The following is a 57,191-nucleotide window of genomic DNA, read 5'->3' on the forward strand; positions in this document are numbered from 1 at the left end:
CGGGGTAGTTGCGCAGCACCGAGTGCCGCGTCTGGCGGGTGTCGCGCCAGCCCAGGGCCGTGAGGAACAGACCCGCAAGCGCAGCCAGGCCGAGCATGCCCGGGCCGCCGAGCACCCAGCCCACGCCGCCCAACAGCGCCACCACGGCCGACAGCAGCCACGCCGTGTAGCGCACCGGGAAGTGCTGGTCGAGGCGGTGAAGCCAAGCGTGCATGGGGTGTCTCCGGCGCCGCTTCAGGTGGCGGGCTGCACCCGATGCTAGTGCGGCGGTCGGGCAGCGACGCGGCCAGCAACACTGCAGTGGGCTGTGCAGACGCCGCCTTAAACTGCCCCGCCACCCCACGCTGCCCGCATGCAAGGACAACTTTTTTCGCAGGACTTCCTGCGCTTCGGCATCCGCGACACGCCACCCTACCAGGCGCTTTCTGCCGAGGCAGCGGCGGCTTTCGAGCCGCGGCTGCGCGCCATCTTCGCCGGCCTGTCGGCCGACACCGTGATGAACGAGGCGCAGACCGAGCAGCTCGTCATCGAGCGCGTGTTGATGGAGCTCGGCTGGGCCGACGACTACCTGCCGCAGGTCAACCTCAGCGGCAAGCGGCGCGAAGACGTGCCCGACATCCTGCTGTTTGCCGACGCCGCGGCCAAGCAGCGCGCCCTCGACGAAAAACACGACGACCGTCGCTACCGCCACGGCCTGGCGCTGCTCGAAGCGAAGCGCTGGCTGCGCCCGCTCGACCGCGGCGCCAGCGACGAACCGCTCGACCCCGGCGCGCCCAGCTCGCAGATGCTGCGCTACCTCTCGCGCGCCGACGTGGCCAGCGATCGCTCCGTCAAGTGGGGCGTGCTCACCAACGGCGGCGTCTGGCGCCTGTACTGGCAAGACGCCCGCTCGCGCGCCGAGGAGTTTCTTGAACTCGACCTCGCCGCACTGCTGGGCGTGCCCGGCGTGCAGCCGGACATCGACATGCCCGAGCCCGCGCACGGGCTGAAGCTGTTTTTTCTGCTCTTCAACCGCGCGGCCTTTCTCACGCAGACCTGGGACAGCGCGGCGCGCAGTTTCCATGCCTACGCCCGCGCCGAGGCCCGGGCGTACGAAGAAAAGGTGTCGGCCGATCTGGGCCGGCGCGTCTTTGACGAGATCTTTCCCACGCTGGCGCAGGCGCTGGCGCGTGGCGACCTGGAGGCGAATGAAGGAACCCGTGGGCTACGGCAGCGGCACGCGCCACCGCTACACCCGCGAGTACCTGGAAGAGGTGCGCGAGGCCACGCTCATCTTGCTGTACCGGCTGCTGTTCCTGTTCTACGCCGAAGACCGGCGGCTGCTGCCGGTGGGGGATGAGCGGTACCGGGCCTACAGCGTGCGGGCGCTGCGTGAAGCGCGTGCGCGACGACAGGTCGACGCGGGCCAGCGCTGGTCCGCCACGCAGCTAACCGCTTGTGGCTCTCACTGAAGGGCTGCGTTCTGGACTCATCGTGACGTTGGCGACGACACCATCGGCATGCCCGCCTACAACGGCGGCCTGTTCAACCGCGGCCGCAGCCTGCTGCTGGAGCGCACGCGCGTGCCCGACGCGGTGCTGGCGCCCATCATCGACGCACTCAGCCGCCGCACGGAAGACCTGTTGCGCGGCTGGATCAACTACCGCGACCTGAGCGTCAGCCACCTGGGCAGCATCTACGAGCGGCTGCTCGAATACCAGCTGCAGCACGAGGTGGCCCCGGCCGACCTGCACTACAGCCCCGAGATCGACCGCGTCACGGCCGTGCCCGCCAGCTTTGCGCGCAAGGTCTCGGGCAGCTACTACACGCACGACGATCTGGTGCAGCTCATCCTGCGCGAAAGCGTGGGCCTGCTGGCCAGCGAGCGCGTGGCCGCCTTCGACACGCTGCTCGACGGCTGGAAGAAAAAGGGCTCGCTCAACCCCGCCGAGTGGGAGCGCCTGGACGCGGCCGACCCGGCCAGCCGCATCCTCGAACTCAAGATCTGCGATCCCGCCATGGGCAGCGGCCACTTCCTGGTGGCGCTGGTGGACTTCATCGCCGACCGCGTGCTGGAGGCCGCCACCGCCGCACAGCTGCGCGTGGCCGACATGCCCTGGGCCGCGCACCTGGCCGAGCGCGGCCGGCCCTGGGAGAGCCCGCTGCTGGTGCGGCTGGCGGCCGTGCGCGGCGCGATCAAGAAGCAAGCCCGCGAGCACGGCTGGGCGGTGGCCGACGCGCAGCTCGACGACCGCCACATCGTGCGCCGCATGGTGCTGAAGAAGTGCGTCTTCGGCGTCGACAAGAACGCCATGGCCGTGGAGCTGGCCAAGACGGCGCTGTGGCTGCACACCTTTACCGTGGGCGCGCCGCTGAGTTTTCTGGACCACCACTTGAAGCACGGCGACAGCCTGCACGGCGAGCGCCTGGCCACGGTGCAGCAGGGCCTGCAAGTGCTGGGCATGCTGTTCCAGCAGGCCGAGCTGCAACGGTTGGAGCTCGCGGCCAAGAACTTGCAGCAAGTGGCCGACTTCACCGATGTCGACATCGCCGAGGCGCGGCTGAGCCAGCGGCTGGCCGAAGAGGCCGATGCCCAGGTGGCGCCGGTGCACGCGCTGCTGGACTTTTGGCGGGCGATGCGCTGGCTGGTGCCGGGCTGGCCGGTGGACAAGGCGGCCAAGCTCACGAAGCTGTGCGACGAGCCCACGCGCGCGGCTCTGGACACCTTGCTGGAGCCCACGCGCAACCTCGTGGCGACTTTGGCCGCCGGCACGCTGGACGGTGCGGGCGCAGGCCCCGAAGCCGCGCGGGCGCTGCTGCAGCGCGTGCGCTCGCTGGCGGCTGAGGAGCGCTTCTTCCACTGGTGGACGGCGTTTCCGACAGCGTTTGCTGGTGCGGACCCGGGGTTCGACGCGGTGATCGGCAACCCGCCGTGGGACGTGATGCGCGTCGAAGAAGTTCAGTGGTTCTCTGATCGGATTCCCGAGATCGCCCACGCGCAGAAGGCATCCGAACGCAAAGCGCTGATCAAGGGCTTGGCGACCAAGCAACCCTCACTGCATCAAGAGTTCACCCGACAGGTTGAAAGGGCCGATGCGCAGCGCCGCGTGGTCGCCGACGGCGGCGACTTTCCGCTGTTGTCGACTGGCGACGTCAACCTATACAGCTTGTTCGTCGAGCGAGCGCTGACCTTGGCCAAGCCGCAGGGAGTCGTGGCGCTGCTGACCCCCAGTGGCATCGCGGCGGACAAGGGAGCGTCGGCATTTTTCCGCAGCATCGCCGCCACGGAGCGGCTGGGTGCGCTGTTCGACTTCGAAAACAAGAAGGCGTTCTTTCCAGACGTGGACTCGCGCTTCAAGTTCTGCACGCTGGTGTTCGGCGGCGAGGCGCGGCGGTTTGCGGGCACGCGAGCGGCTTTCTTTCTGCACACCGTGGCGGAGTTGGCCGATGCGAGCCGGTTGCTGCAGCTCACCGCGGCTGACTTCGGTCTGCTCAATCCCAACACCGGTTCAGCGCCCATCTTCAGAACGCGCCGCGACTTCGAGTTGACCAAGAAGGTCTTTGCCATCCATCCCGTGCTGGTTCACCACCTTCAGAGTGGTCGGCGAAGCACATGGCCCGTCGCCTACGCCAGGATGTTTGACATGACCAACGATTCGTCCTGGTTTCGAAAGGCCTCTGAGCTCTCGACAGAGGCCGTCGTGCCGCTTTATGAGGGCAAGATGGTTCAGGCTTATGACCACCGTGCCGCCGATGTGGCTGTGAATCTGGCCAATCTGAAACGTGCGGCTCAGCCGGAAGCCTTGAGCAGCAGCGAGAAGCACGATCCTCAACGCTTAGCTGGACCGCAATACTGGGTCGAAAGGGCGGTCGCGCAACGGTTTGGCGCGCGGCCTTGGATGCTCGCATTCAAGTCGGTCACTTCACCGACCAACATGCGCACCATGATTGCTGCCGTCCTGCCGGAAAGCGGGGTTGGCCACAGCATGTCGGTGCTGCTGCCACCTCCTGAACAGGGACCTCGCACAACCGCGTTGCTTCTCGCGGTTCTCAATTCGTTCTCATTCGACTGGCTTGCCCGCCAAAAGGTCCAGGGGCAGAACTTCAGCTGGTTCATCCTCGAACAACTCCCCGTCATCCCCCCCGCCCGCTTCGACGACCCGCTGCCCGCCGCCTTCACCCAGCACGTTCGTGAGGCCAGCCTGATGAACGGCCACCACCCCGCGCCCACCATCGCCGACTTCGTGCTGCCGCAGGTGCTGGCCTTGAGCTACACCGCGCACGACCTGGCGCCGTTTGCGCGTGACCTGGGCTATGTCGACGAGCAAGGCCAGGTGCTGCCGCCCATCCGCTGGGACGACGAAGACCGCCGCCGCCGCCTGGCCGCGCTGGACGCGCTGTTCTTCTGGCTCTACGGCCTGGGCGCCGACGACGCGGCGTACGTGCTCGACACCTTCCCCATCGTGCGCGCGCAAGACGAGGCGCGCTTTGGCCGCTACCGCACAAAAGAAGAGGTGCTGGCCCTGCTGGGCTTGCTGCCGGCGGCGGCAGCCTGACCCACCCGTGGCCGGGAAGCCACCGCTCGCTCTGGGCAACAGCACCCGCTCGCCCTGAGCCTGTCGAAGGGCTCGCGCCACACACCACCGCTCGCCCTGAGCTTGTCGAAGGGCTCGCGTCACAAACCTCCGTTCGCCCTGAGCCTGTCGAAGGGCTTGCGTCACACACCACCGTTCGGCCTGAGCCTGTCGAAGGGCTTGCGTCACAAACCTCCGTTCGCCCTGAGCCTGTCGAAGGGCTCGCGTCACACACCACCGTTCGCCCTGAGCCTGTCGAAGGGCTTGCGCCACACACCTCCGTTCGCCCTGAGCTTGTCGAAGGGCTCGCGTCACAAACCTCCGTTCGCCCTGAGCTTGTCGAAGGGCTCCCGGGGGGCTTCGACAAGCTCAGCCCTACAGCCTGTGCACTTCACGAGCCCTTCGACAAGCTCAGGGCGAACGGAGGGTTTGCTCAGCCCGAACGGAGGGTTTGCTCAGCGCGAACGGAGGGGTTCACTTGCGCCGAACGGAGGGGTTCGCTCGCACCGAACGGAGGGGTTCGCTCCCAGCGAACAGAAGGTTTTGCTCACAGCGAACGGCGAGGTTCGCTCACAGCGAAAGGAGGGTTTTTGTCAGGGCGAACAGAGGGGTTTGCTCAGGACGCACGGAGAGGTTTGCTCAGGCCGCGCGGAGAGGTTTGCTCAGGACACAAGGAGAGGTTCGCTCAGGACACAAGGCGAGGTTCGCTCGGCGCGAGCAAAGGGTTCGCCCGGCACCCACACCACCGTTCGCCCTGCGAGACCGGTTCCACCGGCTCGATCACTGCGCAAAGAAGGCGCCCAGCTGCGCCGCCGTGGCCTCGGGCTGCTCTTCGGGCAGGTAGTGGCCGCAGTCGAGCGCCTCACCCTGCACGCGGCCGCGGCTGGCGGCGCGCCACAGCGCCATCGGGTCGAACAGGGCCTGCACGATGCCGCGGCCGCCCCACAGCACCAGCAGATCGCAGGCCAGCTTGTCGCCGGCGGCACGGCTGGCGCGGTCGAGTTCGAGATCGCAGGTGAGCGCGGCGCGGTAGTCCTCGCACATGGCGTGCACGACCTCGGGCCGCTGGATGGCGCGTTCGTACTCGGCCAGCGCCGCCGGGTGCAGGTGCGCCAGCGAGGCGGCACCCCAGCCGCCAAGCTTGCGGTGCAGGTAGCGCACGGGGTCGGCGGCGATCATGCGCTCGGGTTCGGGCGCCGGCTGCGCCAGAAAGAACCAGTGGTAGTAGGCGCGGCCGAAGCGCCAGTCGGCGCCTTCGACCATGTCGAGCGTGGGCGCGATGTCGAGCACCGCGAGCTTCGTCACCGCCTCGGGTGCGTCGAGCGCCAGGCGGTGTGCGACACGGCCGCCGCGGTCGTGGCCCGCAACGGCAAAGCGCTCGTGGCCGAGCTGCCGCATCAGCGCCAGCACATCGGCGGCCAGCGCGCGCTTGCCCATCTGCGTGTGCTGCGGCTCGTCGGGCGCGGCCTGGCTGTCGCCGTAGCCGCGCAGGTCGGGCAGCACGAGGCGGAAGTGCGGCGCAAGCTGCGGCACCACGCGGTGCCAGAGCAGGTGCGTCTGCGGGAAGCCGTGCAGCAGCAGCAGCGGCGGCGCGCCGACACGGCCGCCAATGCGGCCGCGCAGGCGCCGGCCCTGGACAGGCAGGTCGAGCGGCTCGAAATCTTCGAAACCGGGGATGGGGCTCATGGCGGTCCTGTCACTCAGGTCGATGGTCGGTGGGCTCAGTTTTGCGCCGGGCGGTCGGAGCGCGCAAAAGTCCACGACACGCCCAGGCCCACGGCCGTGCCGCGTGTCTTGCCCACGAGTGGGCTGCTCTCGTTGGCGGCGCCGCGCACGCTGTCGACTCGCGCAAAGCCAAACACCACCCAATCGCGGCCCAGGCGACGGCTGAGGTTGAACGACAAGCGCGTGGCCACCAGCCCGGCCTGGGCCTCGTAGGCCGGCCGCGTGGCGGTGGCGAAGGCGGGTGCGACGCCGTAGAAGGTGTCGGCCAGGCGCTCGTCGGCGATCAGCAGGCCCAGGCTGCCACCGATGTCGAAGCCGGCGGCCCGCCGGCTCCACCGCAGCGAAGGCTCGAGCGCCATGCCGCGGTATTCAAAGCGGTTGCTGACGTCGAACACGCCGCGCAGCGGCACCGCCACGCCCAGGTTGCCGCCAAAGGCCGGGCCCAGGCGCCAGCGCAGGCGCGGGCCGAACTCCACCAGCGTGCCGATGTTGGGCAGGCCGCGGCGGGCGTCGTTGTCGGACGCCGCAGAGCCAAAGCTGCCGGCAAAGCCGACGTCCAGTTCCATGCGCTCGGTACGGGCCGCGCGCACGCCCACGATGCCTTGTTCGGCACGCAGCACGCGGCCGCGGTACAGCAGGTAAGGCACCGCGATGGCGTTGCGGGTGCGCTGCCTCGCACCCGGGTAGGCCGGCGACTGCGCGCCGAAGGCGGCCAGACCTGCCTCCCACAGTGGCTGCGGCGGGCGGCCGTCGGCAGGGGTTTCGGGGCCGGGCTCGTCAGCCGGCTGGGCCAGCGCCGCCGTGGGCAGGCACAAGAGCCCGGCGCAGGCCAGGGCGCCGATCAGGGCGGTGAAGGCGGGTGTGTTCATCGCAGGCCATGTTAGGGCCCTGGCTATACTTTTGGCTTCAGCGCCGATTTGCTCCGGATTGCGGGCGCTTTCAACAAATGCGGCCAAAGCGGTACCCCCGCTTCTGAGAAGGCTCATGTCGCGCAGCGATGTGATGCCAGAACTACACAGGATGTCCGAATGAGCAGCCTTGCGCTGATCGCCCGGGGTCCGTGTTGACGCGCGGCACCGGGTTTTCTCTTGGTCATGGGTTCGGTCGGTTCCGTCACGCCACAGTCGATGCGTTTTGAAGAGCCGCTGCCGCTGCAGAGCGGCGCGGTGCTGCCGGCCTGCGACCTGGCCTACGAGACCTACGGCACGCTCAACGCCACGCGCAGCAACGCCGTGCTGGTGTGCCATGCGCTCAACGCCAGCCACCACGTGGCCGGCAGCGCGCCCGACGGCAGCCTGGGCTGGTGGGACAACCTCGTCGGCCCGGGCAAGCCGCTGGACACGAACCGCTTCTTCGTCATCGGCATCAACAACCCGGGCTCGTGCTTCGGCAGCACCGGGCCGATGCACGCGAACCCGGCCACCGGGCGACCGTGGGGCGCCGATTTCCCGGTGGTCACGGTCGAGGACTGGGTCGAGGCGCAGGCCCGGCTGCTCAGCCGCCTGGGCATCGAGCAGCTCGCCGCCGTGATCGGCGGCAGCCTCGGCGGCATGCAGGCCCTGGCCTGGGCGCTGCGCCACCCGCAGCGCGTGCGCCACGTGGCGGTCATCGCCACCGCGCCCAACCTGTCGGCGCAGAACATCGCCTTCAACGAGGTCGCGCGCCGCGCCATCGTCACCGACCCCGATTTCCACGGCGGCCACTTCTACGGCCATGGCGTGGTGCCCGGCCGCGGACTGCGCGTGGCGCGCATGCTGGGGCACATCACCTACCTGTCGGACGACGCCATGGAAGCGCGCTTCGGCCGCCGCCTGCAGGCCGGCGAGGCCGCGCCGCTGACCTACAGCACCCGCGACATCGAGTTCGCGGTCGAGAGCTACCTGCGCCACCAGGGCGACAAGTTCAGCACCTACTTCGACGCCAACACTTACCTGCTGATCACGCGCGCGCTCGACTACTTCGACCCGGCACGCGCACACGGCGGCAGCCTGAAGGCCGCGTTCGCCGCGGCGCGCGGCCTGCGCTTCCTGGTCGTGAGCTTCACCACCGACTGGCGCTTCGCGCCGGCGCGCAGCCGCGAGATCGTGAAAGCGCTGGTCGACAACGACATCGCCGTGAACTACGCCGAGATCGCCGCGCCACACGGGCACGACGCCTTCCTGCTGGACGACGCCCGCTACCACGCGGTGGTGCGGGCCTGGTTCGAGCGCATCGAGCCCGGGGGCTCCCATGTCTGAACGCAGCGATCTCGAAGTGATCGGCTCGCTGGTGCCTCACGGCAGCCGCGTGCTCGACCTGGGCTGCGGCGACGGCGCACTGCTGCAATGGCTGCAACGCGAAAAGGGCTGCAGCGGCTACGGCGTGGAGCTGGCCGATGCCAACGTGCTGCAGTGCGTGCAGCGTGGCGTCGACGTGGTGCAGCTCGACCTCGAGGAAGGCCTGGCGCTCTTCGACGACCAGAGCTTCGATGTCGTGCTGCAGATCGACACGCTGCAGGCCATCCGCCACACCGAGCGCATGCTGCGCGAGACGGCGCGGGTGGGCCGCATCGGCATCGTCGCCTTCCCGAACTTCGCGCACTGGCCCAATCGGCTGAAGGTGGCCGCCGGCCGCATGCCGGTGACACGCGCGCTGCCCTACGAGTGGCACGACACGCCGAACATCCGAGTCGGCACCTTCGCCGACTTCGGCGTGCTGGCCCGCCGCCTGGGCCTGCACGTGACCGACGCCTTCGGCCTGCACGAGGGCCGGGTGCTGCGCCTGGCGCCCAACTGGCGCGCCAGCGTGGCGGTGTACCGCTTCGAGCAGGGCGCGCAGAGCCGGCACTTGCGCTAGTGTAGTGTTCGACTCTTGAAGGAACTTAATTGAGTTTTCCACCTCCAATGCTCTACTTCGGTTTGCAATGGAGCGAAAAATTGCGAGTTGCCCCAGGGATAGAGTTGACGGATGAGCAAGAGGTCGAACTGACGAGGCTTGCGCGCTCCAAGCGCACCAGCGTCAGGCTGGCCCAGCGTGCACAGATCGTCCTGCTGGCCGCACAGGGCCTTCAGAACAAGGACATCGCCGAGCAACTGGGCGTAGGGCGCGTGCAGGTTGCTCGCTGGCGCGAGCGCTATCTGCAGTCCGGCCTTCCGGGGATTGAACAGGACCTGCCGCGCGGCGCCCCGCCCGTGAAGATGGACGTTGCCAAGTTGGTGGAGCTGACCACGCAGAGCACGCCCGTGGCTGCCACGCACTGGAGCACTCGCAAGATGGCTGCAGTGCTGAAGGTCAGCCCGAGCACGGTGATGCGCCACTGGCAGGCCAACGGCCTGAAGCCGCACTTGGTGCGCGGCTTCAAGGTGTCCCGCGACCCGAAGTTCGTCGAGAAGCTCGAAGACATCGTGGGCCTGTACATGTCCCCGCCCGAGCACGCGTTGGTGCTTTGCTGCGACGAGAAGAGCCAAGTACAGGCGCTGGACCGCACGCAGCCGGGCCTGCCGATGAAGAAGGGGCGCGCGCAGACGATGACGCACGACTACAAGCGCAATGGCACAACCACGTTGTTCGCGGCGCTCAACGTGCTGGACGGCACCGTCATTGGCCAATGCCAACAGCGTCACACGCACGCAGAGTGGCTGAAGTTCCTGCGCAAGATCGATCGTGAAACGCCCAAGGACAAAACGCTGCACTTGATCGCCGACAACTACGCCACGCACAAGCACCCTGCGGTGCAGGAATGGCTGGCCAAGCGCCCACGCTTCAACATGCATTTCACGCCGACCTCAGCGTCGTGGCTGAACATGGTGGAGCGATTCTTCCGGGACATCACAGTCAATCGGCTGCGCCGTGGCGTGTTCACGAGCGTGCCCGAGTTGATCACTGCCATTGAAAAGTACGTCGCCCATCACAACACCAAACCAAAGCCGTTCATCTGGACCAAGAGCGCCGCCGACATCCTGCAGAAGGTAATTCGGGCCAATGCGCGCTTAAGTTCCAAACAGAACGCAACACTACACTAGGAGCGTGGAACTTCTCTCTGAAGCCACGCTGGCCGCGGAAGTTGTAGAAGTGCTCGCCGTGGCGGTAGAGGGCGGCGCCCAGCCGGTGCCCAGCCGGTGCCACAGCGGCGCCAGCGGGTGCGCCGCCAGCCCGGCCAACGGTGCCATGCCCAGGTTGAAGCGGTTGTGGCCCTCGCGCGCGCCCGACAGCCCGACGGCATCAGCGCCGTGAACAGAAACTCCATCACCCCGGGCGGGGTGTCGGGCCGGTCGTCGCTCGGGCCGTCGCTCACTTCGTCGGATCGGCGGGCGGGGCCTTGCCGTCGGTCGCCGCGGCCGGCCTGGCATGCTTGGCCATCTTGGTGTGCTTCACCGTCTTGTGGGTCTTGACGGCGTGCTTCGCCGGGGCGGCCGCCGGTGCCCGGGCGGTGGCGGGCGGGCGCGCCTCGGCAGGGGCGGTGGCGGCAGCCGGCGCCTGGGCGAAGCTGAACATCGAGGCGGTGCCGAGCAGGGCAGCGGCCACCAGGGTCTTGGTCGGGGTCAGGTCCCCATTCGCTGCGCACCCGGCTGCTCGTCTACCTGGGCGTGGCCATCGCGCTGGTGGCTGCGGTCCAGGCCGGCGTGGCCTACCGCACCGCGCTGGCCGAGGCCGATGCCGTGTTCGATTACCACATGCAGCAGACCGCGCTGTCGCTGCGCGGCGGCCTGCCCTTCGAGCCCGACGCCGGGTTGGCTGAAGCACCCGAGCATGGCGACGAGAACTTCGACTTCGTGGTGCAGATCTGGGCCGCAGACGGCCAGTTGCTGTACCGCTCGGCCCAGCGCGCCGAGCTGCCCGACCGTGCCGTGCTCGGCTTCGCCACCGTGCAGGCGCGCGGCGGCACCTACCGCGTGTTCTCGGTGCAGACGCCGCGCCAGGTGATCCAGGTGGCGCAGGACATGGAAATCCGCCGCGAGATGGCGCGCACGCTGGCGCTGCGCACCGCCGCACCGGTGGCATGGCTGGTGCCGCAGCTGATGGCCGCGGCCTGGTGGGTGGTGGGCAGCTCGCTGGCCCCGCTGCAGCGCCTGCGCGCGCAGCTGGCCCAGCGGCGCGCCGACGACCTGGCACCGGTGGGCGAAGGGCCGCTGCCCAGCGAGATCCGCCCGGTCGTGCACGAGCTGAACGGGCTTTTCGGCCGGCTGCAGCAGGCCTTCGAGGCGCAGAAGCGCTTCGTGGCCGATGCCGCGCACGAACTGCGCTCGCCGCTGGCGGCGCTGAAGCTGCAGGTGCAGGGCCTGGCTCGCGCGTCTGACGACGACACACGGCAGCGCGCCGTGCAGCGCCTGGACGCCGGCATCGAGCGCGCCAGTCATCTCGTCGCCCAGCTGCTGCTGGCCCGCCAGCAGGACGGCGCCCGGCCCGCGCCGCAGCCCGTGGTGCTGATGGACGTGCTGCGCCTGGCACTGGCCGACATGGCGCCGGCCGCACAGCAGCGGCGCATCGACCTCGGCCTGGTGCCGCCGGAAGCTCACCTGCAGGCCGCCGGCCCCCCGGCCGCCGACACGACGATCGCCGGCGACCCTGAGGCGCTGCGCGTGCTGATGCGCAACCTGCTCGACAACGCCGTGAAGTACACACCCAGCGGCGGACGCGTCGACGTTGCGCTGCAGCGCCAGGACGCCATCTGGTGCCTGCGCGTGGAAGACAGCGGTCCCGGCATCGCCGACGCCGAGCGCGATCGGGTGTTCGACCGCTTCTACCGCGTGCCCGGCGCCGCGGCCAGCGGCAACGGCCTGGGGCTGGCCATCGCAAAGACCATTGCCGAGGCCCACGGCGGCACGCTGGCGCTCGGCCGCAGCGAGCGCCTGGGTGGGCTGCGCGCCGAGCTGCGCCTGCCGGCCGCGTCCGGCTTAAGCCCGACCTAAGGTCGACGGCGCAGAGTGAGCCCGTGCCGCCGGATGCGGCCGAGGAGCCACGATGAAGCCCGAAACTGAACTCTCCAGCCGTTCGCCCGCCGTGCCGTTGAGCGGCCGCTTCGGGGTGCTGAGCCTGGTGGCGGCCGGCCTGATCGGGGGCGCCGGCACCAGCCTGATCTCGCACCAACTGTTCCCGGGTGTTGCCCACCCTGCCGCGCAGGCGCAGCCACTTGCGGCGCTCGCCCTGCCCTGCGGCGCATCCGCCATGGCGGAACCCATAGCGCCAGCCGCTGCCGGCGCACCGCTGCTGCCGGACCTGTCGCAGATCGCTGCCCGGCAAGGCGCGGCGGTGGTGAACATCAGCGTCCGCGGCCTGTCGCGCGTGGCCGGCGAGGAAGGGCTGCTGCAACGCCCCAACGGCCTGCCCCAGCCGTTGGGCGGCCAGGGTTCGGGCTTTATCGTCGGCGCCGACGGCCTGATCCTCACCAACGCCCACGTCGTGCACGGTGCCAGCGAGGTCACCGTCAAGCTTGCCGACCGGCGCGAGTTCGCCGCGCGCGTGCTGGGCAGCGACCGCCACAGCGACGTCGCCGTGCTGAAGATCGAAGCCCACGGCCTGCCGACCGTGCCACTGGGCGATCCGCGGCAGCTGCACGTGGGCGAATGGGTGCTGGCCATCGGCTCGCCCTTCGGCTTCGAGAACAGCGTCACCGCCGGGGTTGTCAGCGCCAAGGGCCGCATGCTCCCCGACGACAGCGCCGTGCCCTTCATCCAGACCGATGCCGCCATCAACCCCGGCAACTCCGGCGGTCCGCTGTTCAATGCGCGAGGCGAGGTCGTCGGCATCAACAGTCAGATCTTCAGCCGCACCGGCGGCTATGAGGGCCTGTCGTTCGCCATTCCCATCGACGTCGCGGTGCGCGTGAAGGACCAGATCGTCGCCAGCGGCCACGCCACCCACGTGCGGCTCGGCGTGATCGTGCAGGAGGTTGACCAGGCACTGGCCGATGCCTTTGGCCTGGACCGGCCCGAAGGCGCCTTGGTGTCCGGCATCGAACCCGGCGGCCCGGCCGAGCGGGCCGGCCTGAAGGCGGGCGACGTCGTGCGTCGGCTCGATGGCCAGGCCATCGTCGCCTCGGGTGACCTGCCGGCGCTGCTGGCGCAGCGCGACCCGGGCACGACCGTGTCGATGGAGGTGTGGCGCCAGGGCCGGCACCAGGAACTGAAGGCACAGCTGGGCGACCGCACCGAACGCGACGCCAGCCTGGCCCGGGCCGACAAGCCCGCCAGCACGGCCGCGGCGGGCCGGCTCGGCCTGGCGCTGCGGCCGCTGTCGCCGCAGGAGCGCCGCCGGGCGGGCACCGACGTCGGCCTGGTGGTGGAAACCAGCACCGGCGCCGCGGCGCGCGCCGGTATCCAGCCGAACGATCTGCTGCTGGCCATCAACGGCACGCCGATAGCCAGCGTCGAGCAGGCGCGCAGCCTGGTGGCGCGCGCCGGCAAGTCGGTGGCGCTGCTGCTGCAGCGCGGCGGCGAGCGGGTCTTCGTGCCGGTGCACATCGGCTGATCGCATGGGCACCGGCCGCTGCGGGCAGATCACGGGGCCATAGCGCAGACCCATGGGCATCACCGTCTTCGCCTGCGTGGCGCTGATCGTGCTGGCGACCTTGCTGCACTACGAGGCGCTGCGGGTGGTCGGCGCCCTGCTGCCGCGGCTGCACATGGCACCGCGGGCCAGGCTGATCGTGGTCCTGCTGGCCACGTTCGCGGCGCACACACTCGAGATCGGGCTCTACGCGGCGGCGACCTACGGGCTGGTGAACGGCCTTGGCATCGGCGCACTCGGTGCATCGGGGGCGCCCGACTGGGCCACCACGCTCTTCTTCTCCGCCCAGACCTACACCTCGCTGGGCTATGGCGACGTGGTGCCGCAAGGTGCGCTGCGTGCGCTGGCCAGCGTGGAGGCGCTGAACGGTCTGCTGCTCATCGGCTGGACCGCGTCCTACACCTACATCGTCATGCAGCGCTACTGGGCCGGCGACACCGGGCAGGAACGTGGGTCGGCGCCGCGCTGAAGCGCTGGCCGCGCGGTGTGCCAGAACTGCGGCAGCCTTCCTGATCCTCCTGTTGCGGGTAGAGTGCAGCTTGACAGGCAGACGAGTTGCCATGCTGTCTCGGCTATCGCTGCGCCCAACGCCACTCGAAGCGCGCCCCGCAATCTGGCGCTGGGTGTTCCTCTGCTGCAAACTCCACGCGCGCCGAGCCACCGGCCGGCGCGCAGCGCAGCAGGACCGCAAACCTTGGACAGTTCGACAACGAGCATCGAGCGCACCTTTTTGCTCACCGACGTGGTGGGCAGCACGGCTTTGCATCGGCGCTACCCGGGCCACATGCTCGGGGCCATGGACCTGCATGACCACTTGCTGCAGGCGGCCATCCGCCGCCATGGTGGCGACCCTTTCAAGAACACCGGCGATGGGGTCTATGCCAGTTTCGACCACCCGCTGCGGGCCGTGCTGGCCATCGAGGAAGCCACGCGCGGCCTGCGCGCGGCGGCCTGGGGGCCCACCGGCCGGCTGCTGATACGCGCCGGCATCCACACCGGCCTGGCCCGGCCGCGTGGCAGCGACTGGTTCGGCCCCGCCCTTCACACCGTCACCCGGCTGGGCAGCGCTGCGCATGCAGACCAGGTGCTCGTCTCCGCGCCCAGTGTGGCCCTGCTGGCCACGGAGGTGCAGGCCGGCCGCATGGCCTTCGTGGACCTGGGCGACCACCACTTCAAGGGCATCGACCCCTTGCGCGTGCTGCAGCTCGACATGCCTGGCCTGCCCCGGGTCTTTCCGCCGATTGGCGGCAAGCGCGAGACGGCCGATGGCAACCTCCCGGCCACGCTGAACGCCTTCTTCGGCCGCGAGGAAGAAATCGAAGACCTGGTGGCGATGACACACGCCTCGCGTGTGCTCACGCTCATCGGCCCGGGTGGCATCGGCAAGACACGACTGGCGGTTGAGTTTGCGCGTTCGCTCAAGGCCTCCTTCCCCGATGGCGCCTGGTTCGTGGACCTGTCGGCGCTGGAGCGCGGCGCCGATGTCTGGCCCGTGGTGGCTGCCAGCCTGCTGATCGAACCCCAGCCCGGGATGCATCCGCGCACCCAGGTGCTTGAGCAGCTGCACGGCGCGCGCGCCATCCTGCTGATGGACAACTGCGAGCACGTGCTGGACCCGATCGCCGAAGCCGTGCTGGACCTCGCGCACCTCTGCCCCACGCTCTTCATCATCAACACCAGCCGCCGCACGCTGGGCGTGGACGGCGAGGCCCTGTTCGAGGTGGCCGCTCTCGGCCAGCACGAACGGCAGCACGGACAGCGCACCGGGCAGCGCAACAATCCCCGCCTGGACAAGCCGCATGACGGGAGCGGCGCGCCCGCTGAATCCACGGCAGCGCGGCTCTTCGTGGCTCGGGCGCGCCTCGTCGACCACCGCTTCCAGGCCAGTGCCGAAGATCTCGCCACCATCGAACGCATCTGCGCGCACCTGGAGCACATGCCCCTGGCCATCGAGATCGCGGCCGGCCACCTGCGCCGTCTGAGCGTCAAGGAGATCGCCGCCGGCGTCACCAATCCGCTCGATCTGGGCGCCAGCCGCCTGCAGCGCCGCGCCGGTCGCCAGCAGACCCTGCGCCAGACGCTGGAATGGTCCTATGGGCTGCTCGACCCGGCCAGCCGGCGCATCCTGGCCCGCCTGGCGGTGTTTTCGGGCCCCTTCCATGAAGAACAGGCGCTGGCCCTGTGCCTGGGCCCCGCGCCCGGCGATGTCGACGCTGAACAGGCGGTGCTGGACGGCATCGACGAGTTGGTCGAATCCTCGCTGCTCGCGCGTGACGCGGGCGCAGGGCGGCGCTTTCGCATGCTCCAGACGGTGCAGGCCTTCGGCCGCGAGAAGCTCGCGCGTGCGGGCGAGCTGCAAGCGGTCGAACACCGCCATGGCCAGGTCTTCGCCGCGCGTTGCCGCGAACTGGCCGCGCAGATCACCAGCGACCACGAGGCCCATGCCATCCAAGCGGTCTTCGATGAACTGGCCAACCTGCGCTCGGCCTTCGAGCGCGCGCTGACGCAAGACCTGCACCTGGCGGCAGACATCGCGGCTTCGCTCTTTCTCTTCAACTACGCGCAGCGCGGTGTGGAAACCACGACCTGGCCGCGGCGTGTGATCGAACAGGCCCGGCCGCCCCTGCCCGTGCTGCCGCAGCTGCCGCTGCTGCTGGCCGCAGCGGCCGTCAATGCCTTCCATGCCGATGGCGACACCCAGGCCGCCGAGCGTTTCATCGCCTTGGGGCTGCAGGCCGAAGCCGAAGGCCAGACCGCCAGTGCCGGCTGGCTGCAGGGCGTGGCTGGCCAGATTGGGCAGTGGTCCCAGGACACCGCCAAGTGCCTGCTGCACCTCCGCCAGGCCGCTGAATGCGCCCGTGCGGCCGGCAACCTGCCCTGCGAAGTCACGTCGCTGTGCATGGCCGTCTACGTGGCCGCGCGTTCTGGCGATCACGCCGGCGCCAGCGCGCTGGTCCAGGAAGTGAGCCTGCTCGGCCAGCGCATCACGCAGCCGACGCTGCTCGGTTATGTGCATTACGCGCGCGGCCGGGCGCTGAGCTTCAAGGACCCGCTCCAGGCCATTGCCGAGTACCAGATCTCGGTGGAATGGGCGCTGATGGGCGGCAACCTGCTGGGCGCACAGCGCGTCAAGCACTTCATCGCCGAGTTGCAGGCGGCCGCCGCGCCACCGGCCGAAGCCCTGGCTATCCACCTGCGCGCGCTCGCCGAGATCCCGACGCATGGCGCCACCTTCTACGCCTGGGCCACGCTCAAGGCCGCGCTGCTGCCCTTGTCGCAGCTGGGGGCGGACAGCGCCGTCGTCACGCTGGCTGGGGCGCTGCGGGAATCGCCGGTGTCGCCGGGCCGCCAGGGCCGCCAGCTCGTGGAAGCGGCCCGGGCGCGTTTGTCCGAGGCCAGCTTTGCGTTGGCGCAGGCCCGCGGTGCCTGCTTCGACCTGCCCACGGCGCGCGCCTTCTTCGCCGAGGTGGCCGGCGAATTGCTCCAGCCGCCGCTCATCAATGCCCCGCCCCTGCCCGAGGAGACATCCGGATGACAGTCCCTGCCCACCCTGGTGCAAGAGCCCAGGCCCAGGCCGCAAACCCGGCGCGGGGCCCCGCGCCCACGGCGCCCGGCGCCGACGACGCCATCTCCCGTCAGCTCGTCGAGGCCATCATCCGTGACTTCCCGGACCACGCGCCGGGCACGCGCCCCGTGCACACGCTGGGTGTAGGCGCCGAAGGTTTTTTCGTGGCATCCGACGTGGCCCGGCAGTTCTGCGTGGCCGAACACTTCCAGGGCCACACGGTGCCGGTGAACGTGCGCTTTTCCAACGGCTCGGGCAGCCCGCAGCGGCACGACGGCTGGTCCGATGTGCGCGGCATGGCCACGCGCTTTCATCTCAAGGACGGCGGCGCCACCGACCTGATCGCGATGACGCTGGGCAGCTTCTTTTCGGCCACCGTGCCGGACTTCCTGGCCTTCTGCCAGGCCGCCGAGCAGACGCCGGTGGTCGTACCGAGCGCCTGGCAAAAGCTGCTGGGCATGCTGCAGCTCAAGCCGCCGCCACCCGACCCGCCGGCCGGCCAGACCATGAACAGCACGCCCGGCACGCTGGCCTACGCCAATGCGCACCGGCCCGCCCAGCTGGCGGTGTTCAGCGCCGCGACCATCGGCGCGCCGGTCAGTTATGCGCGCGCCAGTTTTCATGCCGTGCACACCTTCATCGTGCTGGGCGCCGACCAGGTGCGCAGGCCGGTACGTTTTGTCTGGCAGCCCGTAGCGGGTGTGGCCACGACCGACCCCAAGTCGGAGCCGGTGGACGACTACCTCACGGCCGAGTTGAAGAACAGGCTCGCGCAATGGCCGGCTGAATTTGTGCTGATGATGACCATCGGCGAGCGCGGCGACGACTATGCCGACCCCACGCGGCCCTGGCCGGCCAAGCGCCAGCGTGTCGTCATGGGCCTGCTCAGCCTGACCAAGCTGGCCGATGACCAGGTGCGTGATGGCGAGAGGATCAGCTTTAACCCTTGCCGCGTGGTGCCGGGCATCGCGCTGTCCGAAGACCCCATCCTGCATGCGCGGCGCGGCGCTTACGAGACCTCGCGCCAGATGCGCGGCGGCACCGGCTGCCCATTTCACCCCGAGGCCTGAAAACCATGACCGCCAAACCCGTGGCGCCGCGCGCACCCGTCCGCCGCAAAACCTGGTTCGACAACCTTGTCGATGCCCTGCCGGACACGCGCCTCTTCCAGTTCATCGCCGGCCATGTGCTGGTGCCTTACTGGGCCTGGCGCACGCCAGTGAAGCCGCAGCCCGGCGGCCCGCCCGACGCCACGGCAGCCGGCGACAACGTGCAGCGCATGATGAATCTCGTGATGCCGCTGAAGGACAAGACCGCGGTGGGCCGCGCGAAGGCCGCGCTGGCCGTGGCGCAGAACACCGACGAGATCTACGCCGGCCTGAACAACGTCGGCACCGTGCACTTCGCGCGCTTCGTGATCGTCGGCAACAACCTGTGCATGTTCTCGGTCTATGACGGCGACTTCACGAACTACATCCGCGACTTCATCGCCACCATCGGCAGCGTCTTCGATGCCATCGTCGAGCTCATCGAAGGCGGCGACGCGGTGATCCCCTCAGAGACCCATGTCGAGGCCTTCATCGAATGGGTGCACGCGCATGACATGTACCAGGCGCCGGACCTGGCCACCGATCTGCTGGCCCAGCAGAACACCGACCCGTCCCAGGACGATCTGATGCTGCTGCCGCGCGCCTTGATCCTGCAGCTCAACGCCAACCCCCATGTCTCGCTGGGCAGCGGCTACCGCGCCTACCCGGGCTTTGCGGTCGGCCAGGTTCGCCAGCGCCTTGGGGTGGGCTGGTGAGCGCCGTGCTCGACCCGCGGCCGCTGGATCCGCGCGAGCTGCAAGGCAACATCCTGCGCGGCTACAGGCGCCAGAAGGTGCGCCACCTCCTGCTGGCCGTGGCCGATGGCGCCGCGGCGCGGTCCTGGCTGGGCGCCGTCGTCAGCGGTGACGCCGCGCTGGCGCCGCAGATCACCAGCGAGGCGCATTGGGGCGACCAGAAGCCGGACTTCTGCTTCAACCTCGGCATCACGTCCGAAGGCTTGCGAGCGCTGGGCCTGCCGGAATCGGTGATGGCCAGTTTTCCGGGTGAGTTCAACGAAGGCATGGCAGCGCGCGCCGTCAAGTTGGGCGACACCGGCGCGAGCGCGCCTTCGCACTGGCCCGCCGCCTTCAGAGAGACGGACAAGCTGCACCTGATCGCGACCATCCATGCTGACGACATCGCCCACCTCGGTGCCGTGCACCAGCGCGTGCAAGCCGCCGGCCAGGGTCGCGCCTGGCAAGTGCGGGGCGCGGTCGATGGCGGCAGCTACAAGGGTGACGAGGTGCACTTCGGCTACCGGGACAACATCTCCCAGCCCCGCTTCGTCGGCATCCACGACCCTGCCGACTACCCCGATGCCCAACCCCTGGCGCCCCTGGGCACCGTGCTGCTGGGCAAGGCAACGGCCTTCGAGGACTTGGTCTTCACCCCGCCCCAACCGGCGCAGCTCGGCCTGCTGGGCAGCTTCAGCGCTTTCAGGGTGCTGGCGCAGGACGTGGTCGGCTTCGAGGCCTATCTGGACAGTGCCGCGACCGAGCTGCTGGCGCACCCGCTGGGGCACGAGCTGCTGGATCACGCCAGCGCCTGGCCGGCCCAGAGCGGCCTGACCCGCTTTGCCGCTCTGCGCGAAGTGCTGGCGGCCAAGATGTGCGGCCGCTGGCGCACGGGCGTGCCGCTGGCGCTCTCGCCCGACGACCCGCACGCGATGGACCCCACGCAGCCGGTGCCGCTGGGCAACTTCGATTACCAGGACGACCCCCGGGGCCTGCGCTGCCCCTACGGCGCGCACCTGCGGCGCTGCAACCCGCGTGGCAGCACCATCGTGCAGCGCATGGCCAACCACACGCGCCGCATCGTGCGCCGCGGCATTCCCTACGGCCCGGCCTACGACCGCACTCAGCCGCACGACGGCAACGAACGCGGTCTGCTCGGCCACTTCGTCTGCGCCAATCTGGCAGCGCAGTTCGAGGCCATCCACTACGACTGGCTGAACCTGGGCCTGCAGGACCCGCGCATCACCGGCAGCAACGACCCTCTGCTGGGCGCCAACGACCCGCTGGACAGCTGGTTCGACATGCCGGTGAAGTCCGGCGTCATCCGCCTGCGCGGCCTGCCGCGTTTCGTGACGACGCGCGGCGGGGCTTATCTCTTCCTGCCGAGCCTGCCTGCCCTGCGCTACCTGGCCGGCAACTGAGGGATGTCTCAGGGCACGCCAGGGCTGCAACACACCGCGACGCCGCACGCACCTGGGCGGCGACATGACGGCCACGATCACGCCATCCTGGCAGCTCGCCACGCGCTGTACCTCAAGGCCCGTGAGCGCAACCCAGCTCGCTGGTCCGGCGCGACACGCGACTGGACACCGACCGGCCCAGTCACCCTCAATCCCGAATGCGACTCGGTCATCGCGTCGCACTCCAAAGCAGACGATAGGCAGCCTCCGACTGCATGAATGAGGCGACAGCTACCTTGACGCGCGCCGCCTCGAACAACGCGGTGACCGCCGGGTCCAGCGTCAGCCGCCTGTGGCGGGCCGGGCGCCGGCTACAGGGATGACGGAGCCCGCGACACGCCGGCTCCTGAGGTTGAGATGCACGGGAGCCGCCCCGATCGACATCGACAGCCGCGATTTTCGGCGGCGGCAGAGTGCGGCCGCCGATCGCTGCCGCCAGGCCACTGGTCAGGGGCGCCACGGACGCAGCACAAGCCCTTCAGTCGGGGGAGCTTGAACGCCAAGTTGTGAGCCCCGCCGGCCCCCGCACCGCGGTTGGCGGCTCCCCAGCAGACGGGGTGAGCCGGCGTCGCGGGCATGTTCAGGGCTGTTCAGGCTGTCGCGGTCGACAGCACCGCGTGGTAGCGGGTCGCGGGTCCGCGGCCGCTCTGGCGCAGCAGGCCCAGGCCGACCATCGGGCCCAGGTGCTTGGACGCCGTGGCGGGGCTCAGCCGGCACATCTGCGCGTAGTCGCGCTTGCCCAGGCCGGCGTGCTGCAGCGCCCGTGTCGACACGGCCAGCAGCGCGCCCGGTGGCGTGGGGCAGCCGCGTGCGCGCGCCCACGCGGCGGCCAGCCGCTCGCTCTCGGACAGCGCCTGCTCGAACTGCCGCGTCAGTGCCGCCAGCGCGGGCGCGAAGTCCTGCGCCAGGCCTGCGTCGTGCATCAAGCGCAGGGCGGCCTCGCGCTCCTTGACGGCGATCGTGGTGTAGGCGGTGGCAATGGCCAGCCGCGCCTGCACCTGCGCCGCAGGCTCGGCAGGCAGCGTCACCAGGCGCAACCGCTGGGTCTGGATCGCGCTCATCTCGTCGAAGTGCGTCAGCAGCTCGCCACTGAGCATGCGGTCGTAGATCAGCGGCTCGTTGCCGCCCAGCACCGTGGCCTTCAAGCGCCCGGTGGCCTCCAGGGCGGCGCGGTCGCCGCTCAGGTCCCACAGCGCGCGCGAGAGCGCGGCGTGGTGGTCGCCATGGCGCTCATCGTCGGCGTCGCTGTCGAGCTGCAGGCGCCGGTAGTGCGCCTCGGCCAGGTTGTAGTGCGCGCGGCCCATCAGCGTGCGCAGACCCGCCTGCGTCGCCACCTGCAAGGCCTGCCGGTAGTGGCCGATGGCCTCGCTGGCCAGGCCAGCCATGAGCCAGCACCTGCCCTGCATAGGCGCGCGCCGGGTCGAGTTGACCCAGGTAACCGTGGATCATGGCCAGCGTGCACATCGCGCGCAGCTGCTGCGCCGCATTGCCACTGCGCTCGTAACACTGCAGAGCGCGGTGCGTGTGCTCCAACGCCGGATCGAGCCGACCCTCGCGGCGCAGCTGCTCGCCCCAGGCATGTTCGAGCAGACCCTGCGTGTCGCTGCCCGGCGTTTGCTGCTCGGCCAGTCGCTGTGCTTGCTCCAGGATCGGGCGCGAAGCCGGGTCGTTGCGCTGCGTGTGCAGGAAGCCCAGGCGCACGAGTGCCTCGATCAGGCCTTCGTGCACGCCCTCGCGCACCGAGGGCTGGCGCAGGGCCTGCTGGTACTGCTGGATCGCCGTGCGGTACTCGGCGCAGGCGCGGTCCACGTCGCTGCGCTCGAACAGCCGCGCGCGTTCGGTGCGCACCTCGCCAAGCAGGGCGGCGTCCTCGGCCATGCGCAGGGCCTCGTCCAGCAGCCTCAGCTGGTCGACGCCAGCGCCGCGCACGCGGGCCAGGCGCGCGCGCGCCAGCGCCAGCTGCACGGCGTGGGCCCGCCATGGCAAGCCCTCGGCGGCCTGGCCAAGCAGGCCGTCGGCCACCGGTTGCCCGGCCAGCGGCATGCCATGGCGGGCGATCACGGCCGCGAGGGCCTGCACGTCGCCCTTGCGCAGGGTCTGCCACAAGGCGGCCAGCGCTTCTGCGCCAGCGCTCAGGGCATGGGGATCCGCGGCTTCGGCGGCGACCGCGTTCGAGGCAAGCAAGCCGCGTCCGACACCGGCTTCGAGCGCCTGCTGCAGGTGCAGCGCCAGCGCGATCTGGCGTTCGACATCCCAGCGCCGCACCCATTGCAGCAGCAGCCGCTTGCGCGCGCGGTCGGCGCAGCGATAGATGCTGCTCGGCGCCACCTCCCACAAGCCTGCCAGGTGCTCGAAGGCCGGCTCTTCGCGCCGCGCGCGGTAGCGGTCGGGCAGATCGGGCACGGGCTGCAGGCCATGCAGCGCCAGCAGAGCCAGCAGCGGGCGCCAGGGGCGGCTGCCGCGCCAGGCGTGTGGCGGCAAGGGGCTGCCGCATGGGCGTCCATCGGGGCGGTCTTGTTCGGCGGCCCAGCGCAGGCATTCGGTGATGGCCCAGGTCACCATGCGGCTGTCAGCGGCGGGCAGCACCCAGGCCACGGGCGGTGCAAGCCGCTCCAGCAGGCGCCGCGCCAGGCGCTGCCGGTGCGCCACGTGTTGCGCGAGTGTCTGCTCGCGCAGCGCGCTGAGCAGGGCGTTGAGCAAGGACCACCACCGATCCTGGCCAAGGCGGTCCGGCGCGCCGGAGCCCACTGCGGCGTGTGGGCGGTGCTGCTGCGGCATCGCGGGCGTCTCTGGAACGGCGCGGTGCAGCGCCTCGTGTGGCTTGGCTGATCGTCGGGCCATCGTCTGGCCACGGTGCGGCGGCGGCCGAAAAACGGGTGATGCCGACTGCGCTTCAGCGTAGCACAGTGCCCGGGTCTGTCAGAGCCCGCCCAGCGCGGCAGCCGGACCGACCATCAACCACCTGGAGGATCCATGCACACCCCCGCACCCACCCTGTCCTGCAGCGACGAGTCCGGCCCCGCGCGGCCGATCACGCTGGTCGTGTACGCGCCCTTTGCCGACGACGCCACGCTCAGCACCTACCCCGACAGCACCACCACCGAAGTGAGCGAGCACCCGCTGTACGCAGCGTTGCAGGCCGTGGCAGACCAGGGGGTGCAGGTGTGCGCCCTGATCGACCGCGCCGCCGACAACACCAGTCTGGTGTGGGCCGACGCAGGCGGCACGCTGCAGATCGAGCAACCGCGCTGGAAGCACGACATGGGCTCGCCGCGGACGCTGGCCAACCTGCTGCAGCAGGCCAACCGCCGGTTCCGCGGCAGCGAGATCGTGCTCTGCCTGGAAGGCCACGGCGCGGGTTTCCTGCCGGAGATCGATGCCTCGCGAATCACCCCCGGCGCCTCGGGGCAGACCACGACATCCGGCGGTGGCAGCCCGCGCCGCTACAGCTGGGTGGTCGACGGCGAAGGCTCGCAGACGCCCGAGGCCGAGGACGGCCTGCCCTACCTGCCGATGACCGAGTCGACACTGCCCGGCCACCTGTTGCCCGGCGGGCACTACCCCATCGCCACCTGGGGCCTGGGCTGGGCGCTGGAACAGGGCATGTCCGACCGCCCCTCGGGCGACCGCCGCGTGGCAGTGCTGCACTTCAACAACTGCTTCAACTTCTGCGTCGAGGTGCTGCACACCGTGGCACCGCATACGCACTACGCAGTGGGCTATGCCAACTACAACTTCTTCACCGCCGGCCGCAGCTACCCAGGGGTGTTTGCCGAGGTCGCCAAACGCAACGTGGTCACCGCGGAGCAGTTGGCCGTGAGCCTGGCGCAGGCCAACGCACAGGAACTGGCCAAGCTGCCGGTGCCGCACCCCACGCTGGGTGGTGCGATCAAGCTCTCCCGCATGGCGGCGGTGGCCGTCGCGCTGGACAGGCTGTCGCTGGCGCTGATCGACAGCCTGCCGGCGCAGATCGGCCGCATCACCTCGGCGGTGGTCGCGGCGCAGCGGTACGACACCCACAAGCCGTTCAGCCTCGTGGAGCCCGACAGCCTGACCGACCTTCGCAGCCTGGCCGCCAGGTTGCAGGCGGCCCAGGTCAGCAATGCCGTCACGACCGCCGCTGCGGACCTGCGGGGTGCGCTCTCGCAGGTCAAGGTGTACGGCGCCTCGGGCAACCCCTATATGGCGCCCCACATCAATTGGGACTTCAGCAGCCCTGACCTGGCGATGAACATCTTCCTGCCCGACCCCGGCCGCAAGGGCGTTTTCGATTGGCGCGCACCGTACTACCTGAGCAAGCGCGCTGGCGATCCCGAGGCACAGACCGAAGTGATCCCGCTGTTGCTCGACACCCACTGGGTCGACTTCATCCGCAAGTACCACGCGGCCACCGCGATGAAGCACTTGCTGGTGCCGCGCATCCCGCAGCTCCCGGTGGCCGTCTACAGCAGGAAATTCGCGGCTTGAGCCGCTGCCAGGCGCGTGGGCCGCTGCCCACGCTCCCAGAGCAGGCCGGTGAGCGCGTCGGGGCCGCCCGGTGCATCGAGTTCGATCACGAACTGTGAGCGCAGACCCGCGCGGACGGCGACCACCGACTCCCCGGTGGCGCCGTCTTCGGCGTGTGCGCGCATGATCCACAGGCCTTCGCTAGGAGCGTGGGCGGCAGAAATCCAGCCCCGCGTTGGGCCGATTTCGGGGCCCAGGCCAGGCGCCGCGCGCAGCCCGGGCTGTACGCCCGGGCAAGCGTGGCAACGCCGCAAGGGCCCCGAAATCGGCCCAACCCGAAGGGCCGGGGCGGCCAAAGCCGCTGGCGTGTGTTGCGCCGCTGGCGCGGGCGTCAAGCCCGCGCTGCGCGACGCGCCTACGCCAGTGGCTTTGGCCGCCCCGGCGCGGGGCTGGATTTCTGCCGCCCACGCTCCTAGGCCCTCGAGCTCGAAGCGGCTGGGCCGGCCGCTCTGGCCGCAAGCCACGCCCGGCGGCGGTGCGGTGCGGGCCCGCGCGAAGCAACATCCAGCAGCGTGCCGTCTGCACCGTCTTGAAGATCCTTGGGCTCGTCTCCGGGCCAGGGCCAAATGGCGGCGTCCGGCATGGGCTCGGCGCAGGGCGTGTGCTCGTCGCGGTTGACGGTGGGCACCTCGAGCACCACCGGTGTGGCGGTCCGCGCCAGCAGCTGCACCCGCAGGGGCGCAGCACCGGCCGCCGGGCGGGCGTGTGGGCCTGTCACGAACTGACCAATGATGGTTCCATTCCTGAACAGTTCCTCCTGTGGACGCGCGCTAGGAGCGTGGGCGGCATGCCGCCCACGCTCCTAGAGCGCGGCCCAGCGGGTGAGCACTTCGTGCACCGGCGCCGTGACGCGTGTGGCAGAGTTTCCGCTCTGCGCGCCACAGTTGTGGATGCCGACGACGCAGCGCTTGCCGTTGCTGCGCTTGATGTAGACCGGCGAACCACTCTGCGCGGCCATGGTGTCGATGTCGTAGATCAGCGTGCGGTCGGTCACCGTCTCGATCACCCGTGCCATTCCCCAGAGCTGGGCGAACGGCTTGTCACCCGGATAGCCGGCCAGCACCGCGGGTTGCGCCTTCAGCCGCGCCGCCGTGGGGGCGGCGAAGCCGAAGCTGCCCCGGTTGCCGGTGAGCGCGCCTGGGGGCAGCACGATGCAGCCGATGGCGGCCTCGGGCCGGCCTTGCTCCGTCCAGCCCGCCACGGAACGCAGGTTGCTCGACCGCGCCGTGCCGCACAGCCGCGTGCTGCCGTTCATGGCCGGGATCACCTCCACCGAGCGCGCCCAGCCGCCCTGGTTGCGCAGGAACACGCAGTGGCCGGCGGTGGCCAGCACCCGCGGCGCGATGAAGAAGCCCGTGCCCCTGTACACCACCCCGCTCGGGAAGGTGATGCGCAGCGCGGCGATCGATCGCCACGGCTCGGCCGTGGTGTTGCTGATGTGGACACGGTCGTCGTTGCCGATCAGCACCTCCATCGCCGCCGCCACCTCGGCGGCGAACTGCTCCTCGGCTTCGGGGAGGTCGCTCTCCTGGCCCGACTCGCGGTCCCTGACCGTCTGCAGCAACTGCATGATCTGCTGCAGCACGGCGTTCACGTTGCGCGGCGGCCAGGCCGGCGTCGCTGACCCCGGGTGCGACGGCGCACGGTTGATCGCCTGTTGCACGACCGGGCCCACCTTTCTGAAGATGGACTGCAGCAGCGGCACGCCGACCGAAATGATCTTGGGCAGCGCAGCGGCCAGGAACGGCAGGAACTCGGCGTTGGCCTCGCTCTCGCCCAAGGCCTGGCCGACCTCCGGCACTTCGGCGTTGGCTTCGGCGTCGGACTCCTCTCCGCCACTCTCGGTCTGGCCGTTGTGGCCGACCTCGGCAAACAGCGAGGCGCTTCCGCCCTCGGTCTCGCCACCGGACTCGCCCGTGTTGATTTGGGCCGCCGGCTCGCCTTCGCTGCCGTCCCGGAAGGGGTTGCCGCCGCAGGTGCTGTTGCCGATGTCGTGGCCCATGAACACCGCGGCGCGCACGGTGCTGCGGGCGCTCAGGTCGCTGTCGCCGACCGGGCCGCGGGGCAGCTCGCGCGGCGCAACGGGGCGCTGGGCCGCGACAGTGCCGGCCGAAGAACTCGTCATCAGATCGCTGTCCTCCAAGATGGACTCCGTGGGTTGCTCGTTCGTCTCGCACCTGGGGATCCAGGCACGGACGTGATTGCAACGAGAGGCCCCTCGCAGCGCACCGCACGAACGTCGCACCGGCTGGGGTGGGGGCAGACGATCCCGCGACGCTACCCGTCCTCAACTCATCCGACGTCGGCAAGCTGCCCGGTAAGGCGGGTCTGCCCAGCGCCGGCGATCCCGGCGCCCCATTGCGCTGCCGCCCGAGCAAGCCGCGGGTTGGCCGTGCTCGATTTCAGGCCGATGACGGATGCCAGGTGTCGGGTCTGGCAGGTCATCCGGTCGGAGGGCTACCGTTCCCGCAACGGGACACTTCGCCGACCTTGCTTCAGGCGCCGCCACTGGCGGCTGCCGCTGATGCCTGCGTCTGCGATGGCCTGCTTGGCCGGGCGGCCGTCACCAATGGCGCGCTCTGCCAGCGCGAAGCGCAGGTCCTGCAGGTAGGCGTGCGGCGTGACGCCCGCGTGCTGGCGAAAGAGACGTGCCAAGTGGCGCGGCGTGACACAAGCGACCTCGGCCATGCGGCCCAGCGACCAGGCGGCCGAGGGTTCGGCGCACAGCGCGTCCTGCACCCGGTGCACGGCCGGGTGCAGGTGGTCGCGTCGCGTCAGCATGGGACTCCGTTCGGCATCGTCGGGGCCGCGACGCAGGTAGACGACCATCACCTGTGCAACCGACGCGGCAAGCGCATCGCTGTGGTCGCGAGCGATCAGGTGCAGCGCGAGGTCGATGCCGGCGGTGATGCCCGCGCTGCTGGACACCGGGCCATCGACGACGAAGACACGATGGCCGACCACCGTGGCGCCCGGTGCCAGGCGCGCCAGGTCGTCCAGCGACTCGTGGTGGGTCGTGCACCGGCGGCCGGCCAGAAGTCCGGCGTCGGCTGCGAGCAGCGTGCCGGCGCAAACGGTGACCAGCTCCACGTCGCCCAGGTGAGGTGCGACCACCCGAGCCAGCCATCGCCGTGTATCGGCCCAGGCGCGCGGAACAGCGGACTGCAGCGAGCTCTCGGCACCGCTGGGCTGCCCCAGCAGAACAACACGCGCGCCGCTGGGCAAGGTGTCGGGCAGCCGCTCCAGCGTGGCCAGGGTCACGCCGACCGAGGTGGTCATCTCCGGATGCGCCGCGATGTAGCGCAACCGGTAGCCTGCGGGCTGCCCGCGCTGCGCCAGCCGCTGGTTGGCCAGCCGGAACGCCTCGGCTGGGCCCGCCAGATCCAGCAGCAGCGTCTGTGGCAGCAGCACGAAGACGATGTCCTTCATGTCGCGCGGCGCAGGGCCTCCTCGACGGTGCACAGCGTCGCGAAGCGCCCGGCCAGCACGGTGGCGGTGCGCTCGCGAAGCGCGGCTGCAGACAGTGTGGAGCCGGACGGTGTGGTCATGTCCCAGGTCAGGGTGGCCTCGGTGACATAGTCGACCTCGAAGCCTTCGTCGCTGGCATGGCGGGTGGTCGTCTCGCAGCACTGCTCGGTCCGGATGCCGGCGATGATCAGGCGCCGGATGCCTCGCTCGCGCAGCCCGATCGCGAGGTCGGTGCCCGCCAGAGCGCTGTGACGGTGCTTCAGGACGGTGAAGGCCGCATCGTACGGCGCCAGCCCGTCCAGCGGACGGATCAGGCCACTGGACAGACTGAACGGTCCGTCCGACGGCTCGTCGTCGACGTGGAACACGCGCACCACCGGGATGGCGTGCGCGGCGCAGCCTGCGACGAGCGTGTTGGTGCGCTCTAGGAACGTGGGAACGTCGACGTCCGTCCAGTATGCGCGGTGCTTGAACGATTGCTGAACGTCGATGAGCAGCAGGGCGGTTTGCATGAAGGAACTCCGGGTGGCGAGAGCGGCCATCGTCACCCGGTTGCGCGTCCGGCGCAGCGCCGGTACCGGACCGGGAGCGGACAGATAGGGACATCCTTTCCCCAACGAGACTTCGGCCATCCGCCCAGCAGAGCGACCGACAGCCGGTTCACCGCCCGCGAAAGCAGGACCGGGTGGCGATCAGCGGCAGGGCGAAGGCCAGGCCGAACACCGTGTTGAGGACGGCGTTGGGCCACAGCCCCGTCCACAACGACGCGGTCGTGTCGGGCACGAACCAGCCCACCAGTGAGACCACGAAGAGATCCCAGCCGTGACGCTCGCCGCGGCGGAAAGGGCCCTGCAAGGTCAGCCACAAGGCCAGTCCCCAGCCCACCATGACCGAGCCCATGACGCCATGCGCCAGCGTGAGGTAGGGCTGTACGCCGGGCCCAAACCCCGCCAGCGCACCCGCCTCGCCGAACATCAGGAGGCCGAAGCCTTGGCGGGCCAGTTCGGGCATGGCGACCAGCGCCAGCCCGAAGGCAATGGTTCCCGCGGTGGCCCCTTGCAGCCACCGAAACCAGAAGCTGGCGATCGGCTCCACCGCTTCGGAATCGATCTGGGACGAGCCGGCCATCTGTCTGCACCTGGAGGGTGGATGAAGCGCTTAGGGTGGCCGGGGCCGCGCGGTCGGGCAATGACCTGCGAGGTAAGCTCGAGCGCCGCCCACGCGTGGGCCGCGGGATGCCGCCTCGACCCGCAGGTCGGCCGTGCTTTCCAGGCCAGGCTGGGCCAGAGAATCAACACACCTTGCGAGTGCCCCATCGTGGATCGACGCGATTCGTCCTCGAGCGCTGTCAGGAGGTCGAGACGCCTGCACATCGGCTCTCGCCTGACCAGGCGCGTGGGCGGCAGACACCCAGCCCCGGGCCGCCATGCCTGAGGCCACCCCGCAGCCGCCCCTTTGGGCCGGCTCCGCCCTGCGCGCCCACCTCGCGCGTTTTCACCCGCAGCCCCTGCACGACCCCCTGCTGCGCCGCGCCGCCGTGGCCCTGGTGTGCACCGAGGCGGGCCACGGTGCCGATCTGCCCGGCCTGCCCGTGCACACCACCTGGCAGCCCGATCCCGCCCTGCTGCTCACCCGCCGCGCCGACCACCTGCGCGCCCACGCCGGCCAGTGGGCGCTGCCCGGCGGCCGCATCGATGAGGGTGAAGCGCCCGAGGCCGCGGCGCGGCGCGAGCTGCTCGAGGAGCTGGGCCTGGCGCTGCCGCCCGAGGCCGTGCTCGGCCGGCTCGACGACTACGCCACGCGCTCGGGCTATGTGATCACGCCGGTGGTGCTGTGGGGCGGGCCTGCGCGCGCGCTCGTGCCCAACCCCGCCGAGGTGGCCGCTGTGCACCGCGTGCCGGTGGCCGAACTGCTGCGCGCCGATGCGCCCCTGCTCGATGCCGTGCCCGGCGCCGAGCACCCGGTGTTGCGGCTGCCGCTGGGCCGCAGCTGGGTGGCGGCGCCCACGGCGGCCTTTCTGTACCAGTTCCGCGAGTGGGTGCTGCTCGGGCGCGCCACGCGGGTGGCGCACTTTGACCAGCCGCGCTTCGCCTGGCGCTGAAGCGCCGGGTGCCCGGCACCACGGGCTGCGCCTCAGCGCACCGTGCCCACGGTGGCCTGCGTCAGCGTGCCGGGCTGGTAGACCAGGAAGGGCCGCGTCACCCCGGTCACCTGCAGCACCGCGCCGGTGTGGTTGGCGCCCAGCGCGGGGCCGCTCCACGTCAGGCGGCACTGGCCGTTGGCGGCGGTCTGGCAGCTCAGCACCTGCAGCCCCACGACGCGCGGGCCGCTGTGCACGGCGATCTGCGCCTGCACCGCGGCGCCGGACACCGGTGCGCCCGTCGCGTCCACCAAGGTGGCGGTGAACTGCGGCGTCCACTGCGCGGAACCGGTCGATGGCCGCTGCATCGTGCCGGTCAGCGCCGAGATCTTGGCCACCGGCGCGGCCGGTCGCACCACCTGGGCGCTGCGCACGCCGGTGCCGGCGTCGGCCATCTGCGGGCCCGAAAGGCCCGTGACGGCGAAGCCGATGCGCGTGACCGTGGCCCAGGGGGCGGCGGCGCTGGTGATGGCACAGCGGCCGTCGGCCGCGGTGGTGCAGGCCAGCTCGGCCGTCATGTGGGCGTAGCGGCCCGCCACGCGCACGCCGGGCACCGCCGCGCCCTGCGCGTTGAGCACCTGCACGGTGGCGGTGGCCGTCCACAGCCCCACGGCCGGCACGGCGGTGGTCATCGTCAGCGCTGCCGGGCGCACCGGCACCAGGGCCGGCAGCGGCGGCGCCGTGGCGGTCTCGCCGGCATACAGCAGCGCGCGGGTGGTGCTGCCGGTGAGGCCCAGCACGCCGTTGGCGGTGGCGTCCTGCAGCAAGCGGGCCCGCAGCTGCGCCGCGGTCGCCGCGGGCTGGGCCTGCAGCAGCAGCGCCGCGGCGCCGGCTGCGTGCGGCGCGGCCATCGAGGTGCCGCTCATGCCCACCACGGCGGTGCTTGACGCGATGCCGGCCGACGCGATGGCCGTGCCCGGCGCCCACAGCGCCACGCATGGGCCGGTGTTGGAGAACGAGGCCTTGGCGTCGGCGTTGTCGGAGGCGCCGACGGCCACGATGCCCGCCGCGCGGGCCGGCGAGACGCTGCAGGTGTCGGTGTTGCTGTTGCCGGCCGCCACCACCACCGTGAAGCCGGCCGCCGACAGCCGCTGCACGGCAGCGTCCAGGCTCGGCGAGGCCGGGCCGCCCAGGCTCATGTTCACCACGCCGGGCTTGCGGCCCTGCGCGGCGATCCAGTCCAGCCCCGCCAGCACCTGGGTGGCCGAGCCGCTGCCGCGGCAGTCGAGCACGCGCACCGGCACCACCTCGGCACCCGAGGCCACGCCCAGCGTCTGGCCGGCCACGGTGCCGGCGACGTGGGTGCCGTGGCCCTGGCAGTCGCTCGTGCCCTTGCCGTCGGCGATGGCGCTGAAGCCGGTCTTCAGCCGCGTGCCGAACTGGCTGTGGGCGCTGATGCCGGTGTCCACCACGTAGGCCGACACGCCCGTGCCGTTGCGGGCGTTGCGGAACTGCCCGTCGAAGGACCGGGCCCGCTGGTCGATGCGGTCCACGCCCCAGGCGCGCGCATCGAGCGTGCGCACGCTGCCGGCCTGCTCCAGCACGATGGCGCGGTCCAGCTCCACCGTGTCGACGGCGGGGTTGCGCGCCAGTTCGTCGGCCACGGCCTGCGCCTGGCCGAAGGGCACGCTCACGACGAAGGCCTCGAGCGCGTGTGCATAGTGCTGGCCCACGCGGGCCGAGGGCGCCAGGCTCCGGACGGACTGCGCCATCACGTCCTGCGACGCGCTGGCCACCGCCTCGGCCCTGGCGGCCAGCGCGAGGGCGGCCTGCGCGCTGGCGTCGCCGCCCTCGCGCGCGTTGCCGCCGGCCATGGTGGCGCGGCCCGACAGCTGCACGGTTGCCGGGTTCAGGCGCACGACGAGGCGCACCTCGTCGGCCGCGGGGTCGTCGGCCAGCCGGGCCTGCTCGTCGCGCACGGCGGCCTCCCCGCCCGGCTCCCAGAGCACGAAGCGGCGCTCTTCGGCGGCCGGGGCAGCGTCGGTGGCCGCCGCGCCGTCGGGCGGCGGCGCCTCGCTGGCGCCACCGCAGGCGGCCAGCAGCAGCACGCTGGTGCACAGCGGCAAGCAGGCGGCGCGGAGCAGCCGCTTGGAGCCCGGGACGGGCTGAACGGGCTGGAAGAGGGGTTTGCGGTTCATGACCATGGCTCGCTCGGGCAGTTGCACAGGGCGAGGGCCTGACCGGACAGCACGGGCCCGGCGCGCCGCAAGCGGCGCATCGTGCGTGCCGCCGGGTGGCGGCCGTGCTGGCAACCCCGCTGCCGTGGCACTGGCGTGCTGTAGGCCGGAGGCTTTGCGTCCCGGCCTTTCGACCGGTTTGCCCTCGAGGGGGACTGTATCCGCCTGTTGCCGAGCGCGGGGCGCCTGCGGGTGTGAACTCCGCCGCGCTTGGCTGCGCGCCGTCGCGACCTTGCGCTCAGCGCAAGCGCAGCACGCGCCCGAAGGGCGCCGCGGCCAGCGCCGCCTCGTCGGCCCCCGGCGGTACGGCCCACCACAGTGCCCCCGGCGGGCGGTGGTGCGCGGGGCCTTCGAGATCGGTGAGCACCACGCTCAGGTCGGGCCGGTGGCGCGAGGCCTCCTCGAGCAGCGGCGTGAAGTCGGTGCCGCCCCCGCCGGCGACACCCGCTTCGGCGGTCCAGGCCCGCAGGTCTTTCAGGCCCAGCCGGCCCGGCGCCAGCGTGTGCACGGCACGCACGGCGTCGTCGCCCACCACCACCGTCATGGGCGCGGCCAGCCGCCGTGTCAGTGCCGCCAGCTCGGCGGCAAAGCGCGCCAGCAGAGCCTCGTCGATGCTGCCGCTCACGTCGAGCACCAGCACCAGCCGCGGCACGCGCCGGGCGTGGCTGAGGCCCGGGGCCCAGGGCAGGCGCCCACGCGCCGGCCGGCCCACCCGGCCCTGGCTGGCCAGCCAGCTGCGCGCCGGGCGCGAGGGGTTCTCGGCCAGCCGCGGTGCCAGCGCCCGCGCCACCTGGGTGCGCAGCACCTGCTCCCAGGGGGTGTGCACCTGCGGCAGATCACGCGGCAGGCAGCGCAGGATGGAGAAGGCGCCGTCGCCGCTGTGGCCGCGCAGCAGCCGCTCGCCCCACTCGCGCGCCTGCTCGGCCTCGGCCACGACGGCATCCGCTCCTTCGGGGGCGGGCTTGAGGTCCTCGGTGTCCGCACCGCCCAGCGTGCGCAGCTTGGCGGCGCGCGGGCCGTCCTTGCGGGTGTCGGCGCGCTCGTGGGGCGGCTCGCGGTCGTCGACCGCGGCGTACAGGCGCTCGACGTCCCACTCCAGCAGCGCGGCCTCGTCGCTGCGCGTGGTGCCGAGCACCTGGTCGAGCAGCTGCGGCAGCGTCAGCGCCTTCGCGGGCAGCACCAGCCACGCGGCCGGGGCCAGCGCACTGTTGACGATGGCGTCGGCGCAGCGGTTGAAGAGCGCCAGGTCGACATCGCCCCGCCGCCGCTGCAGCGCACGAAAGCGCGGCCCGTGGCGCAGGGCGATGTGCAGCAGCTCGTGCGCCACCCAGCCGGTCTGCGCCTCCAGGCCGAGCTTGTCGAAGGCGGGCGCGTAGTGGATGGTGCGGCCGTCGGTCCAGGCCGGCAGGCGGCCGGCCTCGTGGGCCAGCGCCTCGGCCCCGGTGAGGTCGCGGTGTGCCACCCACAGGGCCAGGCTGCCGCTGGCCGGCGCGACCTCCACCAGCTGCATCACGGCACGGCGGCCACGGTGCTCGTGCTGGCCGCTGCCGCTTTCAGCCATGCTGCACAAGGCTCAGCCGCGGCTGGCGGCGTAGCGCTGGTAGGCGGGGCTTTGCAGCAGGGCCTGCTCCAGCCCCTGCTGCAGCGCGCGCTGCGCCAGCAGCTCGACGACCAGCGTCTGCACCTCGGCCAGCGGCAGCGGCACCGGGCCGCGCAGCTCGGGCAGCTGCCCGGCGATGGCCATGGCGCGCGTCAGGCGCTCGCCGTCGGTGCAGGCCGCCACCAGGCCGTAGGCCAGCGCGTACAGGCCGTCCAGGCTGGTGGGCAGCAGCTTCAGCGTGGCCGTGCCGGGCTCGGCGGCCAGCAGCGCCAGCACATCGGCGCCGCTGCGCAGCTCGCGCAGCACGCCAAAGAACTCGGCCGCGTTGGCCGCACCGATGCGGCCCTGCACGAAGCGCCGCGCCACGGGCTCGGGCAGGCCCTCGCGCAGCTCGAGCAGCACGCGCGAGACGTCTTCCCAGCCGCGCGGGCTGGCGCCGATCAGGTGGTCGGCGGCGAGCTGGGCCTCGGTGTCGTCGAGCTTGTCGGGGCGCACCTTCAGGAAGGCCATCACCTCGGGCGCGTAGCCTTGCGCCAGTGCATGGGCCAAAAAAGTGTCGATCCCGGCGACGACGTGGAAGTGAAAGAGCCGATCGGCCAGCGCCGTGCCCATGTCGTGGCTGACGGCGCCGTGGAAGGCGGCGTTGCCGGCGGCCACCACCATCCAGCCCGGCGGCAGCTCGTAGCGGCCGACGCGGCGGTCGAGGATCAGGCTGTAGGCGCTGATCTGCAGCCGCGGGTCGGCGGCGGTGAGCTCGTCGAGGAACAGGATGCCCTCGGGCTGGTCGGGCCCCGGCAGGAACTCGGGCGGGAACCAGACGGTGCGCTCCAGCCGCTCGTCGGCGTAGATGGCGCCGCGGATGTCCACGGGCTCGATCGTGGTCAGGCGCAGGTCCACCAGCGGCACGCCAAAGCGCGCGGCGAGCTGGTGCACGATGCTGCTCTTGCCCACGCCGCGGGTGCCCCACAGCATGGTGGCGCGCGGGCGCAGCGCGGGCCTTGCGAACTGCGCCTCCAGCGCGGCCAGCGCGTCGGCCACGCTCACCGGCGGCACGTTCATGGGGTTGCGGTGCATGTCACTCCACGCCGATGTCACGCGCCAGGGGCTGCCAGCTGTTGGCCGGCAGGCGGCGCGGCAGGCGCGGCAGTTCGATGCGCGGCATCTCGCGCCGCATGAAGAACAGCGCCATCAGCAGCGGCGGCACCAGGTTGGCCAGCGCGCCCAGCCAGGCCTCGGCCTGGCCGCCGGTGCCACGCACCGCGAAGGCCACCGCCACCACGGCCACGCCCAGCGCCAGCGGCCCGCCGCGCAGCAGCCCGATGCGCCAGCGCCGCGCCACGAAGCGCTGGTGAAACAGCGCCGGCGGCGCCGAGAGCACCTCGGCCAGGTGGGCCAGGCTCAGCGCCATGCGGGCCTGGGCATCGGCGCTGCGCTCGGCGCCCTGGCCGCTCAGCATGACGCTGGTCTCCCAGCCGGTGCGCAGCGCGACGAGGCGGCTCCAGGCACCGCCGAGCACCTCGAACAGGTCGTCGGGCAGACGGCGCGTGTCGCCCTCGGTGCGCGTGAGCACCAGCTGCATCGGGTAGCCCTTGACGCCCGAGACGGTGCAGGCCACCTGCAGCCCCGCGACCCGCGCCTGCGCCGTGCGCAGCTGCGGCGGCTGGCCCGGGCGGCAGCGCAGCGTGAGCGCGGCGCCTTCGGGTGTGAACAGATCGCCGGGCGCGACGGCCGCCGCCGCGGCCAGCAGCTCGGGGGGATTGCCGTCCTCGGCCATGACCTCGGCAGTGAGCTCGGCAGGCACGCCGGCGGGCTCGGGCCTCAGGCGGCGCAGCAGCTGCCAGCCGCGCGGCGTATCGCGCAGCTCGCGGGTTTCGGTGAGTGCCGGGTGCGTGGCACCCGCCGCGTGCGCCGCCGAGCGGAACACCAGGCGGCGCGCGGCGCGGTCGCTGGCCGGCAGGTCCAGCGCCCAGCCGGCCGCCGAGAACGGCGCTACCAGCGCGAGGATGGCGTGGTGGCTGAGCGGGGCTTCCTTGGGCGTGTCCATGGATCCTGCGCATTCTGGCGCGGCCGGGATAATCCGGCGCCATGGCATCGGGGCAACGTGTCGTCGTGGGCTTGAGTGGCGGCGTGGACAGCGCCGTCAGCGCCTGGCTGCTCAAGCAGCAGGGTTTCGAGGTCGTCGGCATCTTCATGAAGAACTGGGAGGACGATGACGACTCGGCCTACTGCGCCAGCAACGTCGACTTCGTCGATGCCGCCGCGGTGGCCGACGTGATCGGCATCGAGATCGAGCACGTCAACTTCGCCGCCGAGTACCGCGATCGCGTCTTCGCCGAGTTCCTGCGCGAGGTCCGGTCCGGGCGCACGCCCAATCCCGACGTGCTGTGCAACGCCGAGATCAAGTTCAAGGCCTTCCTCGACCACGCGATGCGGCTGGGCGCGGAGAAGATCGCCACCGGTCACTACGCGCGCGTCCGCCAGGCCGCCGATGGAAGCTTTCAGCTGCTGAAGGGCCTGGACCCGGCCAAGGACCAGAGCTACTTCCTGCACCGCCTCACACAGGCACAGCTGTCGCGCACGCTGTTCCCGGTGGGCGGCCTGCACAAGACCGCGGTGCGGCGCATCGCCGCCGAGATCGGCCTGCCCAACGCGAAGAAGAAAGACAGCACCGGCATCTGCTTCATCGGCGAGCGGCCGTTCCGCGAGTTCCTGGACCGCTACCTGAGCCGCGCGCCCGGCCCCATCGTCGACGACACCGGCGCCGAGGTGGGCCGCCACGTGGGCCTGAGCTTCTACACGCGCGGCCAGCGCCAGGGCCTGGGCATTGGCGGCGTGGCCGGCCACGACGCGGCCGGCGTCCACCGGCCCTGGTACGTGGCGCACAAGAGCCTGGCCGCGAACACGCTGCACGTGGTGCAGGGCCACGAGCACCCCTGGCTGCTGAGCCCCTGGCTGGAGGCCGCGGACTGCAGCTGGGTGGCCGGCTCGCCGCCCGCGCCGGGCGCCCTGGCGGCCAAGACCCGCTACCGGCAGGCCGACGCGCCGTGCACGCTGGCGCCCACGGCTGCCGGCTTCCGGCTCGAATTCGCCGAGCCGCAGTGGGCGGTGACGCCGGGGCAGAGCGCCGTGCTCTACGACGGCGAGGTCTGCCTGGGCGGCGGCGTCATCGCCGCGGCCGAGGTGCCCCCCGTGGTGACCGCGCTTGTGCCGGCGCGTACGGTGCGTAGCATGCGGCGACCCCGCCGCCACGCTCCGCACGCCGCATGAACGCCCCCGCCGACCGCATCGCCCCCGCCGCCAGCTCGCTGGCCAGCCTGATCGAGCAGCACGCCCCCGCGCTGGAGGCCGCCGTCATCGCGTGGCGGCGCGACCTGCACGAGCACCCCGAGCTCGGCAACCGCGAGTTCCGCACCGCCGGCATCGTGGCCGGGCACCTGCGCCGCCTGGGCTTCGACGAGGTGCGCACCGGCGTGGCCCACACCGGCGTGGTGGGGCTGCTGGTGGGCGGCCGGCCCGGCCCCGTGGTGGCGCTGCGCGCCGACATGGACGCGCTGCCCGTGACCGAGTTCAACGAGCTGCCCTTCCGCAGCCGCGTGCGCACGCCATGGAACGGCGAGGAGGTGGGCGTGATGCACGCCTGCGGCCACGACTGCCACGTCGCCATCCTGATGGGCGTGGCCAGCCTGCTGGCCGCCCTGCGCGGGCAGCTCGCCGGCAGCGTGAAGTTCATCTTCCAGCCCGCCGAGGAGATGCCGCCTGAGGGCGAGGACGGCGGCGCCAAGATGATGATCGCCGAGGGCGCGCTGGAGAACCCGCGCCCCGGCGCCATCTTCGGCCTGCACGTCACGAGCCGGCAGAACACCGGCCGCGTGGGCTGGCGCAGCGGGCCGGTGATGGCCAGCTCCGACTACTTCCGGATCGACGTGCAGGGCCGGCAGACACACGGCGCCGCGCCCTGGCTGGGCGTGGACCCCATCGTCACCTCGGCGCAGATCGTGCTGGGGCTGCAGACCATCGTCAGCCGCACGCAGGAGATCACCAAGGAGCCGGCGGTCGTCACCGTGGGCGTGATCAAGGGCGGGGTGCGCGAGAACATCATTCCCGACTCGGTGCAGCTGCGCGGCACCATCCGCAGCTTCGACGAGGGCATGCGCGACGACATCCACGAGCGCGTGACGACGCTGGCCGAGGCCATCGCGCGCGGCAACCGCGCCGGCTGCCGGGTGTGCGTGCAGAAGAACTACCCGGTCACCGTCAACGACCCGGCGCTCACCGCCGCCATGCTGCCGACGCTGGCGCGCGTGGCCGGTGCCGGGCTGGAGCCGATCGACAAGGTCACGGGCGCGGAGGATTTCAGCTTCTTCCAGCGCGAGGTGCCTGGCCTGTTCGTGTTCCTGGGCGTCACGCCGCCGGGGCAGGACGCGCGCACCGCCGCGCCCAACCACTCGCCGCTGTTCCAGGCCGACGAGGCCGGCCTGCTGCTGGGCGTGCGCGTGCTGGCGCACCTGGCGTGCGACTGGCTGGAGAGCCCGCAGCGGGGCTGATCAGCCGAGCTCGGCCAGCGCGCGCTGGCGCGCCGCGGCGGGCAGGAAGCTCGCCGCCGCGGCCTGGCGCGTCATGGCGCGCAGGTCGGTCTCGGTGAGCGGGGTCTCGCGCAGCAGTGCGGCGGCCTCCGACGTGGGCGTGACCCCGCTCATCAGCCGGTTGTCGGTGTGCACGCTCAGCGATACACCGGCCCGCCACAGCGCCGTGATGGGGTGCGCGGCGATGCTGGCCGCTGTGCCGGTGTGCACGTTGCTGGTGGGGCAGACCTCCAGGTGCAGGCCCAGGGCCTTGGCTTCGTCGAGCAGCGCCGCGGGCGCGGCGCCCGTGAGGGCGTCGACCAGCCGCACGCCATGGCCGATGCGGCGCGCGCCCAGGCTGCCGGCCTCCAGCACGCGCTCGGCGCTGTCGGCCTCGCCGGCGTGCAGCGTCATCGGCAGGCCGGCCTCTCGCACGGCGGCCAGCGTGCGCGCGTGTTTGCCCGGGGGGTGGCCACGCTCGGCGCCAGCCAGATCGAAGCCGACGACACCGCGGCCCATCCAGCGCAGCGCCAGCTCGGCGGCGCGCATCGTCGCGGCCTCGTCCTCGTGCCGCATCGCGCAGACGATGAGGCCGCTGTGCGTGAGCAGGGGCAGCCGGCTGCGTGCCAAGCCGTCGAGCAGGGCCTCGACGGCGTCGTCGCCGCCGGTGCCGTGGGGCTCGAAGAGCAGCGGCGCGATGCGGAACTCAGCCAGCACCACGCCGTCGGCAGCCGCGTCGTCGGCGGCCTCGCGGGCCACGCGCCGCAGGCCCTCGGGCGCGGCCATGGCAGCCACGGTCAGTCCAAAGCCCTCGAGGTACTTCTCCAGGCTGCCGGCGTGCGCGTTGGCATCGAACCAGGCTGCCAGGCCGGCTGCGTCGGCCGCGGGCAGGGGCAGGCCGCGGGCCAGCGCCAGCTCGCGCAGCGTGGCCACGCGCAGGCCGCCGTCGAGGTGCTCGTGCAGCAGCACCTTGGGGCGGTATCGCGCCAGGGTCTCGGCTTCGGTGGGGTTCATGCGCCGCAGCCCGGTGTCAGCGGGCCGGCGCGCCCGCCAGCTCCCAGCCCGGCATCCCGGTCTGCCACAGCACGAACGCAAAGGTGTCGGCACGTTCGTCCAGCACCTGGGCCTTGGTGTCGCCGATGCCGTGGCCGGCGGCGTAGTCCAGCCGCATCAGCACCGGCCGGCCGCTGGCGCTGGCGGCCATGAGGCGTGCCGCCACCTTGGTGGTGTTCCAGACCTCGACACGCGGGTCGTTCACGCCGTGCGTCAGCAGCACGGCGGGGTACTTCACGCCGTCCCGGATGGCGTGGTAGGTGCTCATGGCCAGCAGCGCGCGGAAGCCCGGCTCCGTCTGGCGGCTGCCGAACTCCGGGATGTTCGGGATGCCGTTGGGGGTGGTCTCGAAGCGCACGGCATCGAGCGCGCCCACGGCCGGCATCACCACCGCGAACAGGTCGGGTCGCTCGGCCATGGCCATGCCCACCAGAATGCCGCCGGCGCTGCCGCCCCAGATGGCCAGCCGCGAGGGCCGCGTCCACTTCTGGGCCACCAGGTGCTCGGCGCAGGCGATGAAGTCCTTCCAGGTGTTGGGCTTGGTGGCCTGCTTGCCCGCGAGGTGCCAGTCCTTGCCGAACACGCCACTGCCCCGCGGGTTGGCCACCGCGAACACGCCGCCCGCCTCCATCCAGGCCAGGCGGCTGGGGCTGAAGAAGGGCTCCTCCGTCATGCCGTAGCTGGCGTAGCCGTACAGGATGGTGGGGTTGTTGCCGTCCAGCGGCGTGCCGTTGCGGTGGATGATGCTCATCGGCACCAACGCGCCGTCGTGGCTCTTGACCATCACCTCGGTGGCGGTGACGTTGCCCGGCGCGTCGAACGGGCCCGAGGGCTGCAGGCCGGTGTTGACCACGCGCCCGTCGGCCCCGACGGCGAAGATCTGGCGCGCCCGCGTCCAGCTTTCCAGCTCCAGCAGCACGCCCGGCAATGCGGCGTCGATGCCGCCGAAGCTGAAGGAGCCCAGCACCGGCAGCGGCACCTCCTGCGGCGGCGCGCCGTCGGCGGCGGCCAGCTTGAACAGCTTCTTGACGTTGCCTTCGCGCACATCGAGGTAGGCTGCGTCGGCGGCGGCGGCCAGCGAGCCCAGCACGCGGGCGCTCTCGGGCACCAGCGTGGCGGCCGTGGCCGGCGAAAAGCCGTCGAGGCGCCCACCGATGACGCGGTAGCGCGGCGCGCCGCGGTGGGTGGTGGCGAAGAGGCGGTCGCCGATCACGGCCATGGAGGTCACGGCGTCTTCGCGGCCGAAGAGCTTCTTCCACGCCGGGCGGCCGGCGCGGACAGCGGCCTCGGTGCTGTGCCAGGCCGAGAACTCGGGCGACACGCCGTCCATCACGGTGGCGATGGCGCGGCCGTCGGGCAGGATCTCCAGGAACGGGAACTCGGTGGCCGAGATGTCGATCGGCGCCGTGTCGCCGGCGCGCAGCAGCACGCGGATGCTGCGCTCGGCGCCACCCACCGGCATGGTGCAGGCCATGCTGCGCTGGTACTTGTCGGTGGGTGGCGCACCCTTGGCCAGCGCCTGCATGCGGTGGAAGTAGATCTGCCGGCCGTCGCGCGACCAGCTCACGCCGCCGAACAGCGTGCGCTCGACGATGGGCCCGAGGCGGCGGCCGGTCTTCACGTCGAGCACGCGCATCGCGGCCTCTTCGCTGCCACCGGACGACACGCCCAGCGCCACCTTGCTGCCGTCGGGCGAGGCCGAGTACCAGTTGACGGCGTGTGGCGTGCCGGTGGCCTTGTGCAGCGTCTCGGGGTCGAACAGCACCCGCTCGGCGCCGGCCAGGCCGCGCCGCACGCAGAGCTTGAACTGGTCGTCCTGGGCGCCCCGGCGCTGGTAGAAGAACAGCTCGCCAGCCCGCCGCTGCACCTCGGTCACGCGGGCGGAGGCGCTGGCGTCGATCTCACCCAGCCGGCGGCGCAGCGCGTCGCGTCCGCCGATGCGCTTGAGCGTGGCCAGCGCGTGGTCGCTGTGCGCCTTCATCCAGGCCGCCACCTCGGGTGCCTTGGGGTCCTCGAAGTAGCGGTAAGGGTCGTCGACCGGGGTGCCGAAGAAGGTCTCGGGCACGTTGCGCACCGCGGCCACCGGCAACCCCGGCGGTTGCGACGACAGCGCCGCGGCCGCAGCCTGGGCCAGCACGGTGCGCGGCAGCAGCAGCGAGGCCGGCAGCGCGGCGGCGGTGAGGAGTGCGGCGCGGCGCAGCGGATCGGGACGGGTCATGGGCAGGGCTCCGGATGTTGCAAAGCGCTGATCCTAGCCATCCCCAGGCCGCCCCGGGGCAGGCCCTGCGACGAAGCGCGCCCGGGCCGCGATGGGCGGTGCGGCTCAGCGCGGCGGCGGCAGCCGCTCTCCCTGCAGACGCCGCCACAGCCAGGGCAGGCCGGTTTCGGGGTCGGGGCGGCGGCCCACGCGCTCGGTGGGCTGCAGCGGGCGCAGCGGGCTGCCGCGCTCGGCCACCGCGAAGGCAAAGGCGTAGCGGGGCTCCTGGCCCATGCGCAGGTCGGCGATGCGCACGCGGCCGCCCTGCTCGGACATCGCCCAGAAGCCGCCGCTGAAGGCCTGGATGCGGCGCACGGGCTCGACGCCGGCGGCCTCGGCGGCCAGGGCATTGCCGCGCTCGAAGCGGTCGAAGGCGATGCGCTGCGCCGGCGGCGCGGGCGCGTCGAGCAACGAGTAGAAGCCCTCGCGGTAGGCGCTGCCGGCCTCGTCCACCGCCACCACGCGCCACAGCACGGTGTTGAAGGCCGTGGGGACGACGAGCAGCCGGTCGGCGGCCAGCCCCTGCGCCACCAGCGACTGGCGCGCCACGCTTTCCACGTGGGCCTGCGCCGCCACGCTCCAGCCGATGTAGGCCGTGCTGAGCACCAAGCCCGCTGCGTTGGCCTTCAGCGCCGCCGCGCGGCGCCCCAGCGCCACCGCGGCCAGCACGCCCAGCAGCAGCGGCAGCGTGTAGGCGGGGTCGATGATGAAGAGGCTGCCCACGCCCACGGGCGTGCTGCTGAAGGGCAGGAAGAGCTGCGTGCCGTAGACCGTCATCGCATCGAGCAGCGGGTGCGTGACGAGCGCCAGCCAGGCCGCCAGCCACCAGCGCCGCCATTGCGGGCGTTCGCGCATCAACGCCGCGGTGCCGTAGCCCAGCGGCAGCGAGAACAGCGTCAGCCAGAAGAGCGCGTGTGTCTCGGCGCGGTGCAGCACCATGTCGAGCACGGCGTCGCCGTGGTCGATGAACACGTCGAGGTCGGGCAGCGTGCCGGCCAAGGCCCCGAAGGCGGCGGCCTTCCAGACCGCCGTGCGCCGCTGCATCACGGCCACGGCCACCGCCGCGCCCAAGGCGGCTTGCGAGAGAGAGTCCATGGCTCTAGGAGCGTGGGGGCATGCAGGCGGCCGTCGACGCGCACGCCGGTGCAGAGGTCCAGCCCGTGTGGCCGCACGGTGGCGATGGCCTCGGCCACGTTGTGCACGCGCAGGCCGCCGGCCAGCCAGAGCGGCAGCGGGAACACGGCGTCGCGGATGCGGCGGGCGAGCGCCCAGTCGTGTGTGCGGCCGGTGCCGCCAAGCTGCTTGACGGCCGCGGCGGGGTTGCCGCTGTCGAGCAGCAGCGCGTCGACGAAGGGCGCCACCGCCAAGGCCTCGGCCAGCGCGGCCTCGCCGGTGACGTGCACCACCTGCACGAGCTCGACGCCGGGGCAGCGCGCGCGCAGCGCCCGCAGCTCGGCGTGCGGCACGTGGTCGACGAGCTGCAGCGTCGTCGTGCCCGCGGCGGCGTGCTGCGCGGCGATGTCCTCGGCGCGTGTGCGCGCCGTCAGCAGGAAGCTGCGCACCGGCTCGCCGCGCAGCGCCGTGGCCACCTGCGCGATGGTGGCGTCGTCGATGACGCCCGGGCCGCTGGGCATGGCCGATACCAGGCCCAGCGCCGCCGCGCCGTGCGCGAGCGCCAGGCGCGCCTCGGCCTCGTCGGCGATGCAGCAGATCTTGACGCGCGGCGGCGCGGCGGGCGCCTTCACGGCCGGTCAGCCGATCACCGCCTGCACGGCGGGCAGCCGCGCCGGCGCGGCGTCGGCCAGCGTGAACGCGGCCTGCAGCGCGCGCACGGCCTCGTCGGCCGCGGCTTCGTGGGCGGCGTGCACCACGGCCAGCGGCTCGCCCGCCGCCACCGCCGCGCCGCGGGGCCGCACGGCCGCGAGGCCCACGCGCGGGTCGACCGCGTCGCCGGGTTTCAGCCGCCCGCCGCCCAGCGCCACCACGGCCAGGCCGAGCGCCCGCGTGTCCATCGCGGCCACGATGCCGGCCCGCGGCGCGCGCACGGGCCGCTGCACCGGGGCCACGGGCAGCTGCGCGTCGGCCAGCACGTCGGGCGGGCCGCCGAGCGCGCGCACCATGCGCGCAAAGTGCTCCGCGGCCGCGCCGCTGGCCAGGCTGTGCTGCAGTCTCTCGGTGGCCACGCCGGCATCGGGCGCCAGCCCGGCCAGCACCAGCAGCTCGGCGCCCAGCGCCAGCGTCACCGTGCGCTGCACGGGCTCGGTGTCGTGCGCGCCGCCGCCGTCGCGGCCGCTGACAGGCCCGGTCAGGAAGTCCAGCGCCTCGCGCAGCTCCAGCGCGTTGCCGGCCGTGTGGCCGAGCACGGCGTCCTGGTCGGTGATCAGCGCGCGCGTGGGCAAGCCGGCCGCGGTGCCCACGCGCACCAGGCTCTCGGCCAGCGCGCGGGCAGCGGCCGGCGTGGGCGCGAAGGCGCCGCGGCCGCACTTCACGTCGAGCACGAGCGCATCGAGGCCGGCCGCGAGCTTCTTGCTCAGGATGCTGGCGGTGATGAGCGGCACGCTCTCCACCGTGGCCGTCACGTCGCGCAGCGCGTACAGCCGCCGGTCGGCCGGCGCCAGCTGCGGCCCGGCGCCGACGATGGCGCAGCCGGCCTCGCGCAGCACGCGCTCGAACTCGGCCGGCTCCACCGCCACGCGGTAGCCCGGCAGCGCCTCGAGCTTGTCCAGCGTGCCGCCGGTGTGGCCGAGGCCGCGGCCGCTGATCATCGGCACCACGGCGCCGCAGGCGGCCAGCATGGGTGCGAGCATGAGGCTGAGCTTGTCGCCGACGCCGCCGGTGCTGTGCTTGTCGATGGCGGGTTTGCCGAAGCCCGCGCCGGCCCAGCTGAGCACGCGGCCGGAGTGCGTCATGGCGCGCGTGAGCGCGGTGGTCTCGCCGGCCGACATGCCACGCCAGACGATGGCCATGGCCAGCGCCGCGGCCTGCGCGTCGCTCCAGCTGCCGTCGACGAGGCCTTGCACGAAGGCCGCGATGTCGGCCCCGGCCAGCGCGCCGCCGTCGCGTTTGGTGCGGATGATCTCGGCGGGTGAGGGCATGGAGGTGGTGCGGGGCGGGGCTTCGACAGGCTCAGCCCGAACGGGTGCTGGGGCTCAGCCCGAACGGGTGCTGAGGCCCGGCCTGAACGGGTGCTGGGACTCAGCCCGAACGGGTGCTGGGGCCTGGCTTGAACGGGGGCTCAGTCGTTGACGACGAGGATGCGGTCGTCGGGGCTGGGGCTGGGCGTGGCCTTCAGGAAGGCCACGAGCGCGTCGAGGTCGAGTTCGCCGCCCAGGCGGTCGCGGCCCTGGCGCAGCAGGCTCAGGCCGTCGCCGCCGTCGGCCATGAAGCTGTTGACGGTGAAGCGGATGGCGGCGGCGGGGTCCACGGGCTGGCCGTCGATGCGCAGGTCTTGCACGCGCTGGCCGTACGGGGCTTTGGCCACCCAGCGGTAGCTCAGCGACTTCGACGGCAGCAGGAAGCTGGGCTGCTCGCGCCCCGGGCGCTGCTGGTCCTCGAGCATCTGCCGGATCTCGGCGACGGTGAGCGTCATCACCACCAGGCTGTTGCCGAAGGGCTGCATGGTGAAGACGTCGCCGAAGGTCACGTCGCAGGGCGGCGTGCCGCGGCAGGGCAGCGGCGCGCGCACGCCACCGGGGTTCATCAGCGCGAAGCGGGCGCCGCCGCGGTCGGGCGCGCGGGTGGCGGCGTGCTGCGCGTCGGCGATCAGCCGGCCGGCGCTGCTGCTGCCGCGGTTGGCCCCGGTGTCGAAGGGGCCGCCGATGCGGCCCACCACACGCTCGGCCAGCGGCCGGGCGCGTTCGGCGTAGGCGGCCACGCGCGCGGCCACGTCGGCGTCGGGCTGGGCGGCGCGCAGCGCCGCGGCGTAGGGCGCCGGCTCCTGGCCGATGACGAGCTCGCGGTGCGCGGCCTCGGTGCGGCCGTTGAACACCGGCAGGTTGCGGAACGCGGTCCGGCTGCGGTCGACGTCGCCGGTGGCGGGGTCGAGCACGAGGTCGACCACGCTGAGCCCGCGCCCGAAGCTGAGCGCCTGCATCACCGGCCGGCCGTTCACGAGGCAGGCGTAGCCCTGGTGCGTGTGCGCCGACAGCACCACGTCCACCGCGGGGGCCAGGCGCTGCTCGATCTCGAAGATGGCGCCGCGGCGCCCGGGGCAGGCGCTGCTGTTCCACTCCATCTGCGCGGCGTCGTTGAAGCCGCCCTCGTGGATGGTGGCGACGAGGGCCTGCACGCCCTGCGCCTGCAGCCGCGCGGCCTCGGCGTTGATGGCGTCGGCCTCGTCGGTGAAGCGCAGCCCCGCCACGCCCGAGGGCACGACGATGCCGGGCGTGCTGCGCGTGACGGCGCCGATGAAGCCGACCCGGATGCCGCCGATGGTCTTGACGACCGAGGGCGGCACCAGCGGCGTGCCGTCGGCCTTGAGCACGTTGGCCGCCACGTGCGGGAACTTCGCGCCCTCGTGGCGGCCCAGCGCGCAGGAGATCGCGGTGTCGCCCGGCTGCGGCGTGCGGCAGCCGCCGGCCAGCACGCGCTGCAGCTCGGCCGCCCCGGCGTCGAACTCGTGGTTGCCCAGCGCGGCCACGTCGACGCCGATGCGGTTCATCACGTCGACGGTGGCCTCGTGGAAGAAGAGTGCGCTGATCAGCGGCGTGCCGCCGAAGGCGTCGCCGCTGCTCACCACCACGCTGTGCTTCGCGCTGGCGCGCAAGGCCTTCACCAGGCCCGAGAGCTCGGCGGTGCCGCCCACGTTCACGCGCAGAGGCTGGGCGGGGTTGGCGGGGTTCGGATGCGGCAGGTTCAGCGCCGCGGTCTGCAGGTGGCCGTGCAGGTCGTTGAAGGCCACCACGCGCAGCATGACGGGTTCTTTCGGCACGGACGGCGTGGCGCAGCCGGCCAGCAGCGTGGCGGTGGCGGCCAGGGCGAGGGCAGAGTGGCGGATCAGGTTCATGGCGGACTCGTTCAGTAGGTCGTGCCCGGCGTGGGGCGGTGCGTGCCCGCGAGCACGGCTTCGATGTCGGACAGCAGGCCGCTGGCGCCGATGCGGAAGCGGCGTGCGTTGACGGCCTCGGCGCCCAGCGCCTGGGCCGTGAGGTCGATGTAGAGCGCGGCGTCGGCCACGGTGCGGATGCCGCCGGCCGGCTTGAAGCCGACACGGCCGCGCGCGGCCGCATCGCCCGCGATGGCGGCCAGCAGCCGCCCGGCCGCGGCCGGCGTGGCGCTGACGGTCTTTTTGCCGGTGCTCGTCTTCAGGAAGTCGGCCCCGGCGTCGAGCGCGATGCGGCAGGCGGCGTCGATGGTGGCCGTGTCGGCCATCTCGCCGGTTTCGAGGATCACCTTCAGCACGAGGCCGTCGCAGGCGCGGCGCACGGCGGCCAGCAGCGCGGGCGCGTCGGTCAGGTCGCGGTAGGGCAGCACCAGGTCGACCTCCTGCGCGCCGGCATCGACGATGGCGCGGGTGTCGCGCACGGCGCGCGCGATGTCGCTGCTGCCATCCGGAAAGTTGGCAACTGCGGCCACGGCGATGTGCGCCGGCAGCCGCGCTCGTGCGAAGGCGGCCAGCCGCGGCCACACGCAGACGGCGGCAGTGGCGCCACGGCCGGGCGTACCGATGGCCTTGGCACACAGCGCCTCGATCTCGGCCTCGCCACCGGCCGCGTCATGGCCGTCGGCCAGGCTGGTGAGGTCGAGGCAGGCGAGTGCGGAGCGGGCGGTGGCTTCGAGGTCGTTCATGCCAGGCGTCATGCCGGGGTCTCCAGGCCTTGAACCACCGCCACCAGCAGCTGCACCGCACGGGCGCTCGCGGCCTGCGCAGTGGCCATGGTGTGGCCGTGGCTGAGCGTCTCGCTGCTCAGGCCGGCGGCCATGTTCGTCATCATCGACAGCGCCAGAACACGCAGGCCGGCATGGCGCGCGAGGATGGTCTCGGGCACCGTGCTCATGCCCACGGCCTGTGCGCCGAAGGCCTTGAGCATGCGGATCTCGGCCGGCGTCTCGAACTGTGGGCCCAGCACCCAGGCGTACACGCCGCGCGGCAGCGGCTGCCCGGTGGCGGCCAGCGCGGCGGCCTGCGCCTGCGCGCGCAAGGTGGGGCAGTAGGCCGCGCCCATGTCGACGAAGCGGCCGTCGCCCTTCTCGCCCACCAGCGGGCTGCGCTGCACGACGTTGAGGTGGTCTTCGATCAGCATCACCGTGCCGGGCGGCATGGCGGCGTCCAGGCTGCCGGCGGCGTTGGTCTGCACCAGCACCTGCACGCCCAGGGCCGCGAGCGTGCGGATGACGCCCTTCATGCCGTCGGCCTCGCCGGTTTCATACGTGTGCTTGCGGCCGGCGAGCACGATCACCTCTTGCGTGCCCAGCCGCCCGGCCTTCAGCACACCTGCATGGCCGCCGATGGCCAGCACCGGGAAGGAGGGCAGTTCGGTGTAGGGCACGGAGACGGCGTCCTGCACCTGCTCGGCCAGCAGGCCCCAGCCGCTGCCCAGCAGCACGGCGATCCGGGGTTGGCGGGTGCCGAGGCGCTGGCGCAGCGTGGCGGCGCTGCTGGCGACGAGGTCGTCGAGGCTCATGGGGTGTGTGTTCCGGGTTCGGACAAGGCGCGTTGCAGCCGCTCGGGCTCGTCGACGCCGATGAAGAGTTCGTGCACCTCGCGCTCGCCCGTCAGCAAGGCCAGGCGCGTGCCGGGGGCGAGTGTGAGGTGCAGGTTGGCGCGGCCCATGCCCACCAGGTGCAGCCGGCCGCTGGCACGCGCCGGCGTGGCGCCGCGGTGCACCACGGCGGCCACGATGGCGGTGCGCGGCACCTGCACGTCGACGACGAGGCCGTGGCGCAGGTGCAGCGTCGTGGCATCCAGCGCCACCGGCCGCCAGCGCGTGGCGCGCGCCTCGGCCCACAGGAAGAGCGCGCCGTAGACGCTGAGCGCTGTCACGATGCCGGCCACCAGCGGGCTCCACATCAGGTGCAGCAGGACATGCACGATGGGGATCTCGACGGCCGCCAGCAATACGAAGCCCATCTGGTTGGACAGGTTCTGGCCCTGGCGGTGCACGCCGAACCACTGCTCGCCGGCGGCGGGCGTGGCGTCGAGCCAGCGCCGGGGCGCCAGCGCGTAGAGCCACAACCGCGCTTCGAGCTGGACCCACCGGAGCGCGCCGCCGACAGGCTGGCCCGTGACGCGGGCCGTGCGCGCGGCCTGCGCCTCGAGCACGGCGTGCAGCTCGGTTTCCACCAGCCCGTCCACCAAGCGGCCGGCCTTCATCGCCTGACGCAGCCGGCCCATCACACCGGCCAGCTGCCGAATCGCCAGCGTGGCCAGCGCCAGTTGCACCAGCACCAGCGCGCCGATCACCACCCAGCGCAGCGGCTCCAGCCACAGCCACACCTGCTTGTTCTCGGCCGGCAACAGCCAGGCACCCACCCAGATGCCGGCCAGCGCCACCGCCAGCGCGCCCAGGCCCGCGGCGCGGCCGCGCGGCGCCGGCTGCAGCCACCAGTACAGCAGCGGCAGCACCAGCAGCAGGTCGATGGCCAGCGTCCAGTCGGGCAGCGGCTCGTGTGCATGGCGCGCCAGCCACGGGATGGCCAGGGCATAGGCGCCCAGCACCAGCAAGGCGGCGGTGGCGAAACTGGGGCGGGGGTGTTGGCGCAGCCGTGCGGCGAGGTTCATGGCGGGTGGGTCTCAGGCCTGGGGCAAGTTCAGGTGGGCGGGCCCGAAGCTGCACGGCAACAGTTGCCCCAGTGTGAAGGTGGCGACGAGCGCCTGCTCGTCGGCCACGTAGATGGGGCAGTCGTCGGCCGCGAACTCGCGGATCTTCTGTCGGCAGCCGCCACACGGCGTGACCGGCTCCGCCGCCACCGCGCACACCGCCACCGCCATCACGCGCCGGCCTCCGGCGGCCATCAGCGCGGCGATGGCCGAGGTCTCGGCGCACCAGCCTTGCGGGTAGGCGGCGTTCTCCACATTGCAGCCGGCGTGAATGCGGCCCTGCTCGTCCAACACCGCCGCACCCACCGCGAAACGCGAGTACGGCGCGTGCGCATGGGCTCGCACGGCGCGGGCGGCAGCGATCAGCGCATCCAGCGCGGCGGCTGGGTCCGTCACTTCGGCCCTTGCGCCGCCTCGCGCTGGCGGCGGTAGTCGTCGTAGCTGGCGGCGGTGCTATTCAGGCAGCGCTGGCGTTCGGCGGCGTCGGGCAGCTTGCGGCATTCCTGCTGCTGCCAGCCCTGCACGGTCTGGTAGGCGGCGCGGCTGCTGCAGCCGGGCAGCGCCAGCAGCACGATCGACATCAGCACGACCGACGACACCACGAGTGACTTCGCCATTCAACGCTCCTTCACATAAGGGCGCCCCAGCGCCTTGGGCGCCACGGCGCTGCCGATGAAGCCGGCCAGCAGCACGACGGTCAGCACATACGGCAGGGCCTGGATGGCCTGCACGGGCACCTGGCCGCCGCCCAGGAAGGCGGGCAGCGCGGCGCCCTGCAGCCGGATGCTGATGGCATCGAGAAAGCCGAACAAGAGGCAGGCCCACAGCGCACCCACCGGGTGCCACTTGCCGAAGATGAGTGCGGCCAGCGCCATGTAGCCGCGGCCGGCCGTCATGTGCGGGATGAAGCTCGGGTTCTGCGCCAGCACCAGGTAGGCGCCGGCCAGAGACGCCAGCACGCCGTTGAGCGCCAGGGCCTGGTAGCGCAGCGCCTTCACGCTGACGCCGGCGGCATCGACCATGGCCGGGTTCTCGCCCGCGGCGCGCAGCCGCAGGCCGAAGCGCGTGCGGTACAGCAGCCACCACACCGCCACCACCAGCGCCAGCGCGCCGTAGACCATGGCGTTGTGGCCGGTGAAGGCCAGCGCCAGCGCGGTGCCGATGAAGGGCACCGTCTTCAGCGCGTCGCCCAGGCCGCCGAACCAGCCGTCCAGGCGCACGGCCTCGGGCACGGCCGGCGTCTGCCCGCCCTGCGCGAACCAGGCGATGCCGAGCACCACCGTGAGGCCGGCCGCCGTCATCGTGATGGCCATGCCCAGCACGACCTGGTCGCCGCGGTGGCTGACACACGCGTAGCCGTGCAGCATGGACAGCGCCAGCCCCACGGCCACGGCGGCGATCAGCGCCAGGCCCAGGCTGCCGGTGGTGACGCCCACGGCGGCGGTGGCAAAGGCCGTGGCCAGCATCTTGCCCTCGAGGCCGAGGTCGATGACGCCGGCACGCTCGCACAGCACGCCGGCCAGCGCGCACAGGATCAGCGGCACGCTCACGCGCAGCGTGCTGGCGACGATGGTGCCGAAGAAGACCTCATCCACGATCGTCTGGCCCCTCGGTCGGCGTGGCCGCCGCCCGGTCCCCCGGGGTGGCGCCGGGCCGGCTTGGGGCGGCCCGGCGCTCGGCCTGACCCCCGCCCGCGGCCTTGTACAGCTTGAAGAGCGCTGGCGCCGCCACGTGCGCCATCGCCCCCGCGAACAGCACGATCAGCCCCTGCAGCATGAACACCATGTCGCGGCTGAAGCCGTTGATCTCGAAGGCCAGCTCGCTGCCGCCCTGGTACAGCGCGCCGAACAGCAGCGCCGCCAGCACGATGCCGCCGGGGTGGTTGCGGCCGATCAGGCTGACGGCGATGCCGGCAAAACCCGCGCCGGCCACGAAGTCGGGCAGCAGGCGGCCGTGCACACCGGCGAGCTCGTTCACGCCCACCAGGCCGCCCAGGGCGCCGGCCGCGGCCATGCTCAGCACCACCAGCTTGCGCGGCTGGATGCCGGCGTACACCGAGGCCCCGGGCGAGAAGCCCACGGCGCGCAGCGCGTAGCCGCCGCGGCTCTTCCAGAGCACCAGCCAGGCCACCCACGCGGCCGCGGCGGCGATGAACACCGTCAGATTGAGCGGCGTGCGCGGCCACTCGATGCCCAGGGCGCCCAGCAGCTCGTGCACGCCGGGCATCCGCGCGCTGGGGTCGAAGGCGCGGCTTTCGGGCGTCATGTTGCCGGGCTCCTTCAGCGCGCCCACCAGCAGGTAGGCCAGCAGCGCCGAGGCGATGAAGTTGAACATGATGGTCGTGATGACCGTGTGGCTGCCGCGCCAGGCCTGCAGCGCGCCGGGCACCGCGCCCCACACGCCGCCAAAGGCGGCAGCCGCCAGCACCATCAGCGGCAGCATCAGCACGGCCGGCAGGTGGGCGCTCAAGCCCAGCGCCGCTAGGCCCGCGCCCAGGCCACCCATGATGGCCTGCCCCTCGCCGCCGATGTTGAACAGGCCACCATGGAAGGCGATGGCCACCGCCAGCCCCGTGAACACGAAGGTGGTGGCGTAGTACAGCGTGTAGCTGATGCCGGCCGGCGAGCCGAAGGCGCCCTTGGCCAGCAGCGTGAGCACCTCGGCGGGGTCGAAGCCCACGAGCAGCGTCACGCCGCCGGCCACCAGCAGCGCGATGGCCAGGTTGACGGCGGGCAGCAGGGCCACGTCCATCCAGCGCGGCAGTTCGATGGGTTGGCTCATGCCAGGTCGCGCTCGAGTGTCTGGATCCGTTCGGGCTGAGCCTGTCGAAGCCCCGTGCGGACCACGGGCGCTTCGACAAGCTCAGCGCGAACGGTTTGTGGATGCGCCTGATGGCGAAGCCGCTTCAATGCGCCCCTCCCATCAGCCGGCCCAGCGCCGCCTCGGAACACTGCGCGATCGGCAGCTCGCCGGCCACGCGCCCGGCGTTCATGACGATCACGCGGTCCGACAGCGCGAGGATCTCGTCGAGCTCCGACGACACCACCAGCACCGCGCCGCCGGCGTCCCGCATCGCGCGCAGCCGCCCGTGGATGAACTCGATGGCGCCGATGTCCACGCCGCGCGTCGGCTGGCCCACCAGCAGCACCTGCGGCGCGTGTTCTCCACCCTGGGCCTCGCGCGCGAGCACGAGCTTTTGCTGGTTGCCGCCGCTGAACAGGCTGCTGCGCAGCAGCGGGTTGCGCGGGCGCACGTCGTAGCGCTCCATCATCTCGGCGCAGTCCTGGCGCATGCGGCGCTGGCGCATCCAGGCCAGCAGGGCGCGGGCGGTGTAGCGCGGCGCGTCCTGGTAGCCCAGCGTGGCCGACTCCCAGGCGTCGAAGGGCAGCACCAGGCCGCGCTGGTGGCGGTCTTCCGGCACGTGGGCCACGCGCAGGGTGCGCGCGGTGCGCGGGTCGAGCCAGTGCGCGGGCTCGAAGCGCTGGCCGCCGAGTTCGAGCAGGCCCTGGGCCGGCGCCATCAGGCCCGAGAGCACGTCGAGCAGCTCGCTCTGGCCGTTGCCCGAGACCCCGGCGACGCCGACGATCTCGCCCGCGTGCAGCGTGAGCGACACGTCCACCAGGCGCGGCACGCCCAGCCCGTCGGCCCAGTTCAGGCCCTGGGCGCGCAGCAGCACGGGACCGGGCTCGCGTGCCGCGACCACACCGCGGCCGATGTTCACGCGGCGGCCCACCATGGCCTCGGCCAGGCCGTCGATGCTGGTGTCGGCAATGGCGCAGTCCAGCACCACCCGGCCGCCGCGCATCACCGTGACGGCGTCGCACAGGGCCATGATCTCCTTGAGCTTGTGCGTGATCAGCAGCACGGTGGTGCCGCGCGCGCGCAGGCCGCGCAGGGTCTCGAACAGCTGCTCGGTCTCGGCCGGCGTGAGCACGGCCGTGGGCTCGTCGAGGATGAGGATGCGCGCGCCGCGGTACAGGGCCTTGAGGATCTCCAGCCGCTGCCGCTCCCCCACGGGCAGTTCGTGCACCAGCGCGTCGAGCTTCACCACCAGGCCGGTGTCGCGCATCAGCGCATCCAGCCGCGTGCGCACCTGGGCGCGCGCCTGGGGCAGGCTCCAACCCGGCTCGGCGCCGAGCATGATGTTGTCCAGCGCCGAGAGCGTGTCCACCAGCATGAAGTGCTGGTGGACCATGCCGATGCCCAGGCGTATGGCCTCGCGCGAGCCGCGGATCTGCGCGGGCTGCCCCTCGATGAGGATCTCGCCCCCGTCGGCCTCGTAGAAGCCGTAGAGGACGCTCATCAGCGTGCTCTTGCCCGCACCGTTCTCGCCGACGATGCCGTGCACGGTGCCCGCCGCGACCGTGAGGTTCACGTCGCGGTTGGCGTGCACGGCGCCGAAGCGCTTCTCGATGTGGCGCATCGCCACCGCGGGCGGAGATGACATGAGGACGGAATCGGGGACCGGCGGTGTCATTCGAGCGAAGGCGCGCAGCGCCAAGCGCCCATCAAGCGGCCGCCGCGGAACCGGCTCAGCCGGGCCGCTGGCGGCGCCCCCCTGGGGGGGAGCGGCGAAGCCGCTACGGGGGGGGTCACTTACACGCGGTGTTCGCCATGAAGTCGATGACCTTGATCTTGCCGCTGATGATGTCGGCGCGCGCGGCGTCGACGCGCTTCTTCATGTCGGCCGTCACCAGCTTGGCGTTGTGCTCGTCGATGGCGACGTCCACGCCGCCTTCCTTCAGGCCCAGGGCGGAGACGCCCGGTTTCACGCCCTTGAAAGCCTCGTAGACGGCCACGTCCACGCGCTTGACCATGCTGGTGAGCATGGTGCCCGGGTGCAGGTGGTTCTGGTTGCTGTCGACGCCGATGGCCAGCCGGCCGTTGTCCTTGGCCGCCTGGTACACGCCCAGGCCGGTGCCGCCGGCGGCGGCGAACACGACGTCCACGCCGGCCGCGAACTGCGCCTTGGCGAGCTCGCCGCCGCGGGCGGGGTCGTTCCAGGCGGCGGGGGTCGTGCCGGTCATGTTGGCCACGACCTCGGCCTTGGGGTTGGCGAACTTCGCGCCCTGCTCGAAGCCGCACTGGAACTTGCGGATCAGCGGGATGTCCATGCCGCCGACGAAACCCACCTTGCCGGTCTTGCTGGCCATCGCGGCCATCATGCCCACCAGGAAGCTGCCCTCGTGCTCCTTGAACACGATGCTCTGCACGTTGGGCAGGTTGACGACGCTGTCGATGATGGCGAACTGCAGCTTTGGGAAGTCGCGCGCCACCTTGTCGACGCTGGAGCCCTGGCTGAAGCCGATGCCGACGATGGGGTCGGCACCGCGCTCGGCCATGCGGCGGAAGGCCTGCTCGCGCTGGGCGGCCTGGCTGACCTCGAACTCCAGGTAGTTCTTGCCGCTGGACTTCTTCCAGCGCTCGGCGCCGGCGTGGGCGGCCTGGTTGAAGCTCTTGTCGAACTTGCCGCCCATGTCGTAGATGACGGCGGGCTGGGCCAGGGCCGCGGTGCCGGCGGTGGCGATCAGCGTGGCAGCGAGCAGCTGGGGCATCAGGGTCGTCGGCATGGTCTGAGGGTCTCCGGGTTGTGACGCGGGGATCGGATCAACCGGTCAGGATAGCAAGCCGCGTGGCCGCGGCCGCGGCGGGTTCACCCGGTGTCGGCAGGGTTGCCTCGCCCCTCACGGGGTTTCAGCGCTCGGCGGCGCCGAGCTTGTCCAGCAGCGCGTCGAGCTCGTCGAGGCTGGCGAACGCAATGGCGATCTCGCCGGCTCCCGCGCGGCCCTTGCGCAGGCGGATTTCCACCGGCGCGGTCAGCGTGTCGGCCAGGCGTTCTTCGAGCCGGGCGATGTCGCGCGGCTTGGGCGCCGCCGGCCGGCCCTTGGCCGCCGAGGCACCGCCCGCGGTCTGGCGTGCCACCAGGCGCTCGGCCTCGCGCACGCTGAGCTTCTTTGCCGCCACCTCCTGCGCCGCCATCACCTGCTCGGCGGCGGGCAGGGCCAGCAGGGCGCGGGCGTGGCCCATTTCCAGGTCGCCGGCCAGCAGCATCTGCTGCACCGACGCGGCCAGGTTCAGCAGGCGCAGCAGGTTGCTCGCGGCGCTGCGTGAGCGGCCCACGGCCTGCGCCGCCTGCTCGTGTGTGAGGCCGAAGTCGCGCACCAGGCGCTGCAGGCCCTGGGCCTCTTCGAGCGGGTTGAGGTCTTCGCGCTGGATGTTCTCGATGAGCGCCATCACCGCCGCGGCCTCGTCGGCCACCGGCTTGACGAGCACGGGCACCTCGTCCAGGCCGGCCAGCTGCGCGGCGCGGAAGCGGCGTTCACCGGCGATGATTTCGTAGTGCCCCGGTTCCGCCACCGGCCGGACGAGGATGGGCTGCATCACGCCCTGGCTCTTGATGCTCTGCGCCAGCTCGTACAGCGAGCCTTCGTCCATGCGCGTGCGCGGCTGGTAGACGCCAGGGCGCAGCGCCGCCAGCGGCAGCACCGAAGGCGGCCCCTCGGGCGCGGCGGCGGGGGTGTCGGGGACCTTGGGGCCGAGCAGGGCTTCCAGGCCGAGGCCCAGGCCCTTGGGTTTCTTGGTGACCATGGCGGCGGATTGTCTCAGCGTGCGGGGCCCGTCTCGGCGGGAGCAGGCGGCCCGGGCTCCAGCGAGCCCAGCAGCGCCAGGCCCTCGGGCCAGTCGCCCAGGCCGCTGTCGGCGTTGAGGTGGCCGCGCGGGCCGGCGTCGATGGCCTCGGCGCCCCAGTCGGCGGCCATGGCGCGGGCGCGTTCGGGGCTGCAGTAGGGGTCGTCGCGGCTGAACACGGCGATGGCGCGGAACGGCAGCCGGCCGCGCGCGATGCGGCGCCAGCCGGCCAGTTGGGGCGGCATGTCGGGCCGCGCGGTGTCGGGCGGGGCCACCAGCAGCGCGCCGGCCACGCGGGCGGTGTGGGCCGAGTGCAAGGCCCAGGCCGCCACCAGCTGGCAACCCAGGCTGTGCGCGGCCAGCAGCACCGGCTGGGCTTCGGCGAGCAGGGCCTCGTCCAGGCGCGCCATCCAGTCGCCGCGGCGCGGCCAG

General features: G+C 72.0%; 48 protein-coding genes and 1 riboswitch (2 of these 49 running past the window's edge). Of the genes, 16 read left to right on the forward strand and 32 right to left on the reverse strand.

What is annotated here, in order from left to right; genetic code table 11:
* Positions 1-214 carry the start of an FMN-binding glutamate synthase family protein gene (locus tag KA711_04740; protein MCM0608288.1) on the reverse strand. The gene continues 1,442 nt to the left of window position 1, outside the view, so only the first 214 of its 1,656 coding nucleotides appear in the window; its start codon is at positions 212-214; its stop codon lies off the left edge, out of view.
* Between the two features lie 138 nt (positions 215-352).
* Here KA711_04740 and KA711_04745 point away from each other — a divergent pair, with 138 nt between their 5' ends.
* The gene (locus KA711_04745) at positions 353-1,339 is read left to right on the forward strand and encodes a hypothetical protein (protein MCM0608289.1); all 987 of its coding nucleotides are present in this window, start codon (positions 353-355) and stop codon (positions 1,337-1,339) included.
* A gap of 160 nt (positions 1,340-1,499) precedes the next feature.
* Entirely contained in the window at positions 1,500-4,535 is a 3,036-nt protein-coding gene (locus tag KA711_04750) for an Eco57I restriction-modification methylase domain-containing protein (protein ID MCM0608290.1), read from the forward strand.
* A gap of 798 nt (positions 4,536-5,333) precedes the next feature.
* Here KA711_04750 and KA711_04755 read toward each other — a convergent pair.
* Positions 5,334-6,239, reverse strand: coding sequence for an alpha/beta hydrolase (locus KA711_04755; GenBank protein ID MCM0608291.1), 906 nt, complete (start codon positions 6,237-6,239; stop codon positions 5,334-5,336).
* 35 nt (positions 6,240-6,274) lie between these two features.
* On the reverse strand, positions 6,275-7,147 hold the full coding sequence (locus tag KA711_04760) for a MipA/OmpV family protein (protein MCM0608292.1): 873 nt from the start codon (positions 7,145-7,147) through the stop codon (positions 6,275-6,277).
* Between the two features lie 225 nt (positions 7,148-7,372).
* Between KA711_04760 and KA711_04765 the strand changes: the two genes are divergently transcribed.
* The 3 genes from KA711_04765 to KA711_04775 are packed head-to-tail and all read left to right on the forward strand — an operon-like array spanning position 7,373 to position 10,279.
* Entirely contained in the window at positions 7,373-8,515 is a 1,143-nt protein-coding gene (locus KA711_04765; protein MCM0608293.1) for a homoserine O-acetyltransferase, read from the forward strand.
* Entirely contained in the window at positions 8,508-9,113 is a 606-nt protein-coding gene (gene metW, locus KA711_04770; protein ID MCM0608294.1) for a methionine biosynthesis protein MetW, read from the forward strand. Before KA711_04765 ends, metW begins: the two co-directional genes overlap by 8 nt.
* A gap of 47 nt (positions 9,114-9,160) precedes the next feature.
* Positions 9,161-10,279, forward strand: a complete 1,119-nt coding sequence (locus KA711_04775) for an IS630 family transposase (GenBank protein MCM0608295.1) — start codon at positions 9,161-9,163, stop codon at positions 10,277-10,279.
* 268 nt (positions 10,280-10,547) lie between these two features.
* Here the strand turns inward: KA711_04775 and KA711_04780 are convergent, their stop codons facing one another.
* On the reverse strand, positions 10,548-10,781 hold the full coding sequence (locus tag KA711_04780) for a hypothetical protein (protein MCM0608296.1): 234 nt from the start codon (positions 10,779-10,781) through the stop codon (positions 10,548-10,550).
* Between the two features lie 32 nt (positions 10,782-10,813).
* On the opposite strand from KA711_04780, the gene KA711_04785 reads away from it, so the two are divergent.
* The 7 genes from KA711_04785 (at position 10,814) to KA711_04815 (ending at position 20,571) form a co-directional block, all read left to right on the forward strand.
* Positions 10,814-12,166 (forward strand): sensor histidine kinase N-terminal domain-containing protein, encoded by a 1,353-nt coding sequence (locus KA711_04785; protein MCM0608297.1) that lies wholly within the window; start codon positions 10,814-10,816, stop codon positions 12,164-12,166.
* A 52-nt stretch (positions 12,167-12,218) separates the two neighbouring features.
* Positions 12,219-13,724 carry a Do family serine endopeptidase gene (locus KA711_04790; GenBank protein MCM0608298.1) on the forward strand — a complete coding sequence of 502 codons (1,506 nt, stop codon included), beginning with the start codon at positions 12,219-12,221 and terminating at the stop codon, positions 13,722-13,724.
* A 52-nt stretch (positions 13,725-13,776) separates the two neighbouring features.
* Entirely contained in the window at positions 13,777-14,232 is a 456-nt protein-coding gene (locus KA711_04795; GenBank protein MCM0608299.1) for a two pore domain potassium channel family protein, read from the forward strand.
* A gap of 225 nt (positions 14,233-14,457) precedes the next feature.
* The gene (locus KA711_04800; protein ID MCM0608300.1) at positions 14,458-17,298 is read left to right on the forward strand and encodes an adenylate/guanylate cyclase domain-containing protein; all 2,841 of its coding nucleotides are present in this window, start codon (positions 14,458-14,460) and stop codon (positions 17,296-17,298) included.
* Positions 17,295-18,398, forward strand: coding sequence for a catalase (locus tag KA711_04805; GenBank protein ID MCM0608301.1), 1,104 nt, complete (start codon positions 17,295-17,297; stop codon positions 18,396-18,398). Before KA711_04800 ends, KA711_04805 begins: the two co-directional genes overlap by 4 nt.
* 5 nt (positions 18,399-18,403) lie before the next feature.
* Complete coding sequence (locus tag KA711_04810) at positions 18,404-19,132, forward strand: hypothetical protein (protein ID MCM0608302.1); 729 nt, start codon at positions 18,404-18,406, stop codon at positions 19,130-19,132.
* Complete coding sequence (locus KA711_04815) at positions 19,129-20,571, forward strand: hypothetical protein (GenBank protein ID MCM0608303.1); 1,443 nt, start codon at positions 19,129-19,131, stop codon at positions 20,569-20,571. The genes KA711_04810 and KA711_04815 overlap by 4 nt, the downstream gene beginning before the upstream one ends.
* A gap of 1,269 nt (positions 20,572-21,840) precedes the next feature.
* On the opposite strand, the gene KA711_04820 is transcribed toward KA711_04815, so the two are convergent.
* Positions 21,841-23,451 (reverse strand): tetratricopeptide repeat protein, encoded by a 1,611-nt coding sequence (locus tag KA711_04820; GenBank protein ID MCM0608304.1) that lies wholly within the window; start codon positions 23,449-23,451, stop codon positions 21,841-21,843.
* A gap of 132 nt (positions 23,452-23,583) precedes the next feature.
* Between KA711_04820 and KA711_04825 the strand changes: the two genes are divergently transcribed.
* Positions 23,584-25,077, forward strand: a complete 1,494-nt coding sequence (locus tag KA711_04825) for a hypothetical protein (GenBank protein MCM0608305.1) — start codon at positions 23,584-23,586, stop codon at positions 25,075-25,077.
* On the opposite strand, the gene KA711_04830 is transcribed toward KA711_04825, so the two are convergent.
* From KA711_04830 to KA711_04855, 6 genes are all read right to left on the reverse strand, one after another.
* On the reverse strand, positions 25,053-25,241 hold the full coding sequence (locus KA711_04830) for a hypothetical protein (protein MCM0608306.1): 189 nt from the start codon (positions 25,239-25,241) through the stop codon (positions 25,053-25,055). The genes KA711_04825 and KA711_04830 overlap by 25 nt on opposite strands.
* Positions 25,242-25,528: 287 nt before the next feature.
* Positions 25,529-25,834 carry a hypothetical protein gene (locus KA711_04835; GenBank protein MCM0608307.1) on the reverse strand — a complete coding sequence of 102 codons (306 nt, stop codon included), beginning with the start codon at positions 25,832-25,834 and terminating at the stop codon, positions 25,529-25,531.
* An 84-nt stretch (positions 25,835-25,918) separates the two neighbouring features.
* Positions 25,919-27,241, reverse strand: a complete 1,323-nt coding sequence (locus KA711_04840) for a hypothetical protein (protein MCM0608308.1) — start codon at positions 27,239-27,241, stop codon at positions 25,919-25,921.
* Positions 27,242-27,573: 332 nt separating this feature from the next.
* The gene (locus KA711_04845; GenBank protein ID MCM0608309.1) at positions 27,574-28,545 is read right to left on the reverse strand and encodes a helix-turn-helix domain-containing protein; all 972 of its coding nucleotides are present in this window, start codon (positions 28,543-28,545) and stop codon (positions 27,574-27,576) included.
* Positions 28,542-29,096, reverse strand: coding sequence for an isochorismatase family protein (locus tag KA711_04850; GenBank protein MCM0608310.1), 555 nt, complete (start codon positions 29,094-29,096; stop codon positions 28,542-28,544). Before KA711_04850 ends, KA711_04845 begins: the two co-directional genes overlap by 4 nt.
* Before the next feature lie 148 nt (positions 29,097-29,244).
* Complete coding sequence (locus tag KA711_04855; protein ID MCM0608311.1) at positions 29,245-29,712, reverse strand: hypothetical protein; 468 nt, start codon at positions 29,710-29,712, stop codon at positions 29,245-29,247.
* Between the two features lie 298 nt (positions 29,713-30,010).
* On the opposite strand from KA711_04855, the gene KA711_04860 reads away from it, so the two are divergent.
* Positions 30,011-30,685: a CoA pyrophosphatase gene (locus KA711_04860; GenBank protein MCM0608312.1), complete on the forward strand. Its 675-nt coding sequence runs from the start codon at positions 30,011-30,013 to the stop codon at positions 30,683-30,685.
* Between the two features lie 32 nt (positions 30,686-30,717).
* Here the strand turns inward: KA711_04860 and KA711_04865 are convergent, their stop codons facing one another.
* From KA711_04865 to KA711_04880, 4 genes are all read right to left on the reverse strand, one after another.
* Complete coding sequence (locus KA711_04865) at positions 30,718-32,862, reverse strand: S8 family peptidase (protein ID MCM0608313.1); 2,145 nt, start codon at positions 32,860-32,862, stop codon at positions 30,718-30,720.
* Between the two features lie 106 nt (positions 32,863-32,968).
* Positions 32,969-33,055: riboswitch (cyclic di-GMP riboswitch) on the reverse strand.
* Between the two features lie 84 nt (positions 33,056-33,139).
* Positions 33,140-34,462 carry a hypothetical protein gene (locus KA711_04870; protein ID MCM0608314.1) on the reverse strand — a complete coding sequence of 441 codons (1,323 nt, stop codon included), beginning with the start codon at positions 34,460-34,462 and terminating at the stop codon, positions 33,140-33,142.
* A 12-nt stretch (positions 34,463-34,474) separates the two neighbouring features.
* Entirely contained in the window at positions 34,475-35,575 is a 1,101-nt protein-coding gene (locus KA711_04875) for an ATPase (GenBank protein MCM0608315.1), read from the reverse strand.
* Position 35,576: 1 nt separating this feature from the next.
* Positions 35,577-36,545: a hypothetical protein gene (locus tag KA711_04880; protein ID MCM0608316.1), complete on the reverse strand. Its 969-nt coding sequence runs from the start codon at positions 36,543-36,545 to the stop codon at positions 35,577-35,579.
* 41 nt (positions 36,546-36,586) lie between these two features.
* On the opposite strand from KA711_04880, the gene mnmA reads away from it, so the two are divergent.
* Together mnmA and KA711_04890 are read left to right on the forward strand one after the other, a co-directional pair.
* Complete coding sequence (mnmA, locus tag KA711_04885) at positions 36,587-37,768, forward strand: tRNA 2-thiouridine(34) synthase MnmA (protein ID MCM0608317.1); 1,182 nt, start codon at positions 36,587-36,589, stop codon at positions 37,766-37,768.
* Positions 37,765-39,045 (forward strand): amidohydrolase, encoded by a 1,281-nt coding sequence (locus KA711_04890; GenBank protein ID MCM0608318.1) that lies wholly within the window; start codon positions 37,765-37,767, stop codon positions 39,043-39,045. Before mnmA ends, KA711_04890 begins: the two co-directional genes overlap by 4 nt.
* Here the strand turns inward: KA711_04890 and add are convergent, their stop codons facing one another.
* The 17 genes from add to KA711_04975 all read right to left on the reverse strand — a co-directional run.
* A complete protein-coding gene (gene add / locus KA711_04895) occupies positions 39,046-40,077 on the reverse strand; it encodes an adenosine deaminase (GenBank protein MCM0608319.1) in 1,032 nt (343 codons plus the stop codon). It abuts the gene before it with no gap.
* A 16-nt stretch (positions 40,078-40,093) separates the two neighbouring features.
* A complete protein-coding gene (locus KA711_04900; protein MCM0608320.1) occupies positions 40,094-42,334 on the reverse strand; it encodes a S9 family peptidase in 2,241 nt (746 codons plus the stop codon).
* 105 nt (positions 42,335-42,439) lie between these two features.
* Positions 42,440-43,468, reverse strand: a complete 1,029-nt coding sequence (locus KA711_04905; GenBank protein ID MCM0608321.1) for a metal-dependent hydrolase — start codon at positions 43,466-43,468, stop codon at positions 42,440-42,442.
* Positions 43,417-44,118 (reverse strand): phosphoribosylanthranilate isomerase, encoded by a 702-nt coding sequence (locus tag KA711_04910; GenBank protein ID MCM0608322.1) that lies wholly within the window; start codon positions 44,116-44,118, stop codon positions 43,417-43,419. Before KA711_04910 ends, KA711_04905 begins: the two co-directional genes overlap by 52 nt.
* A 6-nt stretch (positions 44,119-44,124) precedes the next feature.
* Positions 44,125-45,468 carry a thymidine phosphorylase gene (locus tag KA711_04915; protein ID MCM0608323.1) on the reverse strand — a complete coding sequence of 448 codons (1,344 nt, stop codon included), beginning with the start codon at positions 45,466-45,468 and terminating at the stop codon, positions 44,125-44,127.
* Positions 45,469-45,608: 140 nt separating this feature from the next.
* Positions 45,609-47,378 carry a 5'-nucleotidase C-terminal domain-containing protein gene (locus KA711_04920; protein ID MCM0608324.1) on the reverse strand — a complete coding sequence of 590 codons (1,770 nt, stop codon included), beginning with the start codon at positions 47,376-47,378 and terminating at the stop codon, positions 45,609-45,611.
* An 11-nt stretch (positions 47,379-47,389) separates the two neighbouring features.
* Entirely contained in the window at positions 47,390-48,160 is a 771-nt protein-coding gene (gene deoC, locus KA711_04925) for a deoxyribose-phosphate aldolase (GenBank protein ID MCM0608325.1), read from the reverse strand.
* An 8-nt stretch (positions 48,161-48,168) separates the two neighbouring features.
* Entirely contained in the window at positions 48,169-48,996 is an 828-nt protein-coding gene (locus KA711_04930; GenBank protein MCM0608326.1) for a purine-nucleoside phosphorylase, read from the reverse strand.
* Positions 48,993-50,093, reverse strand: a complete 1,101-nt coding sequence (locus KA711_04935; protein ID MCM0608327.1) for a hypothetical protein — start codon at positions 50,091-50,093, stop codon at positions 48,993-48,995. Before KA711_04935 ends, KA711_04930 begins: the two co-directional genes overlap by 4 nt.
* Positions 50,094-50,105: 12 nt before the next feature.
* Positions 50,106-50,528, reverse strand: a complete 423-nt coding sequence (cdd, locus tag KA711_04940) for a cytidine deaminase (protein MCM0608328.1) — start codon at positions 50,526-50,528, stop codon at positions 50,106-50,108.
* Positions 50,525-50,713 carry a hypothetical protein gene (locus KA711_04945; GenBank protein MCM0608329.1) on the reverse strand — a complete coding sequence of 63 codons (189 nt, stop codon included), beginning with the start codon at positions 50,711-50,713 and terminating at the stop codon, positions 50,525-50,527. Before KA711_04945 ends, cdd begins: the two co-directional genes overlap by 4 nt.
* 36 nt (positions 50,714-50,749) lie before the next feature.
* Entirely contained in the window at positions 50,750-51,727 is a 978-nt protein-coding gene (locus KA711_04950) for an ABC transporter permease (GenBank protein MCM0608330.1), read from the reverse strand.
* Positions 51,720-52,913: an ABC transporter permease gene (locus KA711_04955; GenBank protein ID MCM0608331.1), complete on the reverse strand. Its 1,194-nt coding sequence runs from the start codon at positions 52,911-52,913 to the stop codon at positions 51,720-51,722. The genes KA711_04950 and KA711_04955 overlap by 8 nt, the downstream gene beginning before the upstream one ends.
* A 124-nt stretch (positions 52,914-53,037) precedes the next feature.
* Positions 53,038-54,579, reverse strand: a complete 1,542-nt coding sequence (locus KA711_04960; GenBank protein MCM0608332.1) for an ABC transporter ATP-binding protein — start codon at positions 54,577-54,579, stop codon at positions 53,038-53,040.
* A 145-nt stretch (positions 54,580-54,724) separates the two neighbouring features.
* Positions 54,725-55,687 carry a BMP family ABC transporter substrate-binding protein gene (locus KA711_04965; protein MCM0608333.1) on the reverse strand — a complete coding sequence of 321 codons (963 nt, stop codon included), beginning with the start codon at positions 55,685-55,687 and terminating at the stop codon, positions 54,725-54,727.
* A gap of 139 nt (positions 55,688-55,826) precedes the next feature.
* Positions 55,827-56,720 (reverse strand): ParB/RepB/Spo0J family partition protein, encoded by an 894-nt coding sequence (locus KA711_04970; GenBank protein MCM0608334.1) that lies wholly within the window; start codon positions 56,718-56,720, stop codon positions 55,827-55,829.
* A 14-nt stretch (positions 56,721-56,734) separates the two neighbouring features.
* Positions 56,735-57,191, reverse strand: the 3' portion of a protein-coding gene (locus KA711_04975; GenBank protein MCM0608335.1) for a serine hydrolase family protein. Its footprint extends 119 nt past the window's final position; 457 of the gene's 576 nt are visible here — the last part of the coding sequence; the start codon falls outside the window, past its right edge; the stop codon is at positions 56,735-56,737.

It is taken from the genome of Ideonella sp. WA131b (assembly GCA_023657425.1).
In the GTDB taxonomy this organism is placed as follows: domain Bacteria; phylum Pseudomonadota; class Gammaproteobacteria; order Burkholderiales; family Burkholderiaceae_C; genus Rubrivivax.

Excerpts from the sequence above, each read along its gene's own strand:
- KA711_04955 (MCM0608331.1), bottom strand. The coding sequence starts at position 52,913 with ATGAGCCAACCCATCGAACTGCCGCGCTGGATGGACGTGGCCCTGCTG.
- KA711_04930 (MCM0608326.1), bottom strand. The coding sequence starts at position 48,996 with ATGAGCCTCGACGACCTCGTCGCCAGCAGCGCCGCCACGCTGCGCCAG.
- KA711_04825 (MCM0608305.1), top strand. The coding sequence starts at position 23,584 with ATGCACACCCCCGCACCCACCCTGTCCTGCAGCGACGAGTCCGGCCCC.
- KA711_04970 (MCM0608334.1), bottom strand. The coding sequence starts at position 56,720 with ATGGTCACCAAGAAACCCAAGGGCCTGGGCCTCGGCCTGGAAGCCCTG.
- KA711_04750 (MCM0608290.1), top strand. The coding sequence starts at position 1,500 with ATGCCCGCCTACAACGGCGGCCTGTTCAACCGCGGCCGCAGCCTGCTG.
- KA711_04870 (MCM0608314.1), bottom strand. The coding sequence starts at position 34,462 with ATGGCTGAAAGCGGCAGCGGCCAGCACGAGCACCGTGGCCGCCGTGCC.
- KA711_04860 (MCM0608312.1), top strand. The coding sequence starts at position 30,011 with ATGCCTGAGGCCACCCCGCAGCCGCCCCTTTGGGCCGGCTCCGCCCTG.
- KA711_04865 (MCM0608313.1), bottom strand. The coding sequence starts at position 32,862 with ATGAACCGCAAACCCCTCTTCCAGCCCGTTCAGCCCGTCCCGGGCTCC.
- KA711_04935 (MCM0608327.1), bottom strand. The coding sequence starts at position 50,093 with ATGAACCTCGCCGCACGGCTGCGCCAACACCCCCGCCCCAGTTTCGCC.
- KA711_04850 (MCM0608310.1), bottom strand. The coding sequence starts at position 29,096 with ATGCAAACCGCCCTGCTGCTCATCGACGTTCAGCAATCGTTCAAGCAC.
- KA711_04830 (MCM0608306.1), bottom strand. The coding sequence starts at position 25,241 with ATGCGCGCACACGCCGAAGACGGCGCCACCGGGGAGTCGGTGGTCGCC.
- KA711_04875 (MCM0608315.1), bottom strand. The coding sequence starts at position 35,575 with ATGCACCGCAACCCCATGAACGTGCCGCCGGTGAGCGTGGCCGACGCG.
- KA711_04920 (MCM0608324.1), bottom strand. The coding sequence starts at position 47,378 with ATGAACCTGATCCGCCACTCTGCCCTCGCCCTGGCCGCCACCGCCACG.
- KA711_04900 (MCM0608320.1), bottom strand. The coding sequence starts at position 42,334 with ATGACCCGTCCCGATCCGCTGCGCCGCGCCGCACTCCTCACCGCCGCC.
- add (MCM0608319.1), bottom strand. The coding sequence starts at position 40,077 with ATGAACCCCACCGAAGCCGAGACCCTGGCGCGATACCGCCCCAAGGTG.
- deoC (MCM0608325.1), bottom strand. The coding sequence starts at position 48,160 with ATGAACGACCTCGAAGCCACCGCCCGCTCCGCACTCGCCTGCCTCGAC.
- KA711_04915 (MCM0608323.1), bottom strand. The coding sequence starts at position 45,468 with ATGCCCTCACCCGCCGAGATCATCCGCACCAAACGCGACGGCGGCGCG.
- KA711_04810 (MCM0608302.1), top strand. The coding sequence starts at position 18,404 with ATGACCGCCAAACCCGTGGCGCCGCGCGCACCCGTCCGCCGCAAAACC.
- metW (MCM0608294.1), top strand. The coding sequence starts at position 8,508 with ATGTCTGAACGCAGCGATCTCGAAGTGATCGGCTCGCTGGTGCCTCAC.
- KA711_04790 (MCM0608298.1), top strand. The coding sequence starts at position 12,219 with ATGAAGCCCGAAACTGAACTCTCCAGCCGTTCGCCCGCCGTGCCGTTG.
- KA711_04960 (MCM0608332.1), bottom strand. The coding sequence starts at position 54,579 with ATGTCATCTCCGCCCGCGGTGGCGATGCGCCACATCGAGAAGCGCTTC.
- KA711_04775 (MCM0608295.1), top strand. The coding sequence starts at position 9,161 with ATGCTCTACTTCGGTTTGCAATGGAGCGAAAAATTGCGAGTTGCCCCA.
- mnmA (MCM0608317.1), top strand. The coding sequence starts at position 36,587 with ATGGCATCGGGGCAACGTGTCGTCGTGGGCTTGAGTGGCGGCGTGGAC.
- KA711_04880 (MCM0608316.1), bottom strand. The coding sequence starts at position 36,545 with ATGGACACGCCCAAGGAAGCCCCGCTCAGCCACCACGCCATCCTCGCG.
- KA711_04755 (MCM0608291.1), bottom strand. The coding sequence starts at position 6,239 with ATGAGCCCCATCCCCGGTTTCGAAGATTTCGAGCCGCTCGACCTGCCT.
- KA711_04745 (MCM0608289.1), top strand. The coding sequence starts at position 353 with ATGCAAGGACAACTTTTTTCGCAGGACTTCCTGCGCTTCGGCATCCGC.
- KA711_04945 (MCM0608329.1), bottom strand. The coding sequence starts at position 50,713 with ATGTCGATCGTGCTGCTGGCGCTGCCCGGCTGCAGCAGCCGCGCCGCC.
- KA711_04890 (MCM0608318.1), top strand. The coding sequence starts at position 37,765 with ATGAACGCCCCCGCCGACCGCATCGCCCCCGCCGCCAGCTCGCTGGCC.
- KA711_04765 (MCM0608293.1), top strand. The coding sequence starts at position 7,373 with ATGGGTTCGGTCGGTTCCGTCACGCCACAGTCGATGCGTTTTGAAGAG.
- KA711_04905 (MCM0608321.1), bottom strand. The coding sequence starts at position 43,468 with ATGGACTCTCTCTCGCAAGCCGCCTTGGGCGCGGCGGTGGCCGTGGCC.
- KA711_04855 (MCM0608311.1), bottom strand. The coding sequence starts at position 29,712 with ATGGCCGGCTCGTCCCAGATCGATTCCGAAGCGGTGGAGCCGATCGCC.
- KA711_04845 (MCM0608309.1), bottom strand. The coding sequence starts at position 28,545 with ATGAAGGACATCGTCTTCGTGCTGCTGCCACAGACGCTGCTGCTGGAT.
- KA711_04820 (MCM0608304.1), bottom strand. The coding sequence starts at position 23,451 with ATGGCCCGACGATCAGCCAAGCCACACGAGGCGCTGCACCGCGCCGTT.
- KA711_04840 (MCM0608308.1), bottom strand. The coding sequence starts at position 27,241 with ATGACGAGTTCTTCGGCCGGCACTGTCGCGGCCCAGCGCCCCGTTGCG.
- KA711_04805 (MCM0608301.1), top strand. The coding sequence starts at position 17,295 with ATGACAGTCCCTGCCCACCCTGGTGCAAGAGCCCAGGCCCAGGCCGCA.
- KA711_04795 (MCM0608299.1), top strand. The coding sequence starts at position 13,777 with ATGGGCATCACCGTCTTCGCCTGCGTGGCGCTGATCGTGCTGGCGACC.
- KA711_04965 (MCM0608333.1), bottom strand. The coding sequence starts at position 55,687 with ATGCCCCAGCTGCTCGCTGCCACGCTGATCGCCACCGCCGGCACCGCG.
- KA711_04760 (MCM0608292.1), bottom strand. The coding sequence starts at position 7,147 with ATGAACACACCCGCCTTCACCGCCCTGATCGGCGCCCTGGCCTGCGCC.